The 57,671-nt window shown below is 21.7% G+C and carries 56 protein-coding genes, 4 tRNA genes and 1 other RNA gene (2 of these 61 cut by a window edge); 21 read left to right on the top strand and 40 right to left on the bottom strand.

What is annotated here, in order from left to right; genetic code table 11:
- The 5 genes from tyrS to AB4W67_RS00550 all read right to left on the bottom strand — a co-directional run.
- Positions 1-508, bottom strand: partial view of a tyrosine--tRNA ligase gene (tyrS, locus tag AB4W67_RS00570; protein ID WP_367682638.1) — the 5' portion only. It extends 767 nt beyond the left edge of the window; the window shows 508 of its 1,275 coding nt (coding positions 1-508); it begins with the start codon at positions 506-508; its stop codon lies off the left edge, out of view.
- 95 nt (positions 509-603) lie between these two features.
- Positions 604-2,022, bottom strand: a complete 1,419-nt coding sequence (priA, locus tag AB4W67_RS00565; protein WP_367682637.1) for a primosomal protein N' — start codon at positions 2,020-2,022, stop codon at positions 604-606.
- On the bottom strand, positions 1,976-2,593 hold the full coding sequence (locus AB4W67_RS00560; protein WP_367682636.1) for a hypothetical protein: 618 nt from the start codon (positions 2,591-2,593) through the stop codon (positions 1,976-1,978). The genes priA and AB4W67_RS00560 overlap by 47 nt, the downstream gene beginning before the upstream one ends.
- Before the next feature lie 8 nt (positions 2,594-2,601).
- Entirely contained in the window at positions 2,602-3,222 is a 621-nt protein-coding gene (nth, locus tag AB4W67_RS00555; protein ID WP_367682635.1) for an endonuclease III, read from the bottom strand.
- 263 nt (positions 3,223-3,485) lie between these two features.
- Entirely contained in the window at positions 3,486-4,106 is a 621-nt protein-coding gene (locus tag AB4W67_RS00550) for a riboflavin synthase subunit alpha (protein WP_367682634.1), read from the bottom strand.
- Between the two features lie 152 nt (positions 4,107-4,258).
- Between AB4W67_RS00550 and AB4W67_RS00545 the strand changes: the two genes are divergently transcribed.
- A tRNA-Val gene (locus tag AB4W67_RS00545) sits at positions 4,259-4,332 on the top strand.
- 18 nt (positions 4,333-4,350) lie between these two features.
- Positions 4,351-5,682 carry a tRNA lysidine(34) synthetase TilS gene (gene tilS, locus AB4W67_RS00540; RefSeq protein WP_367682633.1) on the top strand — a complete coding sequence of 444 codons (1,332 nt, stop codon included), beginning with the start codon at positions 4,351-4,353 and terminating at the stop codon, positions 5,680-5,682.
- Here tilS and metG read toward each other — a convergent pair.
- The 12 genes from metG to smrB form a co-directional block, all read right to left on the bottom strand.
- Positions 5,675-7,318, bottom strand: coding sequence for a methionine--tRNA ligase (gene metG, locus AB4W67_RS00535; protein ID WP_367682632.1), 1,644 nt, complete (start codon positions 7,316-7,318; stop codon positions 5,675-5,677). The genes tilS and metG overlap by 8 nt on opposite strands.
- 106 nt (positions 7,319-7,424) lie before the next feature.
- Positions 7,425-8,009, bottom strand: a complete 585-nt coding sequence (gene dcd, locus AB4W67_RS00530; protein ID WP_367682631.1) for a dCTP deaminase — start codon at positions 8,007-8,009, stop codon at positions 7,425-7,427.
- A gap of 158 nt (positions 8,010-8,167) precedes the next feature.
- Positions 8,168-9,577 (bottom strand): NADP-dependent phosphogluconate dehydrogenase, encoded by a 1,410-nt coding sequence (gene gndA, locus AB4W67_RS00525; RefSeq protein WP_367682630.1) that lies wholly within the window; start codon positions 9,575-9,577, stop codon positions 8,168-8,170.
- A 313-nt stretch (positions 9,578-9,890) separates the two neighbouring features.
- A complete protein-coding gene (gene hisIE, locus AB4W67_RS00520) occupies positions 9,891-10,505 on the bottom strand; it encodes a bifunctional phosphoribosyl-AMP cyclohydrolase/phosphoribosyl-ATP diphosphatase HisIE (protein ID WP_367682629.1) in 615 nt (204 codons plus the stop codon).
- Positions 10,499-11,275 (bottom strand): imidazole glycerol phosphate synthase subunit HisF, encoded by a 777-nt coding sequence (hisF, locus tag AB4W67_RS00515; RefSeq protein WP_367682628.1) that lies wholly within the window; start codon positions 11,273-11,275, stop codon positions 10,499-10,501. Before hisF ends, hisIE begins: the two co-directional genes overlap by 7 nt.
- Complete coding sequence (gene hisA, locus AB4W67_RS00510) at positions 11,257-11,991, bottom strand: 1-(5-phosphoribosyl)-5-[(5-phosphoribosylamino)methylideneamino]imidazole-4-carboxamide isomerase (RefSeq protein WP_367682627.1); 735 nt, start codon at positions 11,989-11,991, stop codon at positions 11,257-11,259. The genes hisF and hisA overlap by 19 nt, the downstream gene beginning before the upstream one ends.
- A gap of 4 nt (positions 11,992-11,995) precedes the next feature.
- Positions 11,996-12,589: an imidazole glycerol phosphate synthase subunit HisH gene (gene hisH / locus AB4W67_RS00505; RefSeq protein ID WP_367682626.1), complete on the bottom strand. Its 594-nt coding sequence runs from the start codon at positions 12,587-12,589 to the stop codon at positions 11,996-11,998.
- Positions 12,589-13,650 carry a bifunctional histidinol-phosphatase/imidazoleglycerol-phosphate dehydratase HisB gene (gene hisB, locus AB4W67_RS00500; protein ID WP_367682625.1) on the bottom strand — a complete coding sequence of 354 codons (1,062 nt, stop codon included), beginning with the start codon at positions 13,648-13,650 and terminating at the stop codon, positions 12,589-12,591. The genes hisH and hisB overlap by 1 nt, the downstream gene beginning before the upstream one ends.
- A gap of 29 nt (positions 13,651-13,679) precedes the next feature.
- Entirely contained in the window at positions 13,680-14,753 is a 1,074-nt protein-coding gene (gene hisC, locus AB4W67_RS00495; RefSeq protein ID WP_367682624.1) for a histidinol-phosphate transaminase, read from the bottom strand.
- Entirely contained in the window at positions 14,743-16,056 is a 1,314-nt protein-coding gene (gene hisD / locus AB4W67_RS00490) for a histidinol dehydrogenase (protein ID WP_367682623.1), read from the bottom strand. Before hisD ends, hisC begins: the two co-directional genes overlap by 11 nt.
- Positions 16,057-16,061: 5 nt before the next feature.
- Positions 16,062-16,961, bottom strand: a complete 900-nt coding sequence (hisG, locus tag AB4W67_RS00485) for an ATP phosphoribosyltransferase (protein ID WP_367682622.1) — start codon at positions 16,959-16,961, stop codon at positions 16,062-16,064.
- Positions 16,962-17,167: 206 nt separating this feature from the next.
- Positions 17,168-17,719, bottom strand: coding sequence for an endonuclease SmrB (gene smrB / locus AB4W67_RS00480; RefSeq protein WP_367682621.1), 552 nt, complete (start codon positions 17,717-17,719; stop codon positions 17,168-17,170).
- A gap of 186 nt (positions 17,720-17,905) precedes the next feature.
- Between smrB and aroC the strand changes: the two genes are divergently transcribed.
- Positions 17,906-18,976, top strand: a complete 1,071-nt coding sequence (gene aroC, locus AB4W67_RS00475; protein WP_367682620.1) for a chorismate synthase — start codon at positions 17,906-17,908, stop codon at positions 18,974-18,976.
- 146 nt (positions 18,977-19,122) lie between these two features.
- Positions 19,123-19,998 carry a 4-hydroxy-tetrahydrodipicolinate synthase gene (gene dapA / locus AB4W67_RS00470; protein WP_367682619.1) on the top strand — a complete coding sequence of 292 codons (876 nt, stop codon included), beginning with the start codon at positions 19,123-19,125 and terminating at the stop codon, positions 19,996-19,998.
- A 360-nt stretch (positions 19,999-20,358) separates the two neighbouring features.
- Here dapA and dapE read toward each other — a convergent pair whose 3' ends face one another.
- The 4 genes from dapE to AB4W67_RS00450 all read right to left on the bottom strand — a co-directional run bounded on the left by dapE (position 20,359) and on the right by AB4W67_RS00450 (position 25,898).
- Entirely contained in the window at positions 20,359-21,486 is a 1,128-nt protein-coding gene (dapE, locus tag AB4W67_RS00465; protein WP_367682618.1) for a succinyl-diaminopimelate desuccinylase, read from the bottom strand.
- 91 nt (positions 21,487-21,577) lie between these two features.
- Positions 21,578-23,575: a transketolase gene (tkt, locus tag AB4W67_RS00460; RefSeq protein ID WP_367682617.1), complete on the bottom strand. Its 1,998-nt coding sequence runs from the start codon at positions 23,573-23,575 to the stop codon at positions 21,578-21,580.
- 40 nt (positions 23,576-23,615) lie between these two features.
- The gene (gene tal / locus AB4W67_RS00455) at positions 23,616-24,566 is read right to left on the bottom strand and encodes a transaldolase (RefSeq protein ID WP_367682616.1); all 951 of its coding nucleotides are present in this window, start codon (positions 24,564-24,566) and stop codon (positions 23,616-23,618) included.
- A gap of 114 nt (positions 24,567-24,680) precedes the next feature.
- Positions 24,681-25,898, bottom strand: a complete 1,218-nt coding sequence (locus tag AB4W67_RS00450; protein WP_367682615.1) for a beta-ketoacyl synthase N-terminal-like domain-containing protein — start codon at positions 25,896-25,898, stop codon at positions 24,681-24,683.
- 119 nt (positions 25,899-26,017) lie between these two features.
- Here AB4W67_RS00450 and rsmI point away from each other — a divergent pair, with 119 nt between their 5' ends.
- Together rsmI and rnpB are read left to right on the top strand one after the other, a co-directional pair.
- Positions 26,018-26,875, top strand: coding sequence for a 16S rRNA (cytidine(1402)-2'-O)-methyltransferase (rsmI, locus tag AB4W67_RS00445; RefSeq protein ID WP_367682614.1), 858 nt, complete (start codon positions 26,018-26,020; stop codon positions 26,873-26,875).
- A 35-nt stretch (positions 26,876-26,910) separates the two neighbouring features.
- Positions 26,911-27,288, top strand: an RNA gene (rnpB, locus tag AB4W67_RS00440) — RNase P RNA component class A.
- A 56-nt stretch (positions 27,289-27,344) separates the two neighbouring features.
- Here rnpB and pmbA read toward each other — a convergent pair.
- On the bottom strand, positions 27,345-28,688 hold the full coding sequence (gene pmbA / locus AB4W67_RS00435) for a metalloprotease PmbA (protein WP_367682613.1): 1,344 nt from the start codon (positions 28,686-28,688) through the stop codon (positions 27,345-27,347).
- 169 nt (positions 28,689-28,857) lie between these two features.
- Between pmbA and ppa the strand changes: the two genes are divergently transcribed.
- Complete coding sequence (ppa, locus tag AB4W67_RS00430) at positions 28,858-29,391, top strand: inorganic diphosphatase (protein WP_367682612.1); 534 nt, start codon at positions 28,858-28,860, stop codon at positions 29,389-29,391.
- A gap of 15 nt (positions 29,392-29,406) precedes the next feature.
- On the opposite strand, the gene AB4W67_RS00425 is transcribed toward ppa, so the two are convergent.
- A complete protein-coding gene (locus tag AB4W67_RS00425; RefSeq protein WP_367682611.1) occupies positions 29,407-32,103 on the bottom strand; it encodes a hypothetical protein in 2,697 nt (898 codons plus the stop codon).
- Positions 32,104-32,221: 118 nt separating this feature from the next.
- On the opposite strand from AB4W67_RS00425, the gene rpmB reads away from it, so the two are divergent.
- On the top strand, positions 32,222-32,449 hold the full coding sequence (gene rpmB / locus AB4W67_RS00420) for a 50S ribosomal protein L28 (protein ID WP_367682610.1): 228 nt from the start codon (positions 32,222-32,224) through the stop codon (positions 32,447-32,449).
- A 12-nt stretch (positions 32,450-32,461) separates the two neighbouring features.
- Positions 32,462-32,629: a 50S ribosomal protein L33 gene (rpmG, locus tag AB4W67_RS00415; protein ID WP_367682609.1), complete on the top strand. Its 168-nt coding sequence runs from the start codon at positions 32,462-32,464 to the stop codon at positions 32,627-32,629.
- A 94-nt stretch (positions 32,630-32,723) separates the two neighbouring features.
- On the opposite strand, the gene fliR is transcribed toward rpmG, so the two are convergent.
- The 12 genes from fliR to fliF all read right to left on the bottom strand — a co-directional run bounded on the left by fliR (position 32,724) and on the right by fliF (position 42,589).
- The gene (gene fliR / locus AB4W67_RS00410; RefSeq protein ID WP_367682608.1) at positions 32,724-33,503 is read right to left on the bottom strand and encodes a flagellar biosynthetic protein FliR; all 780 of its coding nucleotides are present in this window, start codon (positions 33,501-33,503) and stop codon (positions 32,724-32,726) included.
- Positions 33,503-33,772 (bottom strand): flagellar biosynthesis protein FliQ, encoded by a 270-nt coding sequence (fliQ, locus tag AB4W67_RS00405; RefSeq protein WP_367682607.1) that lies wholly within the window; start codon positions 33,770-33,772, stop codon positions 33,503-33,505. The genes fliR and fliQ overlap by 1 nt, the downstream gene beginning before the upstream one ends.
- A gap of 23 nt (positions 33,773-33,795) precedes the next feature.
- On the bottom strand, positions 33,796-34,527 hold the full coding sequence (gene fliP / locus AB4W67_RS00400; RefSeq protein ID WP_367682606.1) for a flagellar type III secretion system pore protein FliP: 732 nt from the start codon (positions 34,525-34,527) through the stop codon (positions 33,796-33,798).
- A 73-nt stretch (positions 34,528-34,600) separates the two neighbouring features.
- Positions 34,601-34,930: a flagellar biosynthetic protein FliO gene (fliO, locus tag AB4W67_RS00395; protein ID WP_367682605.1), complete on the bottom strand. Its 330-nt coding sequence runs from the start codon at positions 34,928-34,930 to the stop codon at positions 34,601-34,603.
- A gap of 19 nt (positions 34,931-34,949) precedes the next feature.
- Entirely contained in the window at positions 34,950-35,315 is a 366-nt protein-coding gene (locus AB4W67_RS00390) for a FliM/FliN family flagellar motor switch protein (protein WP_367682604.1), read from the bottom strand.
- Positions 35,308-36,237 carry a hypothetical protein gene (locus AB4W67_RS00385; protein ID WP_367682603.1) on the bottom strand — a complete coding sequence of 310 codons (930 nt, stop codon included), beginning with the start codon at positions 36,235-36,237 and terminating at the stop codon, positions 35,308-35,310. Before AB4W67_RS00385 ends, AB4W67_RS00390 begins: the two co-directional genes overlap by 8 nt.
- Before the next feature lie 94 nt (positions 36,238-36,331).
- Positions 36,332-37,444 carry a flagellar hook-length control protein FliK gene (locus AB4W67_RS00380; RefSeq protein WP_367682602.1) on the bottom strand — a complete coding sequence of 371 codons (1,113 nt, stop codon included), beginning with the start codon at positions 37,442-37,444 and terminating at the stop codon, positions 36,332-36,334.
- Between the two features lie 8 nt (positions 37,445-37,452).
- Positions 37,453-37,896, bottom strand: a complete 444-nt coding sequence (locus AB4W67_RS00375) for a flagellar export protein FliJ (RefSeq protein ID WP_367682601.1) — start codon at positions 37,894-37,896, stop codon at positions 37,453-37,455.
- Between the two features lie 21 nt (positions 37,897-37,917).
- A complete protein-coding gene (locus tag AB4W67_RS00370; protein WP_367682600.1) occupies positions 37,918-39,279 on the bottom strand; it encodes a FliI/YscN family ATPase in 1,362 nt (453 codons plus the stop codon).
- Positions 39,276-39,947 (bottom strand): FliH/SctL family protein, encoded by a 672-nt coding sequence (locus tag AB4W67_RS00365; protein ID WP_367682599.1) that lies wholly within the window; start codon positions 39,945-39,947, stop codon positions 39,276-39,278. Before AB4W67_RS00365 ends, AB4W67_RS00370 begins: the two co-directional genes overlap by 4 nt.
- Positions 39,940-40,932 carry a FliG C-terminal domain-containing protein gene (locus AB4W67_RS00360; protein WP_367682598.1) on the bottom strand — a complete coding sequence of 331 codons (993 nt, stop codon included), beginning with the start codon at positions 40,930-40,932 and terminating at the stop codon, positions 39,940-39,942. The genes AB4W67_RS00365 and AB4W67_RS00360 overlap by 8 nt, the downstream gene beginning before the upstream one ends.
- Positions 40,922-42,589 carry a flagellar basal-body MS-ring/collar protein FliF gene (fliF, locus tag AB4W67_RS00355; RefSeq protein ID WP_367682597.1) on the bottom strand — a complete coding sequence of 556 codons (1,668 nt, stop codon included), beginning with the start codon at positions 42,587-42,589 and terminating at the stop codon, positions 40,922-40,924. The genes AB4W67_RS00360 and fliF overlap by 11 nt, the downstream gene beginning before the upstream one ends.
- 181 nt (positions 42,590-42,770) lie before the next feature.
- Here fliF and fliE point away from each other — a divergent pair, with 181 nt between their 5' ends.
- Entirely contained in the window at positions 42,771-43,073 is a 303-nt protein-coding gene (fliE, locus tag AB4W67_RS00350) for a flagellar hook-basal body complex protein FliE (protein ID WP_367682596.1), read from the top strand.
- Between the two features lie 77 nt (positions 43,074-43,150).
- Here the strand turns inward: fliE and AB4W67_RS00345 are convergent.
- Together AB4W67_RS00345 and gltX are read right to left on the bottom strand one after the other, a co-directional pair.
- Positions 43,151-43,223 (bottom strand) — tRNA-Ala (locus AB4W67_RS00345).
- Between the two features lie 62 nt (positions 43,224-43,285).
- Complete coding sequence (gene gltX, locus AB4W67_RS00340) at positions 43,286-44,710, bottom strand: glutamate--tRNA ligase (protein WP_367682595.1); 1,425 nt, start codon at positions 44,708-44,710, stop codon at positions 43,286-43,288.
- 170 nt (positions 44,711-44,880) lie between these two features.
- Here gltX and AB4W67_RS00335 point away from each other — a divergent pair.
- Positions 44,881-44,953 (top strand) — tRNA-Val (locus tag AB4W67_RS00335).
- Positions 44,954-44,963: 10 nt separating this feature from the next.
- A tRNA-Lys gene (locus tag AB4W67_RS00330) sits at positions 44,964-45,036 on the top strand.
- Positions 45,037-45,043: 7 nt separating this feature from the next.
- On the opposite strand, the gene ligA is transcribed toward AB4W67_RS00330, so the two are convergent.
- The gene (gene ligA / locus AB4W67_RS00325) at positions 45,044-47,068 is read right to left on the bottom strand and encodes an NAD-dependent DNA ligase LigA (protein ID WP_367682594.1); all 2,025 of its coding nucleotides are present in this window, start codon (positions 47,066-47,068) and stop codon (positions 45,044-45,046) included.
- Positions 47,069-47,439: 371 nt separating this feature from the next.
- Here ligA and cysK point away from each other — a divergent pair, with 371 nt between their 5' ends.
- The 5 genes from cysK to AB4W67_RS00300 all read left to right on the top strand — a co-directional run bounded on the left by cysK (position 47,440) and on the right by AB4W67_RS00300 (position 52,073).
- Positions 47,440-48,390, top strand: a complete 951-nt coding sequence (gene cysK, locus AB4W67_RS00320; protein WP_367682593.1) for a cysteine synthase A — start codon at positions 47,440-47,442, stop codon at positions 48,388-48,390.
- Between the two features lie 131 nt (positions 48,391-48,521).
- A complete protein-coding gene (locus AB4W67_RS00315; protein WP_367682592.1) occupies positions 48,522-48,779 on the top strand; it encodes an HPr family phosphocarrier protein in 258 nt (85 codons plus the stop codon).
- A 150-nt stretch (positions 48,780-48,929) separates the two neighbouring features.
- Positions 48,930-50,639, top strand: a complete 1,710-nt coding sequence (gene ptsI, locus AB4W67_RS00310) for a phosphoenolpyruvate-protein phosphotransferase PtsI (RefSeq protein WP_367682591.1) — start codon at positions 48,930-48,932, stop codon at positions 50,637-50,639.
- 55 nt (positions 50,640-50,694) lie between these two features.
- Positions 50,695-51,198 carry a PTS glucose transporter subunit IIA gene (gene crr / locus AB4W67_RS00305; RefSeq protein ID WP_367682590.1) on the top strand — a complete coding sequence of 168 codons (504 nt, stop codon included), beginning with the start codon at positions 50,695-50,697 and terminating at the stop codon, positions 51,196-51,198.
- A gap of 83 nt (positions 51,199-51,281) precedes the next feature.
- Positions 51,282-52,073 carry an undecaprenyl-diphosphate phosphatase gene (locus tag AB4W67_RS00300; RefSeq protein ID WP_367682589.1) on the top strand — a complete coding sequence of 264 codons (792 nt, stop codon included), beginning with the start codon at positions 51,282-51,284 and terminating at the stop codon, positions 52,071-52,073.
- A gap of 4 nt (positions 52,074-52,077) precedes the next feature.
- Here the strand turns inward: AB4W67_RS00300 and AB4W67_RS00295 are convergent, their stop codons facing one another.
- Positions 52,078-53,325, bottom strand: coding sequence for a tRNA CCA-pyrophosphorylase (locus AB4W67_RS00295; protein ID WP_367682588.1), 1,248 nt, complete (start codon positions 53,323-53,325; stop codon positions 52,078-52,080).
- A 177-nt stretch (positions 53,326-53,502) separates the two neighbouring features.
- On the opposite strand from AB4W67_RS00295, the gene rfaE1 reads away from it, so the two are divergent.
- On the top strand, positions 53,503-54,444 hold the full coding sequence (gene rfaE1, locus AB4W67_RS00290) for a D-glycero-beta-D-manno-heptose-7-phosphate kinase (RefSeq protein ID WP_367682587.1): 942 nt from the start codon (positions 53,503-53,505) through the stop codon (positions 54,442-54,444).
- A 192-nt stretch (positions 54,445-54,636) separates the two neighbouring features.
- Positions 54,637-55,278 (top strand): 3,4-dihydroxy-2-butanone-4-phosphate synthase, encoded by a 642-nt coding sequence (gene ribB / locus AB4W67_RS00285; protein WP_367682586.1) that lies wholly within the window; start codon positions 54,637-54,639, stop codon positions 55,276-55,278.
- 40 nt (positions 55,279-55,318) lie between these two features.
- On the opposite strand, the gene tsaD is transcribed toward ribB, so the two are convergent.
- A complete protein-coding gene (gene tsaD, locus AB4W67_RS00280) occupies positions 55,319-56,326 on the bottom strand; it encodes a tRNA (adenosine(37)-N6)-threonylcarbamoyltransferase complex transferase subunit TsaD (RefSeq protein WP_367682585.1) in 1,008 nt (335 codons plus the stop codon).
- 189 nt (positions 56,327-56,515) lie between these two features.
- Between tsaD and rpsU the strand changes: the two genes are divergently transcribed.
- Together rpsU and dnaG are read left to right on the top strand one after the other, a co-directional pair.
- On the top strand, positions 56,516-56,731 hold the full coding sequence (gene rpsU, locus AB4W67_RS00275; protein WP_367682584.1) for a 30S ribosomal protein S21: 216 nt from the start codon (positions 56,516-56,518) through the stop codon (positions 56,729-56,731).
- A gap of 58 nt (positions 56,732-56,789) precedes the next feature.
- A protein-coding gene (gene dnaG, locus AB4W67_RS00270; protein ID WP_367682583.1) for a DNA primase crosses the window boundary here: on the top strand, positions 56,790-57,671 show its 5' portion. It continues 855 nt past the right edge of the window; the window shows 882 of its 1,737 coding nt (coding positions 1-882); it begins with the start codon at positions 56,790-56,792; the stop codon falls past the right edge of the window.

The raw sequence follows: 57,671 nt of genomic DNA, 5'->3' as shown, positions 1-57,671 counted from the left end.
ATGAGATACCTTGATCTAATCTTTGTATACGTTGTTTTACCGCTTCTCGATTAATCATAGTATTAATAGAAAAATGTTTTCCAATATCACGTAAAAAAGACAAGATATTCATTTTTTCAAACCATTCTTTATTATTTAAAATAACAGCGCTATTAGAACCACAATGAAAATTTAAAAAAGAAGATATTTGTTTAATAATTTTACCTGTCCATATTTTAATATTATTAGTTAAATTCAATAAACGTTCTTTACTTTTAAAACTAGGATCTCCAATTAAACTAGTAGCTCCACCAATTAAAACAATAGGTGTATGACCTGCTATTTGAAACCTTTTTAATGTAATAAGTGGTAAAAGATGACCTATATGTAAGCTATCTGCTGTAGGATCAAATCCACAATAAAGCGAAATAAAATTATTTTTAATCTTTTTTTTTAAAAGATCTTCATTAGTAATATGAAAAATTAAATTTCGTTGTTTTAGTTCATCTAATAAATTAATATAATTCATCTAATAAACCCTTATTTTAAAGTAAAATTATAATTAATCTAATTTTAATTTTTTATTTTAATAAATCTAATTAATTTTAATTAAGTATTTTTATTTTAATTAATATCAAATTCTACATGCCACTTAATAGAATTAAATATAATAAAATTTTCCGAAACTTCAAGTGCTGTATTTAATAAATTATGCAAATATATATTTGAAGAACATTGTATTAATAATTTAAAAAAATATTCTTTTTTGGATTTTGAAAAAATCGGATAAGGACCTACAAACCATAAAAAAATATCATCTTTTTTAGATTTTTTCTTTAAAAAAGTATATATAAATTTTAAAAAAATAAAACTTTTTTTAAAATTTTTACTTTTAGAATATAAAATTGCTTGGCAATTCCATGGAGGTAAAAAAAACTTTTTTCTTAAATTTAATATGTTATGTGCAAAAAATAAATATTTTTTATTAGATATATTAGTTAATGTTCTATTATCTGGTAAAAACGTTTGAATAAATATTTTTAAACATTTATATTTTTTTTGTATTAAATTAACAAGATTAAAATAAAATTGATGAAATCGTTCAATATTATAAAATTGATAAATAGAAAAATAATGATCAGTATTTAATAAACCAATCATTCCTATATTAGAAAAATAATAATTCTGTACTATTTTTTCTGTAGTAATAATAATTCCTGAATGTTGAACAGAGAAATCTAAATAATTAGGGTTTAATTTTTTATTCTTCTTATTATTGAAATGTATTAAAAATAATAATGGTATATTATAAAATATTTTTTTTATATCTTTTTTAATTTTTTTTATACCAAAATTATATTTTTTTAAAGGAAAAAAATTACAATTTTGACAAAATAAAGGTTTTTTAAAATAAATTAAACAATTTTTACAAAATACAATATTATAATTTTTTTTTATTTCATAATAATCATCACAAATCTTACATTTTGCTATCCAACGACAATGACTACATATTAATCCTAAAAAAATAAAATCAGAAGTATTAAAAATTAATAATACTGAAAAATTTTTTTTTATATTTTTAAAAATTTCATTAATAAGTGTTTCCGATAAATTAATTTTTACTTTTTCTTTTTTTAAATCAATAATTTCATGTTTTAAAATAGAATTATTATTTTTTTTATAAAAATTTATCCAAAAACATTTTTTTTGAAAAATATTATATAATGTTTTTAAAGAAGGTGTTTTTGAATCTAAAATAATAGGTATATTTTCTTTATAAGCACGAAATATTGATATATCTCTAATACTACATTTAAATCGATCTAAAGTTTTATAATTTATACTATGTTCTTCATAAACTATAATTAAACCTAGATGTAAAAAGGGTAAGAATATACTTTTTTTTGTACCTATAATAATAGAATTTTGTCCATTTTTAGTTCTAAACCATAACTTTAAAAATATTTTATCACTTAAATCGGAATGCATAATATCAATAGAAATAATAAAATATGATTTTAAAAAAAAAAAATAATGCATATACATCTTTTATATATGGAACAATAATTAAAATTTGTAATTTTTTTTTCAAAATTTTTTTTATAATACCTAAATAAAACTTAATTCTTACATATAATGTAACTTCTGATATTAACCAAGATGAAAAAGATTCATTAATTAATACTTTTTCTATTTTTGATAAAATTTTTTTATTTATAAAAAATCTTCTACTTATCTGATATTTATTATTTTGATAAATATTTGTTCTATATTCTTGACTATTAATAGATTTATTTTTTAAAATTTTTGGCAATATTAAAAAAAATAAACTACCTATAGGTAAGTAATAATATTTACTTGTCCATATTAAAGTATATAACAATACACGAGTATAAATTGGTCTATTATCAATAATATGTTTTACAAATTTAAAATTTAAATTATTTATATTTTTTTTTTCAATTTTAAATGAAATAATAATACCTACCATTTCTTTTGAACGAAAAGGTACAAGAACACGACTACCAACGATAGGAGTCATTGAATGTGGTAATATATAATTAAAAGATGATCTAATTGGTAATGGCAAAACAACTTTTACAATAATCACTAGAAATTTTAAACAAACTCACAAAAATTTTTTATTAAACAAAGATGACATATTTTGTTCCTTGCTTTACAAATATATCTTCCATGATTAACAAACCAAAAATTAATATATTTTTTAAATATAGATGGAACTACTCTTTTTAATTTTTTTTCTACTATTTTTACATTTTTTCCTTTAGCAAAACCAGTGCGATTAGAAACTCTAAATACATGTGTATCTACAGCAATAGTATTTTGATTAAATAAAACATTTAAAATAATATTTGCTGTTTTTCTACCTATTCCAGGAAGAGATTCTAAATCTTTTCGAGTTTTAGGAATTTTATTATTATATTTATTTATCAATAAAAAAGATGTTTTTATAATATATAAAGCTTTCATATTATATAAACCAATACTTTTAATATAAGATTTTAATCTATCTATACCTAATCGTAAAATATCTTTAGGAGTATTTGCTATTTTAAATAATACAGAAGTAGCTTTGTTTACAGCTACATCTGTAGATTGAGCTGACAATATTAATGATATCATTAATTCGAAATCTGATGAAAAAACTAATTCAATTTTTGGATTTGATTGATTTATATAAAATAATGACAAAATTTTTAAACGTATTTTGCTATTCATATTTAAAAAATTAAAAACTTATATACTAAAAAAATAAGATTCTAACATAACTTTTTAAGTTTATTAAAAAATGTATATTATAATATATTAAAAATAATTTTAAAATAATTATTAAAATAAAATAAATTATTAATTAATCTATTAATTAATATAAAATAATATATATTTAAATTTAATATATATTTAAATTAAAATTATAACATTATTTTAATATAAATATAATACATTTAAATATATATTAAACAATATAAAATTTATAAATATTATTTATAAAAAACATTTCTCTTAACTAAACGCTCTGTAGTATCTACAGATATTTGAGTATATAAATCAATTTCCATATTTACTAAATCTTTAATTTTTTTAGAAGATATTGTAGTTAAAGATAAAGTCTCTGGTATAATACTGACACAAAAATTATTTTTAATTATATCCATAATCGTCAAACTAATACCATCTAAACAAATAAAACCTTTATAAAAAATATATTTCATTAAAGATAAATCTTTAACTTGAAACCATATAATATAATTATTTTTTAATTTTAAAATTTTAGATATTTCTACTGTATTTATAATATGACCAGAAACCAAATGACCTCCAACTTCATCACCATATTTTAAAGATCTTTCAACATTAATATAATCACCTATATTTAAATATCCTAAATTTGTATGTTGTAATGTTATTTTCATAATATCAAAAGTTACATTAAAATGATTAATTTTTTTTACCGTTAAACAACACCCGTTATGTGCAATTGATGCACCAGGTTTTAAATTTTTTAATAAAAAAGATGGAAATTTAATATTATAATTATATAAATCTTTTTTCTTATCTATAGAAATAACTTGAGCAACCCCATCAACAATACCAGTAAACATAAATATACCTATAAAATATCTTTAATTTAATATTAACTAATAATACTAATTTTATATATAATTTAAAAAATATTCTTTTAAATAATTTATATATATTTTTATAGAAAAAAAATATTTATATGATAAAATATTTTTAATTATATAAAAAATTTACGCTTGTAGCTCAATTGGTTAGAGCATCACTATGACATGGTGAAGGTTAGTGGTTCAAATCCACTCAAGCGTAAAAAATAGGTATTTATATTTGATTAAAAATATTATAAAAAAATTAAAAAATAAATTATTTTTAATCGCATATAGTGGTGGAATGGATTCAACAGTACTATTATATCAATTATTAAAATTAAAAAAAACAAATCCAGATATCAATATACGTGCTATTCATATTAATCATAATATTAATAATTACTCAAAAAAATATCAAAAACATTGTATTAAAATTTGTGAAAAAAATCAAATACCATTAATTATTGAAAAAATTTATCTAACAATTACAAAAAATATAGAATCAGAATTGCGTATTCAAAGATATAATTTAATTTATAAAAATCTATTAAATCATGAAATATTATTAACAGGTCATCATTTAAATGATCAATGTGAAACATTTTTTTTGTCTTTAAAACGAGGTAGCGGTCCTACTGGATTATCTGGAATGTCTTATGAAACAAATTTCGGAAAAAGTAAAATTATTCGACCATTTTTACATATTAAAAAAAAGAAATTAGAAATTTGGGCAAATAAAAATAATTTAATATGGATCCAAGATTATACAAATTATAATATTAATTATGATCGTAATTTTATACGACATAAAATATTTCCAATATTAGAAAAAAAATGGCCTTTTTTTTTAAAAAACTGTTTTCGAACTATGACAATATGTAATGAAGAAAATCAGTTAAAAAAAATTCTTCTAGATGAAAAAATAAAAAAATTTTTACATTTTAATGAATGTTTAAATATTAAAAATTTTAAAAATTTACAAGAGGAATTATGTAAATCATTAATTCGGTATTGGATATCTTTAAAAAATATAAAAGCATTGCCATATAAAACTATTCAAAAAATTTATGATGAAATTTTATGTCAGCCAAAAAAAAATAATATAAGAATTATATTAAAAAAAAATGAAATTAGAAAATATAAAAATTCTCTTTATTTTATAAAAAAACAACCAAACATTAAAAATAAAATTATATTTTGGCATGATACTAATAATAAATTAACTCTTCCAAACAATTTAGGATATATAATTAAAAATTCTAAAAAAGAAGGTTTTAATATACCAATTGCAAAAAAAACAGAATGTATTAATATTCGATTTCAATATAAAGGAAAAATATTAATTTTAGGAAAAAATAAAAGACAAGAAATTAAAAAAATTTGGCAAGAATATAATATACCCCCATGGCTTCGTAATCAAATCCCTCTTTTATTTTATAACAATCAATTAATTAGTGCTTTAGGTGTTTTTATAATTAATCAAAATAAAAAAGAACAAAAAAATAAATGGAATATATCTTGGATAAATTATATAAAAACTGATTATAAAAATAAATTTTTATTCAATTAAACAATTTAGAAATATTTAATATTTTATCAGAACTAATTCTTTCATATAATTTTGGAAAATTTTTTATTTTTTGAGATAATAAAGGTTTTTGAATATTATCCCATCTAAGATGAGATATTAAAAATAATTCTGTTTTTTTAGATAAATTTGGAATAATAGGTGTTAAAAAAATCATAATAATTCTAAATAAATTAATACCCATAGTAGAAATTAAATGCAGATCACTATTTTTTTTAATATTTTGTTTTATTTTCCAAGGTTTATTTTCATTAATATATTGATTTGCTATATCTAATAATTTTACACATTTTTGAATAATTAAACTAAATTTCCTGCTTTCAAAAAAATTTTCAATTTTTTTTCTTGAATTAATAAAATAATTATATAAATTATTATCATGTAATTGATCAGATAAGTATCCATCAAAATATTTATTAATAAAACTAGAGCTTCTTGAAGCTAAATTTACTAATTTATTTACAATATCACTATTAATTTTATACATAAAATCATTTAAATTAATTTCAATATCATTAATATTATTTGTTAACTTACTTGCATAATAATAACGTAAACTATCTACATCAAAATATTTTAACCAATTTTTAGCTGTAATAAAAATATTTCTAGACTTTGAAAGTTTTAAACCATTTATTGTTACATGTCCATGTACAAAAATACCACTAGGCTTTCTGAAATCAACCGCTTCTAAAATTGAAGGCCAAAATAATGTATGAAAATACATAATATCTTTACCAATAAAATGATATAGTTCACATTTTGAATTTTTATTCCAAAATTCATTAAAGTTTAAATTTTTATTTTTAACACAAAGATTTTTAAATGTACTTATATAACCAATAGGTGCATCCATCCAAACATAAAAATATTTATTAATAAAATTTGGAATTTTAAATCCAAAATACGGTTTATCTCGAGATATACACCATTTTTTTAAACCTAATTTTAACCATTCTTCTGCTTTTTTTATTACTGACTTTTCTAAAACACCAGAATGTATCCATTGATTTAACATATTTGAAAATACTGGTAAATTAAAATATAAATGTTCAGTATCTCTTAAAATTGGAGATGTTCCTGATATAACTGAAGTTGAATTAATTAAATCTGTTGGTTCATAAGTTGAACTACATGCTTCACAAGCATCTCCATATTGATTTTTTGCATAACAAATTGGACAAGTACCTTTTATGAGTCTATCTGGAAGAAATATTTTTTTTACATTATCATAAAATTGAGAAATTATTTTTTTATTAAAAAGTTGTTTTTTAGAAATAGAAGCAAATATCTTTCTAAGCAAAAATAAATTTTCTACACTATGTGTTGTATGATAATTATCATAGGAAATATTAAAATTTATAAAATCTATTTTATGATCTTTATGAATATTTTTTATTAATTTTTTTTCAGATATATTTAAATTTTTAGAACGTAACATAATAGCTGTTCCATGCGCATCATCGGCAGAAATAAACCAAACTTCATGCCCTTTCATTCTTTGATATCGAACCCAGATATCTGCTTGAATATGTTCTAGCATATGTCCTATATGGATAGGGCCATTTGCATAAGGAAGAGCGCACGTAACTAAAATTTTTCTAAATTTAATAGACATAAAAATAATATTTTAATCGTTGAAATAAATAATATAATATATAAAAAAACAATCGTAAAGTAATTTATTTTAAAAATATTAGAATTAAAATATAAATAAAATTCAATTAGTTTTCTTTATAAATTCGACTAGGTACTACTCCATTTTGAATTTTATACTTTGATTCATAACGAGAACTATAAGATCTTTTTACTGATTTAGAAAGAAGTTCAAAACTTAATGCAGCAATTTTAATTTTAGGGCTTAATTCTAATGTTAAATGTCCAGCATTAAAAATTTCTAATACAATATTACCACTCCAACCAGGATCAATACGATGTGATGTCATATGAATCATCAAACCTAATCTTGCTAAAGATGATCGTCCATCTAACCAACCCACTAAATTATCTGGCAAAGTAATGTTTTCTAATGTCGAAAATAATATAAGTGATCCTGGTTTTAAAAATACTGGATTATTTTTAGAAAATAATTTTTCATCACTAATTGTATTTTTTAAATCTTTAGATATTTTTTCTTTTGAACTACTTAAATTAATACAAGATATTGCATGTTGATAAAAAATACGAAATTTATTTCCAAGATGAATATCTACTGTTATACCATGAATTAATTCTTTTCTAGGATAAGGTATAATAATTAGTTTTTTTTGTATTAACCATTCTTCAATATCCTGATCACATAGACGCATAATTTTACCTATCATAATATAGTATATAAATCTTAATATCTTTAAAAATAATTAATAGCAGAAAGATATATTTAAAAAACACCTTCTGCTATTTTTTAACAGAATAATTAATTTTATTTAAAAAAATTAAATAATTATTATTCAATTAAAAAATTATTTTATGTTGACCAATTTGTGTGAAAATATCCTTTTTTATCAATTCTTTGATATGTATGCGCACCAAAATAATCTCTTTGAGCTTGAATTAAATTTGCTGATAAAAAAGGAGTTCTATAGCTATCATAATATGATATAGCAGATGCAAAAGCGGGAACAGGAATTCCAGATTTAATAGAATATGAAACAATATTCCGTAAAGATTTTTCATATTCATTAGATATTTTAGAAAAATAAGGTGTCAATAATAAATTCTGTACATTATTATCAATATTAAATGCATCTGCTATTTTTTCTAAAAAACTAGCTCGTATAATGCAACCAGATCTAAAAATTTGAGCAATTTTATTATATTTTAAATTCCAAGAATATTTTTCTGATGCCTTTTTTAATTGAGAAAAACCCTGTGCATAAGAAATAATTTTACCTAAATATAAAGCTCGACGTATTTCTTCAATAAATTTTATTTTATTTTTCAAAAATATAGAATTTAAAACAGGACCTTTTAATATTTTCGAAGCAATTATACGTTGATTTTTTAGAGAAGATAAATATCTTGAAAAAACAGATTCAGTAATTAAAGAAAGAGGCTCTTTAAATTCTAAAGCATTTTGACTGATCCATTTTCCAGTTCCTTTATCTTCTGCTTTATCTAAAATTAAATCTAATAAATAACGATTTTTTTCATCTTTTTTAATAAAAATATTTTTTGTTATTTCAATTAAATAACTATTTAATTCACCATTATTCCAATCATTAAATATATTTGAAAGATCTTCATTGTTTAAATTTAATAATACTTTTAAAATTAAATATGACTCTGAAATTAATTGCATATCACCATATTCAATTCCATTATGAATCATTTTTACATAATGACCTGATCCATCAGGACCTATATAAGTTACACAAGATTTTTCTTTAAATTTAGCTGCGATATCTTTTAAAATAGGAGAAATAAGAGTATATGCTTTCTTTGATCCACCCGGCATAAGAGATGGTCCATGTAATGCACCAAATTCTCCACCAGAAACACCCATACCAAGAAAATATATTCCTTTTTTAAGTAAATCATTATTTCGTCTAATAGTATCTTTATAAAAAGTATTACCTGCATCAATTAAAATATCTTCTTTTTCTAAATAAGGAAGAATTAAGGAGATAGTTTCATCAGTAGGACTTCCAGATTTTACCATTAATAAAATACATCTTGGTTTTCGTAATGAATAAATAAAGTCTTTAATAGAAAAATATGGATAAAGATTTTTAATTTTATTATTATTAACTATATCTTCTGTAATTGATCTAGTTCGATTAAAAATAGATACATTATAATTTTTATTTGCAATGTTAAAAGCTAAATTTTTACCCATAACAGCCATACCAACAACACCAATTTGTTGTTTTAACATTTATTTCTCCAATATTAAAAAGATATTATTTTTAAAAATATTATTTAATTTCATATAAACATAATTTTACTTTATTTTTTTATAAAAAAAAAATTATAATAATTACAATATTAAAATATCTTATAATTTTAAAAAATTTTTTATATGATTTTATTTGGTTTGATTTATCAAAATAAGAAAATTTACATATATTAAATAATATGAATTTTATTGAAATTATTTGAAATTAAAATTAATTTAAGATATCATAAATAAAATTTCATTTTATAAATAATATTAATTTAATTAATTTGAAAATAAAAAAATTATAATATTATTTTTTTCTTTGTTTTAAATTCTCAAGAATTAAATTAAAATTTAAATTTTGATCATGTAATAATACAATTAAATGATATATTAAATCTGAAGATTCATTAATTAATTCATTAACATCTTTTTTCATTGCAGCTAAGATTGTTTCTATAGCCTCTTCACCTACTTTCTGTGCTATTCTTTGAGTCCCAGATTTATATAGAGCATATGTATATGAATTTTTTGAATTATTATTTTTTCTACTTTCTATTATTCGTTCTAATTCAAATAAGAAATATAAATAATTATTTTTTAAAGAAAAACAACTATTTTTATCTAAATGACATGTATTCCCAGTAGGTTCAACTAATATTAATAATGTATCATTATCACAATCTGTAGTAATTTTTATTACTCTTAAAAAATTCCCTGAAATTTCACCTTTTACCCATAATCTTTTTTTACTTCGAGAATAAAAAGTAACTAAACCTTTTTTATAAGTTTTTAATAAAGATTCTTGATTCATATAACCATGCATTAAAACTTCATTAGATAAATAATCTTGTATTATTGTGGGAATAATACCATTATTTTTTTCCCAATCCAACTTAGATAATATTTTATTTTTATTTAACATTTTCGAATTTCTATTCCTTTTTTTATTAAAAAATTTTTTAAAGTATGTATATTAATTATGTTCTGATGAAATACAGATGCTGCTAATACACCATCAACATTAGTATAATATAATGCTTCATAAAAATGCTCTAACTTTCCTGCTCCTCCGGATGCAATTAAGGGTACTTTACAAATGTTTCTTATTTCTTTTAATTGCTTTAAATCATATCCCTTTCTTAATCCATCTTGATTCATCATATTCAAAACAATTTCTCCAGCACCTTTTTTTTGAACTTCCTCTACCCAAGAACAAGTCTCCCAATCTGTTTGATAAGTACGATTAATATCACCAGTATACTGTTGAACCATATAACGCTTATTTATTGAGTCAAACCATGAATCAATCCCTACTACTACACATTGTACACCAAAACGATCTGCAATTTTAGTAATTAAAGAAGAATTTAATAGTGCAGATGAATTAATTGATATTTTATCAGCACCAAGAGATAATATACTCTTTACATCGTTTATACTCTTAATTCCTCCAGCTACACAAAATGGAATATTAATAATTTCAGCAATTTTTTCTATCCATCTTCTATCAATTACTTGATTTTTTGCAGCAGCAGTTATATCGTAAAAAACTAATTCATCTATACCTTCTTTGGTATAACGTTTCGATAATTGAATAATATCACCTACAATTTTATGATTTTTAAATTGAACACCCTTAACTACTACTCCATTACTAACATCAAGACATGCGATTATCCGTTTTGCCAACACTCTAAAGCTTCTCCTATTGTAAATTTTTTTTCTAATAAACTTCGACCAATAATGATATTATTAACTCCAATTTTTTTCAAAGATAAGACATCTGATAAATTTGAAATACCTCCAGATGCTTGAAACTTAATATGTCTAAATTTTTTTACAATTTCTTTATATAATAAAAAATTAGGTCCTAATAAAGTACCATCTTTAGATATATCAGTGCAAAGTACATATTTTAAATTTTCAGATGAAAATAAATCAATTATTTCTTCTAATGTAAAGTTAGTTTCTTTTAACCAACCATTAATTGATATTTTTTTAATACTATTTTTAATATTAATATCTAATGCTAAGACAATTTTATTTGGACCATACTTTTTTAACCACTTTTTTACAGTGTTTTGATTAGTTATAACAGAAGATCCAATAACTATCCTTTTAAAACCTAATTCTAATAAAATATTTATATCTTCTTCTGTTCTTATTCCACCACCAATTTGAATAGAAATATTAGTATAAGAAATAATATTTTTAAAAAGTTCTAATTGTCTTTTTTTAACATCCTTTGTTCCACTTAAATCTACTATATGTAAAAATTTTACTCCTTGACGTTCATAATTTAAAAGTAATTCATTTAAATTTATATTATAATATTTTATATTTAAATAATTACCTTTATACAATCGAACTATTTTCCCTTCAAAAAAATCAAACGCTGGAATAATCATTCTACTATATCTCTAAAAAATTTTTTAATAATTGAGATCCTGTGTTACCTGATTTTTCTGGATGAAATTGAACTCCAAAAAAATTATCTTTTTGAATCACAGAACTAAAGGGTATTCCATAATAACTAGTTGCTATGGTATATCTATTCACTGGTATAATATAACTATGTAAAAAATAAAATCTAGATTCTTTTTTAATGTTTTTGAATAAAAGATTATTTGTTTTAAAAAAAATATTATTCCAACCAACGTGTGGTAAAGATAAATTTGGAACTTGTAAAAGCTTTGATGAACAATGATTTAAAACTCCAATTGTGTTAGTTCCACTACATTCTTCACTAAATGTACAAAATAATTGCATACCAAGACAGATTCCTAAAACTGGTTGTTTAAGATTTTTAATAATATCAACAAGATTCTTTTGATGTAAAATTTTCATCACTGCTGCAGCAGTACCTATACCTGGTAATATAATTTTTTTAGCTGTTAATACTAAATTAGGGTCAGAAGTAATAATTGAATGATAACCTAATCTTTTAATCGCTATTTTAATAGAAGTTAAATTTGAACATTTAGTATTTAGTATAACTATTTTCACTATAACATTCCTTTTGATGTTGGTAATTTATTTCCTTTTATTTGTATTGCTTGACGAAGTGTTTTTCCAAAAACTTTAAATAAACTTTCAGCACAATGATGATCATTTTTCCCTTTAAAAGATAAATGAAGTGTAATTTTCATAGATTGACAAAGAGAATAAAAAAAATGTTCTATCATATCAGTATTTAAATCTCCAACCATTTGATGTCTAAAGTGACCTTGAAAATTTAAATATGCACGATTAGACAAATCAATTGTACATTGTGATAAACTTTCATCCATAGGTAAAACGAAACCAAAACGAGATATACCAATTTTTTTTTCTAATGCTTTTAATAAAGCTTGACCTAAAGTAATACCGACATCTTCTACAGTATGATGATCATCAATTTTTAAATCGCCTTGAGCTAATATATAAGTAGAAATACCGCTATGAAATGATAATTGTTCTAACATATGATCAAAAAAATTTATTCCTGTTTTAATATAACTAGAATATTCTTTATCTAACCATACTTTAATATGAATACAAGTTTCTTTTGTTTTTCTAAAAACTTCCCCAAATCTATTTTTTTTTATAATCTTATTAACAATATCTTTCCAAATAAAATCACCTTCTTTATATTGTATTCCTTCTAATTTTATATTTTTTGCTAAATCCATATCTGTTTGACGGTCACCAATAACATAACTTTTATTTTTTTGAAATTTATTTAACCATGGCTGTAATAATTTTATTTTTGGTTTTCTACATTCACAATTATCAGATTTAAAATGTGGACAAATTAAAATATCTTCAAATACTATACCTTCTGATTTAAAAATATTTAAAATAAAAGAATGAGATATGTTAAAATCTTTTAATGGAAAAAATCTAGTTCCTAAACCATCTTGATTCGTTACCATAATAAATTTATAATCTAATTGCATTAATTTATATAAAGATGAAATAACATTTTTTTTAAATACAATTTTATTGATTCTATCAATCTGGTAATTATCTTTAGGTTCATTAACTAACGTGCCATCACGATCAATAAATAATATTTTTTTCTTCAAAATAAATATAACCTCATGATTTATAAATACTATATGTTTGAAAAATTTTGTATTTCTTTAATTAAGTTTACACATTCTAAATAAGATCCAATTGATATTCTTAAACATTTTTTTAAATTTATTTTATGATTTTGATTTCTTAAAATTATACCTTTTTGCCATAATTTATTAAATATTTTTTCAAACATAGAAAACTTTACTAAAATATAATTTGCATGACTATTAAATATTCTTTCTACTAAATTAATTTTTTTTAATTCTTTTACTAACCAGTTTCGATTTAAATTTATTGTTAAAACTCGTTCTTTCATATTTTGAATTGAATTATAACTTAAAGATTGTGTAGCAATATCTGAAATAATTGTAGAAATAGGATATGGACTAATTACTTTATTTAAAATATTAATAATTTCTTTATTTGCTAAAATAAAACCACATCGTATTGCTGCTAATGCGAATGCTTTTGATAAAGTACGTAAAATAATCAAATTTGGATAATCTTTTAAATAATTTACCATGCTATCCTTAATAGAAAATTCTATATATGCTTCATCTATAACTACTAAAACAGATCCTAAAGTTAATTTTAATAAAGTAATAAGATCTTTCCTTGAGATAAGATTTCCTGTTGGATTATTAGGATTACAAATATATATAATTTTAACTTTATTAAGATTCAATCTAATTTGCTCTAAATCAATTTGCCAAGTATTTTTAAAAGTTGGAATTTTTTTTATTCTAATATTAAAAATTTTTGCACATATAGAATACATATCATAAGTTGGTGGACAGTAAATAATTGCATCTTCTTTAGGATCGCAAAAAGCTTTCATTAATAGATCTATACCTTCGTCAGCACCTCTAGTGATTAAAATTTGTTCTTTTAGTAAACCAGCATATTCAGCATAAGCTATACGTAAAGAATTAGGTTGAAACTCAGGATAACGATTAAATGATGTAATATTGGTTTTAAATAAAGGAGAAATAGGAGATTCGTTTGCATTTAACCATATATCACCATTTCCACCAATACGTCGAGCTGATTGATAAGGTTTTAAATTTTTTATATTTGATCTAATTAAATGTGTTATTTTATCCTTCATTTTTATCCTTAAAAAAATTTTTTCTTATTTTTATAGCATTATAATGAGCTTCAAGTTTCTCTGTTTTAGATAGTACTTCAATAGTATCTGATAAATTTATAAAACCATCAGATGTTAATTCCTGAACTAAAATACGTTTTTTAAAATCAGATAATCCTAATGCAGAATTAGAAATAGATTTCCCATATGTAGGTAAAACATGATTTGTTCCAGAAGCATAATCTCCTGCAGACTCAGGAGACCAAGGACCTAAAAAAATTGAACTAGCATTTAATATATAATTTAATAATGATCTTGGTTTCTTTGTATTAATAATTAAATGTTCTGGTGCGTATGTATTAGATATATTAATAGATTCAAAAATATTTTTTGTTAAAATTATTGAACTATTTTTTAATGCAGTATATATATTATTTGATTGAGATAAATTTTTTAATTGTTTTTCAAGAGAGATAACTACTTGCTTAGATAATTCATTAGATGAAGTTAATAATATTACCTGTGAATTAACACCATGTTCAGCTTGAGATAATAAATCAGAAGCAATAAAATCTGAATTTGCAGTTTCATCAGCAATAATTAATAACTCAGATGGACCTGCTAACATATCTATATCTGGTCCGTTTAACATAGAATTAACTTGTAATTTTGCCTCTGTAACGTAAGCATTTCCTGGTCCAAAAATTTTATCTACCTTAGGTATACTTTCTGTTCCAAAAGAAAGAGCAGAAATAGCTTGTGCTCCGCCTATTTGAAAAATTTGATCGATTCCACATGTATAAGCAGTATAAATAATTTCATCACTAATAGGAGGCGGGGAACATAAAATAATATTTTTACATCCAGCAATTTGAGCAGGTATAGCAAGCATTAAAACAGTAGATAATAAAGGAGCTATCCCATTTGGAATATAAATACCAATTGAATTTAGAGGTAAATAAATTTGCTGACAACGTATTCCAGGTTGTGTTTCAATATCTGTATCAAATAAAATTTGAGCTTTATGAAAAGATGTAATATTCTTTTTAGCAATTAAAATAGCCTTTTTTAATATAGGATCAATCTTTAATAAAGAAGATACAATATGATTTTGAGAAACTTTAAATGTATCTAATAAACATTTATCAAATAAATTAGTATAATTCTGTACAGCTTGATCACCTGAAATTTGAACATTTTTAATAATTTCACTTACTTTTGTTCTAATAAGATCACTATTTGAATGAATCGGCCTTAATAAAACTTTTTTTTGTTCATCAAGAGTTAAATCACTCCATTTAACAATTAAATCTAAATATTTCACAATATTTACTCCATCATCTTCTCAATAGGCAAAACTAAAATTGAACTAGCTCCTAAAGATTTTAATTTCTCCATTGTTTCCCAAAATAATGTTTCACTACTAACCATATGCATAGCTACTCGATTTTTATCACCTGCTAATTTTAAAATTGTAGGTCTTTCAGCTCCATGTAATAAAGATATTACTTGTTCAAGTTTATTAATAGGAGCATGTAACATAATATATTTTGATTCACGTGCTTTAATAACACCTTTAATACGAGTCATTAACTTGTTAATTACTTCTCTTTTTAAAAAATTAATGTCTCCGGTTCTACAAATAAGAGAGGCATGTGATTTAAATATAACTTTAACTTCACGTAAACCATTAGCTTCTAAAGTAGCTCCAGTAGAAACTAAATCACAAATAGCATCAGCTAAACCAGCTCTAGGAGCTACTTCTACAGAACCATTTAACATACAAGATTTAAAACGAATATTTTTTCGGTCTAAATATTTTTTTAATAAATTTGGATATGAAGTAGCTATTCTAAAATTTTTTAAAGATTCTATATTAATGTAAGGAGTATTAATAGGAATAGCAAGAGATAATCTACAAATACCAAAATCAAGACGTCTTAAAGTAATATAAGAATTTTCTAAACATTGGGATTTTCGATTTAATAATTCTTCCTCTAAAACATTTTCTCCTACTATACCTAAATCAACTACTCCATCCATTACTAAACCTGGAATATCATCATCACGTACTAACATTACATCAATAGGCATATTTTCAGAAAAAGCTATTAATTTTTGTTGTTTTAAATTAATTTTAATTCCACATAATAATAACAAATTTACAGATTCATTACTTAAACGACCAGTTTTCTGCATAGCTATACGTAAACGATTATTGTTTAACATCTTAAAAATCCTATAATATTTTTATACAAAAAAGTAAATTTTTAAAATTTTACTTTTATAAAACAAAAAAACCCAACAATATAGGGTTTTAAAAAAAGATAGGGTTTTAAAAAAGTTGTTTCTATTGAGTATAAGTAAATATTATTTATAGTAAATTGTAATATATTTAAAAATAAAAAAATTGATGAATTTTTATTTATTATTATTTAATTATAAATTTCAATAAGAGCAATAATAGCTGCATCACTACCAAACATCTTAGGTGCTTGATGAAAAGCAATTATATCAGGATGTTGAGATAACCAAAAAGGTATCTGTTGTTTTAAAATATTTTTCCCATATCCATGTATAATATGTGCACAAAAAATTTTTTCTTTTTGACATATAGTAATTAATTGACCTAATTTTTTTTGTGATTGATATTGGTTTAATCCATGTAAATCAAGTGAAATATCTGGAAAATATTTTCCTTGTTTTAATCGTTTTAAAATATTATTTGAACTTTTATTACGAATGTAAGAAACTGGATTTTCTTTAAAAAAATTTTTTTTATTTCGAAAGCATGAAAAATAATAACTATGTGCTTCTTGTTCAAAAATATTTTTTTTTGAATTTTTACTTAGTACTTTTCTAACTCTTGTATGAAATATTTTATCTTGTACAATTTCACGTATTCCATTTAAATACTGACGAAATACAATATTAATATTATCTTTTTTAAGATTATCTTTATTAGAATATTGCTGATTTTTATTCATAATTATTTATTACCAAAAATTTAATAAATTGATATTGTTTAAAATTATTCTTTTAATAAATATTTTTTTGATTATATAATTTAGTTTTTATAAAAACAACAAATAAAAATTTTTATCATTATTTATTTAATAAAAAAAATATTTTTATATATAATAAATCTATAACTAAAAGAAAAGAAGACAAATATGGCTGGAAATACAATCGGAAAAATATTTTGTGTAACTACTTTTGGTGAATCACACGGCATAGCTTTAGGCTGCATAGTGGATGGTGTTCCACCAGGTTTAAAACTATCATCTGATGATTTACAAGTTGAATTAAATCGAAGAAAACCAGGAAACTCGAGATATACTACACAAAGATGTGAATTAGATAAAGTTCAAATACTTTCTGGAACGTTTAACGGAATTACTACAGGAACTAGTATTGGTTTAATAATTAAAAATACTGATCAAAGATCCCAAGATTATAAAACAATAAAACATTTATTTAGACCAGGACATGCTGATTATACATATGAAAAAAAATATGGTATTAGAGATTATAGAGGAGGAGGAAGATCTTCGGCTCGTGAAACTGCAATGCGAGTTGCTGCTGGAGCTATTGCAAAAAAATATCTTCAAAATAAATATGGAATAAAGATAAGAGCATATTTATCAAAAATTGGCGATATTGAATGTCCATTTGAATCATGGGATGAAGTAAATAACAATCCTTTTTTTTCGGCTAATTCAAAGAAAAATAAAGAAATTAAAGAGCTAATTAAATATTTAAAAAAAATTGGTGATTCAATTGGTGCTAAAATAACAATTATCGCTGAAAATATTCCTATAGGACTCGGAGAACCAGTTTTTGATCGTATAGATGCTGATTTATCACACGCTTTAATGAGTATTAATGCAGCTAAAGGAATAGAAATTGGAGATGGTTTTTTAGTTGTAAATCAAAGAGGCAGTCAACATAGAGATGAAATAAATCCATCTGGTTTTAAAAGTAATCATTGTGGAGGTATTCTAGGTGGAATTAGTAATGGAGAAAATATTATATTAAAAGTAGCATTTAAACCAACATCAAGTATACGAATACCAGGTGAAACAGTAAATATAAATAATGAAAAATCAAAAATAGTTGTAAAAGGAAGGCATGATCCATGTGTAGGTATACGAGCAGTCCCAATTACTGAAGCAATGGTTGCTATTGTAATTATGGATCATATATTAAGATTCCGAGCACAATGCGATAAAAAAATTGTTTAAAAAGTATTAATATATTTAAAAAAAATTGAATTATTTTAAATACATTATATTTGATATATTTTAAAATATCTGTTAATTCGTTTAATACCGGAATAAAATTGAAATAAATATACCACAAATTTTTTTTATGGAGGACATTTAAAATAATGTTCACAGGAAGTATTGTAGCTTTAATTACACCAATGAATAAATCAGGAAATATTTGCTATTCTAGTTTAAAAAACCTGATTGATTATCATGTATTGCATAAAACAACAGCAATTGTTTCAATTGGAACAACTGGAGAATCAGCTACCTTAAGTCAAGAAGAACATATTAAAGCTGTAATGCTAACATTAGAAATTGCAGATAAAAGAATTCCAATTATTGCAGGAACAGGTGCAAATGCAACTACAGAAGCTATATCATTAACAAAAAGATTTGAAAAATCTGGAATTTCTGCTTGTTTAACTGTTACTCCATATTATAATAAACCTACTCAAGAAGGATTATATCAACATTTTAAAGCTATTTCAGAAAATACAGAATTACCACAAATTTTATACAATGTTCCCAGTCGCACTGGATGTGATTTATTACCAAAAACTATAAAACGTTTATCTAAATTTAATAATATAATTGGAATAAAAGAAGCAACTGGGGATTTATCAAGAATTAATAAAATTAAAAATGTAGTTAAAGATAATTTTTTATTAATTAGTGGAGACGATGCAACAGCATTAGATTTTATGCAATTAGGTGGTCATGGAGTCATTTCAGTAACAGCAAACGTTGTTGCAAAAGAAATGAAAAAAATGTGTTCATATGCATTAAAAGGTGATTTTATTAATGCAAGAATTATAAATAAACGTTTATCTTTATTACATGAAGCGTTATTTTCAGAACCTAATCCAATTCCAATAAAATGGCTTGCTAAAAAAATAGGTTTAATTAAATATGACACATTACGTTTGCCAATGACTCCAATTTCATATTCATTAAAAATAAAACTTGAAAAAGCTTTTCAATATGCCAATGTTTAAAAAAAATATTTTTTTTTTCAAAAACAAAATAATAATTCTTCAATTATTTTTTATCTTTTCATTAACCTCATGTAACTTAAATAGTTCACCAAAAAATTATAACATTCTTTTTAATAAAAATAACTTACATCAATTTAAAAAATTAATTATACCGAAGGATATAAATTTCCCTCATGAAAATCCAGAATATAAAATCCCTTATACAAAAAAAGATATAAATAGAGAAAACATTAATATCTTTCCCCCTATATAAACTATTAGTAATATTGAAAAATTATTTCTATTGTTTTTTAAAAATGCAGATTATCCTAACAGATATTCTGCATCACTATTAAATATTTCATAGATAATTTTTTAAATTCAAATAAATAAATTTTTCATAATGTTTTTATAAATTAAAGTTAATATTTTTAGATCTGATATTTTTACACATTCATTCACTTTATGAATAGTACTATTAACTAAACCTAATTCTACAATTTGAGAATTAAGTGGAGCAATAAAACGACCATCTGAAGTACCACCATCTGTAGATAAAATTGGTGTTTTTTTAGTAATATAAAAAATAGATTTTATTACAGATTTTATTAATACTCCTTTTTTTGTAATAAAAGGTAGACCAGAAAGATTCCATTTTATAGAATAATTAATATTATTTTTCTTTAATATTTTTTCAAATTTTAATATAATTTTTTCTTTTGATATTTCATTACTAAATCTAAAATTAAATTGTACAAATAAAGTACCTGGAATTACATTATTATTACCTTCTCCTGAATGAATATTAGAAATATTTATACTAGTAGGAGTAAAAAAATCATTACCATTATCTAATGGCATTGATAATATTTTTAAAATAATCGGTAATCCTTTATGAATAGGATTATCTGCTAAATGAGGGTATGCAATATGACCTTGAACACCAAAAATTTCTAAATCAGCTGTAAGCGATCCCCGACGTCCATTTTTTATACAGTCTCCAATTTCAATATTACTAGTTGGTTCACCAACAATACAATAATCAATTATATCTTTTTTAGATATTAAATAATCTACTACTTTTTTTGTACCATCAACAGCAGAAGATTCTTCATCTGATGTAATTAAAAAAGATAATCGACCTTGATAATTTGGATATCTTTCCAAAAATTGTTTAGTTGCAACAAGCATAGATGCTAAAGCTCCTTTCATATCTGCTGCACCTCTACCAAAAAGAATTCCATTTTTTATTATAGGATCAAATGGATGATGATTCCAATCTTGATAATTTCCAGGTGGTACTACATCTGTATGACCTAAAAAAGTCAATGTTTTACCACTTCCCTTAGTAGCCCAAAAATTTCTTGTATGATTGATATTTATTTCTTTTATTTCAAATCCAAGATTAGATAAAAAATCTATCATAATATCCTGACATCCCAAATCTCTTGGACTAATAGATGGAATTTTAATTAATTTCTTTGTTAATTCAGTTATTAAACAAATCATATTTTTCTCATAAAAATTCTTTAAATAAATACAATATACTTTGAAAATAGGGGGCTATAAGCCCCTAAAAAACTATTTAAAATAGTTAAAATTAATATTTTAAAAAAATTTTTGTTTTATTAACTATATTATCTACAGTAAAACCAAAATTTTTAAATAAAATATTACCTGGAGCAGATTTTCCAAATGTTTCCATACCAATAATTAAACCATTTATTCCTACATATTTGTACCAAAAATCCTTAATACTTGCTTCTACTGCAATCTTTTTAGTTACATGAGAAGGTAATACTGATTCTTTATAAACTTGGTCCTGTCTATCAAAAACATTATTAGAAGGCATTGAAACAACACGAACAGAGTATCCAAAAGAAGCAATTTTTTTAGCTGCAAGTAAAGTAATTTCAATTTCTGAACCAGTTGATATAAAGATCACATCAATAGATTTATTAGAATCATATAATATATATGCTCCATAAGAAATTTGATTTAATTGTATTTTAGTTCTATAACATTGAGATAAATTTTGACGTGATAAAATTAATGCAGTAGGTCCTTTTTTCTTTTCAATCGCATATTTCCATGCTATCGCAGTTTCTACTTGATCACAGGGTCTCCATACATCTAAATTTGGAGTTGTTCTTAAACTAATTAATTGCTCTACTGGCTGATGAGTAGGTCCATCTTCACCTAATCCAATAGAATCATGTGTATATATGAAGATATGTTTAGTATTCATTAAAGCAGCCATACGAACGGCATTTCTTGCATATTCAACAAAAATTAAAAATGTAGAAGTATATGGAATAAATCCTCCATGATTCGCAATACCATTAGCAATTGCAGTCATTCCAAATTCACGAACACCATAATGAATATAATTACCAGACGGATATTCTACTATAGATCGTGAAGACGAACAAATACTTAAATTACTAGGAGATAAATCTGCTGATCCACCAATTAACTCAGGCAATATCTTGACAAATTTTTCTAAAACATTTTGAGAAGCATTACGACTTGCTATATTTTTCGGATTATTTTGTAAATTTAAAATATATTTATCAACTTTTTTATTCCATTCTTCAGGCAAATTTTCTTGAAAACGACGTAAATATTCTTTTGCAAGTTTAGGATATTTTAATTTATATAAAGAAAATTTCTTATTCCATAATTTTTCTAATTTTTCACCTTGTTGAATAAAATTCCACTTTTCATAAATTTTTTTAGGTATTTCAAAAGGTGAGTATTTCCATTGTAAATTATTTCTTGTTAAAATAATTTCTGATTCCCCTAATGGAGCACCATGAGATTCAGAAGTACCAGATTTATTTGGTGATCCAAAACCAATGATAGTATTACAAATAATAATAGAAGGTTTATTTTTTACAGATATTGCGGCCTTAATACTTTTTTCAATAGATTCTGAATTATGACCATCTACATCCTTTATTACATGCCAATTATAAGATTTAAAACGCATAACTGTATCGTCTGTAAACCAGTTAGATATTTTTCCATCTATAGAAATACCATTATTATCATAAAAAACAATTAATTTTCCGAGTTTTAAAGTACCTGCTAAAGAACAAACTTCATGTGAAATACCTTCCATTAAACAACCATCACCTACAAATACCCAGGTATAATGATTAATTATATCATAATCTGGCTTATTAAAATAAGCACTTAAAGTTTTTTCTGCAATAGCCATTCCAACTGCGTTTGCTAAACCTTGACCTAATGGCCCAGTAGTTGTTTCTACTCCTGGTGTTTCATTTATTTCAGGATGACCAGGTGTTTTAGAATTAAGTTTTCTAAAATTCTTAATTTCTTCTATTGATAAATTATATCCAGTAAGATGTAATAAACTATATAATAACATTGAACCATGGCCATTAGATAAAACAAAACGATCTCGATTATCCCATTTAGGATTTTTTGGATTATGTTTTAAAAAATTTCTCCATAATACTTCTGCAATATCCGCCATACCCATAGGCATACCTGGATGCCCTGATTTTGCAGATTGAACTGCATCTACACTTAACATACGAATTACATTTGATAAATCTTTTTTTAAATACATATTACTTCCTCTAATTTTAATTTTATAAAAAAATAAATATTTAAATTAATCTTGAAAAAATTTTTTCTAAAAGAATTTGATCTTTTCCAAAGTTTCTTATACCTTCTGATAATTTATGTACAGCCATTTCATCTTGATTATGCTCCCATCTAAACTCATCCTCAGTAAGAGGAATAGGTGGAACTTTAAATTTATTAGGTGGAATTAACTTTCTATCAAAAATTTCATTATTTAATGCAAGTTTTTTTAATAATATAGGAGAAATAGTTAATCGATCACATCCAGATAATGATAAAATTTGTTGAATATTTCTAAAACTAGCACCCATAATAATAGTTTTATAATTATGTTTTTTATAAAATTCATATATTTTATAAACAGAAATTACTCCAGGATCTTTATCAAACGATAAATTTGATATTAAATTTTGAGATTTATACCAATCATAAATACGACCAACAAATGGAGATATTAAAAATACATTTGCCTCTGCACAAGCACGTGCTTGAGCAAATGAAAATAAAAGAGTAAGATTACAAAAAATACCATCTTTTTGTAATTCTTCTGCCGCTTTAATACATTCCCACGTAGATGCTAATTTAATTAATACTCTTTTTCGAGATATACCTTCTTCTTCATACATATTAATAATTTTTTTAGCTTTTAAAATACATTTTTCTTGATTAAAAGATAAACGAGCATCAACTTCACTAGAAATATAACCTGGTATATATTTTAAAATTTCTATACCAAGATCAACTAAAACTTTATCACTTGCATTTATTAATTTATCCTGATTTAAACCTCCTTTTTTTTTCGCATATCTTATCGCCTTATTGATAAAATATTGATTAGCATCTAAATTTAATGCTTGTAAAATTAAAGATGGATTTGTAGTAGCATCCTCTGGTTTGTATTTACGAATCGAATCTATATCACTTGTATCTGCAACAATTTTAGTAAATTTTTTTAATAAATCTAATTGATTCATGTTTAACCCTTCTAAATAAAAAACATTTAAAAATTAATAAATTATATTATTTTTTATACATTGTATATCTATAACTTTAATAAAAAAATTCAAATAATATTAACTTTTGAAACACTAATATTTCTTTAATATTAAAGAAACATTAGTCCCTCCAAATCCAAAATTATTAGACATTGCAATTTGAATTTTTTTAGAAATAGTTTTCTGAATAATATTCATATTTTTTGCATATGGTTCTAATTTTTTAATATTGATTGATGGAGCAATGAAATTATACTTCAACATTAATAAAGTATAAATTATTTCATGTACACCAGATGCTCCTAAAGAATGACCAGTCATTGATTTTGTTGATGAAATCATCGGTTTTTTCTCATGAAGAAAAGATCTTTTAATTGCTTTTAATTCAATTAAATCACCAATTTTAGTAGATGTTCCATGCGTATTAATATAATCAATTGATAAATTCTTTTGATTTTTTGCTAAATTCATAGATCTTAACGCTCCTTCTCCAGAAGGCGATACAATATCTTTACCATCAGATGTTGCACCGTATCCAATGATTTCAGCATATATATAAGCAGATCGAGAAATTGCAGAATTTAAACTTTCAATAACAACAATACCTCCACCGCCTGATATTACAAAACCATCTCGGTGAACATCATAAACACGAGATGATTTTTTAGGAGTATTATTAAAATTTGAAGAAAGCACTTTCATAACATCAAACTCATAAGCTAATTCACAACTTACTTCTTCACCTCCTCCAGCAAAAATAATATCTTGTTTTCCAAATTTAATTAACTCAAAAGCATTTCCAATACAATGTCCAGAAGTCGCGCAAGCAGAGCTAATTGAATAATTTACACCATAAATTTTAAAAATAGTTGATAAACATGCTGAAATTCCAGATGTCATAGATTTAATTGCAATATATGGGTTTAAAAAATGCAAACTAAAGGGGTTTTTCTTAATATTCGTATATTTTATATAATCTTTTCGAGAGCCTCCTCCAGAACCAACAATTAATCCAATACGAGAATTTTTTTGATAATCTTCATTTCTTAAATTAGCATCTTGAATAGCTTGTTGCATAGACAAAAATGCATATATAACACCATCACTCATAAAACGAGACATTTTTTTAGTTATTAAATTTTTATATTCTAATTTAATATCCCCCCAAACTTGACTTCTCATACCTAATTTTTTCATCTCTTCTGAAAATGTAATTCCAGAATGACCATTATATAATGAAGTTAAAACTTCTTTTTGATTATTTCCAATACTTGAAATAATACCTAAACCTGTGATAACTACTCTATTCAATTATACTCCTTATTAATAATATTTTATTTTAAATAAGATATATAAAAAATAAATTTGATATTATCTAGATAATAAATAATTAATAATTTTAACTAAAATAAAAATTTTTAGGAAAAAAAGTGAATTTGTTTAAATATAATGGAACTCTTTATATTGTACCTACACCTATTGGTAATTTATCTGATATAACTTATCGTGCATTAAAAATATTAAAAGAAGTTGATTTAATAGCTTGTGAAAATATAAAACGTACTAATATTTTATTAGAACATTTTAATATTAAAAACACCTTAATATCTTTTAATAAAAATAATGAATTTTATAAAACTGATAATTTAATTCAAAAATTAAAACAAGGAAAAAAAATTGCTTTAGTATCTAATGCCGGAACGCCGATAATTAATGATCCAGGTTATTTGTTAATTAAAAAATGCCATATATTCTGCATTCAAATTATCCCTTTGCCAGGGCCTTGTTCAGCAATTACAGCATTAAGTGCTTCTGGAATATCTACTAATCGTTTTTGCTATGAAGGATTTCTACCTTCTAAAAAAAAAATAAGACAAAATTTATTGCATTCTTTAAGAAAAGAAAAAAGAACAATTATTTTTTGTGAATCAAAATATAGAATAATTGAAACTATAAAAGATATAATAAATGAAATTGGAAAAAATAGACATATAGTAATTGCTAGAGAAATAACAAAAAAATGGGAAATAATTTATGGAAATAAAGCAAAAGTCATGCTTTCTTGGTTAGAAAATAATAAAAATATTTATAGTAAAGGAGAAAATATTATTATTATTAACGGTTATAAAAAAGATAAAAATATTAATATTTCAGAAAATACAATTAATACTTTTCAAATATTAAAAAATTTTTTATCATTAAAACAATCAGTTCTTATTACTTCTAAAATTCATAAAGTTAGTAAAAATAATTTATATCAGTATGCAATTAAAAATAAAGAAAAATGATTTTTTTTTTTAAATAATATATAATATTTAAAAAAGAAGTTGACTAAAACAGTCGCTTTTTAGAGTTTTCTAAAAAGAGGAAAGTCCGGGCTCCATAGAGCAAGGTGCCAGGTAACACCTGGAAAGCGCAAGCTTATGACAAGTACAACAGAAAAAAAACCACCAGGTTATAATATATTTTAAAATATTATTAATTTATGGCAAGGGTGAAAAGGTGTGGTAAGAGCACACCGCATAATTGGTAACAATTTATGGCATTGTAAACTCCACCTGGAGCAAGGTCAAATATAGGTTATTATAAAAAAGTATGGCTCGTACAAGAACCTGGGTAGACCGCTTGAATTAACAAGTAATTGCTAATCTAGATGAATGACTGTTTAAAACAGAACCCGGCTTATCAGTCAACTTCTTTAAAAAATAAAAAAGGTAATAAATTTATTACCTTTTATTTGTTTTATTTAAATCGATATTACTTTCCTGAAATTTGCATTTCAGAAACTAATATAGATCCACATTGAATATTATTACGAATATCAATATCATTACTAATACTTAAAATATTACTCCATACTTCTCTTAAGTTACCAGATATAGTAACTTCATGTACTGGGTATTGAATATTCCCATTTTCGATCCAAAAACCCATTGCACCTTGAGAATAATTTCCACTAACAATATCTACACCTTGCCCCATTAATTCAGTTACTAATAATCCATTTTTTATATATTTTAATAAATTTTTAAATGATATATTTTGATGTGAAACTAACCAATTCGAAATACCCCCACAATTTCCAGTACTAACTAATCCTAGTTGACGAGCATTGTAATTATTAAGCAACCATGTTTTTAATACTCCATTTTTTACTATATATTTCACAGTTGTTTTTACACCTTCATTATCAAATGGTTTGCTACCCAATCCTTGAAGAATATGTGGATTCTCTATAATATTTAACCAGTTAGGAAAAATTTTCTTTTTTAAATCATTTAGTAAAAAAGTGGATTTTCTATAAACATTATTACCATTAATAGCTGAAACTAAATAAGAAAAAAAAGAAGAAGATAATTCGTTTGAGAATATAATTGGAGACTTCATTGTATTAATTTTTCTAGCACCTAATCTAGATATCACGCGTTTTGCAGTTGTTTGACCTAATTTTTTAGGATTATCTAAATTTTCTATTTTTCTAGAAATAGAATAGTTAAAATCTCTTTGCATTAGATTATTATCACGTGCAATCATACAATTGTAAGCTGAATAACGAGTAGATTTATATATTTCAAGCATCCCTAAACTATTTCCAAAAATATTTATATTAATATGATTACTAAAAAAACTTCCTTCACTATTAATAATTCTTTTATCAAATTTAAAAGCTTCTTTTTCTACTTGAGATGCAAAATTAATTCCATCTTTTATATTTATTTCTGATGGATGAAATAAATCTAAATCATTAGCATTAAAACACAATAATTCTAAATCTGGTAATCCTATACAAAAATCAGAAGAAGAATGCTTAGAAATGTCAATTGCAATATTTAACATTTTTTTTATACTATTAGTACTAAAATCTCTAGACGATATACTGCCTTTAGAAAATTTATTATAAATAGTAATAAATAATATACTATCATTATTAAATTCTATATTCTCTACAATATTATTTCTAATATTAACAGTGCTACCTATTGTTTTTTTAACAAAAACCTCAACTAAATAATTATTTTTTTTTTGAACTAAATAAATTATATTTTTTATTACTTCTAATAATAAATCTTCTTCTATCTTAATTTGATCTATTAATTTCATTTATAACTCCTTGGATATATAATATACAAGTATATTAATATTATTTATTACAAATAACTATATAAAAAAATAACTATTATTTAAATTAGTTAACTTTAATAAATAAAAATTAATATAATTTTATATATCTTATTAAAATATTTTTAAAACATAAAAAGGTAAAATATTAATGCAATATGATCAAGTAATCGCAGGCGATAATATACCAAACGATATATATGTTATTATTGAAATACCAGCTAATTCATCCCCTGTTAAATATGAATTAGATAAAAAATTAGGTTTACTTTTTGTAGATAGATTCCTTCCAACACCAATGTTTTATCCTTGTAATTATGGATATATTAATCAAACATTATCTATGGATGGTGATCCTTTAGATGTTTTAGTTATTACTCCATATCCTATACAATCTTATTCCGTTATCCACTGTAAACCAATTGGAATATTAAAAATGAAAGATGAATCTGGAGATGATGCTAAAATTATTGCTGTACCAAAAAATAAAATTTCTCAATTATATAATAATATTAATAATATATCAGATATACCAGAATTACTAAAAAAACAAATAGAACATTTTTTTAAATATTATAAAAAAATAGAAAAAGAAAAATGGACAAAAATTATAGGATGGGGTGATCATATAGAAGCAAAATTAGAAATTAATTCTTCATATAATCGAGCTAAAAATAAAAAGTAAAAACTATTTTTATTTTTAAAGAATAAAATTTTTTGCATTAACTTTAAAATTAAATAAAAAAGATTTAAAATAACCAATAAGATTATATTTTGAAAAAATATAATAAAAATTTAATCGAGAAGAAATATTTAAAGCTATTCTTGGAAAAATAAAAAAAACAATTTCATTACTATTAAACAGTATATTCCATTGTGATAAATTAAAAGTATTATCTTTTAAAGTAAAATAAAATACAAATAACATATTTCCTTTTTTTATAAGAATTTCTTGATTAATTTTCATATATTTAACTAAATTAAAAGAAGAATTAAAAAATAAAAAAATATAATTTAATATTTTATCACTTTTAATATAAAAATTTTTTATATATATATCAGCCAAAATCTTAGGCTGATATAACACTCCTGATATTTTCATATTTCCTGTACATATTCCATTTAATATTAATAAATCTGATATAAAAAAATTTAGTATTATACATGGGCATCTTAATAAAAAAAATTTACTCTTTATGTTATTTTTATTTAGAAAATCATATATATTTAAGAATCCAAATAATTTATTTTTTTTATTTTTTGAAAAATATATGATCCATTTAGTTTTTAAATTATTTTTTTTTAAATCAACATTTAATTTGAAAAAAGATAATTTTTGTAAAAAAAGTTTACTTTTTATCTTTTTCTGAAATATTAAATTTTTACTATATATTAATATTTTCATATTAGACAATATTTTTCTTCTTTCTAAAATAAACTGTGTTTTAAAAAATAAATTTGTTTTAAAATTAAATGATGAATTAAAGGTTGATTTTAATAAAAAATTTTGAATTTTATCAAAAAAAGAAAAAGCACTATTTTGAATTTTATTAACTTTATTAACTTTTTTAGTATGTTTATTATCATAATAAGTAATTGGATTACTATTTATAATCCATTTTTTTTTAAAAAAAATACAAGTTATTTTTTTTAAGATACCATTCCATATACCTTTTTCATAATTAAAATTACTATTTACTAAAAATTTAATTATTAAATTTTTATTTTTTAGAAAAAAATAAAATTTTTGATTATTATTATTCCAATAAAATTTAAAATCTAAAAAATCTATATTATATTTTAAAAATATAATTTTTTTAATCTTAATAAAAATACTTTTTGTAAAATTTTTATCTGCATTAAAATTAGATAAAATATTAATATAATTTAAATATATAATATTATTCCAAAATATATTTTCTCCTGATAAAAAACCTAAAAAAATAGGTGATATAGTATATCCATGTATATTTAAAGTTGATATAATATCGCCCTTTAAATTAGGTAAAAAGTAAGATAAATTATTAATATTTATAGCAGAATTAATATTAATTTTCTTTGATATTACACCTGATATAAAACCTTGATTTTTACCTAAAGAAAAAATAATCTTAGGTATTTTAAGATTATCTATTTTATTATAATATAAAGAACCTGAAATTAATAATTTTCTATCTATAAGATTAGATATAAAATTAAATTTAGGAATAATAATACTATTTTTTTCTTTACTAAAATTACTTAATAAATTAATATGACCAGATAATTGAGATAAAAATCTATGGGAAATATTTTTACTTTTAATATTTTCTAATTTTTTATTTTTAGATTTTAAAGGAATAAAATTAATCTTTTTAAAAAAAATATTTGTTAAATTACCATTTGCTAAAATATTTAAAAAAAATAAAGGCATTCCTGGTATATTAATAATATTTTTTAATGATAAATAATACTTATCAATAGTGCCTTTAAAAATTATATTGAAAAACTTTAAAGTAAATATTAAATTCTTATTTATAGGAAAATATAAATTTTGAATATCTAAATTAATATATAAGGGGTGAGTTAAATTATTTAATAATATTTCTATATCTATATTAAATTTAAAAAAATCATTAAATTTTAATTTAAATACAAGCTTATCATTAATATATCCACTAAATAAAATATTTCTAAATTTCTTATTAAAAATTATTATTTTTCTTAATTTTATATATTTTATATTTATGTTTATTGGTAATGAAAATTTTTTATTTTTTAAAAAATAAGACACAAAATTATTAATTTTATTTTTACTAAATATATTAATATTTTTTAAAAAAATCTGATTATTACGATTACAATTTAAAAAATTAGACTTAAAATTAATAGAATCAATATAAGTAGGTAATATATTAATATTATTATTAATTAACTTTAATCCAGTATGTACATTAAATAATGTAATATTTTTATTATTTAATTTTAAAAGTATTTTATCAGAAATAATCTTTTCTAAAAATATCGAATTAATAAAAACATTATTTTTTAAATTATTTATATTTAAATAATTATTTTTAAAAAAAAGAAAATTTCTATTATTCAATGATAAAACTAAATTTTTTGTTTCAATTTTTCTTAAAATATTATTTTTTTTAAAAAAATATAATGGATTTAAAAATATATGAATATTTTTAGCCTTAACAGATATACCAAAAAAATTATAATGAATATTTTTTAATGTAAAATTACGCCAATTTCCTGATATTTCTTCTGTTTTTAATCCTAGAAAAAAATAATTTGTTACATTAAAAAATATTTTAAATCCAAAATTACTTTCTAGAAAAAATACTATTAAAAATAAAAAACTAGAAAACAAAATCAAAGATTTAGATAAGTATCTCTGATATATAATCATATCATTAACCTTGATTAAATAATGAATTAATACTTGAAAATATAAAACTATATATTATATTAATTTAAATGAAAAAATTTTAAATTATATAAAATACAACTTTGGAAAAAAATTTAATATGTCTCGAATATGTCAAATTACAGGAAAAAAACGTATGATTGGTAATAATAGATCACGTGCGTTAAATGCAACAAAAAGAAAATTTTTACCAAATATTCAAAACCATCGTTTTTGGATTCCTGAAAAAAAACAATTTATCAAATTACGTTTATCTGCTCATGGAATACGTTGCATCAATAAAAATGGAATAGAATCAATTATAAAAAAGATGCATAATAAAAAATAAAGGTATCAAAATATGGCTAAAAAAAATAGAGAAAAAATTAAAATGGTTTCTTCTTCAGGTACAGGTCATTATTACACTACAACTAAAAATAAAAGAAACACACCTGATAAATTAGTATTAAAAAAATATGATCCTATTATACGTAAACATGTATTATACAACGAAGCAAAAATAAAATAATCATACCTATATTTTAATTAAAGTATAATTTATATTAAATTATACTTTATAAATATTTTTATATTTTAAGAAAAATAATTACTTTTTATATATACTATAATTTTAAAAAAGTATAAGATAAAAAATTCACTAACTGAGTTATAAAATTATTGAAAAAATAAAATGAAGAAAAAGATATAAAATAATATAATACTAATATTCCTATTAATAAATTTAATGGAAATCCAATAGAAAAAATAGATATTTGAGGAGATAAACGATTTAAAATACTCATTATTAAATTAGATAAAAGTAAAAATAACATTATTGGTAAAACAAACATCAAACTATTTAAGAAAATACTACTAGAAAACTTTAATAAAGTAAAAAAAATATCTGTATTTAAAAAAAACGTACTTATAGGTATACTATAAAAACTATTTACTAAAATAAAGATTAAATAAAGATGCATATTAATTGATATAAAAAATAATAACATTAAAATATTTAATAAACGAGATATTATAGAAATACCAATATTATTATTTGTATTAAAAAATGTCGCAAAAGATAAACCCATTTGCAATCCTATTAATTCTCCTGAAAAATTAATTGCAGAAAACAAAAATTGACAAGCAAATCCCATAGTTATACCAATTAAAATTTGTTCCAATAAAAGTACAATACCAAAATAAGAAAATATTTCTATATTAATTTTTGGTAAAAATGGAAATATTATCCAACTAATCAAGGCAGAAAAAATGATTTTAGTTTTATTATTTATATGCTGATCATTAAAAATTGGAACAGTTAAAAAAAAAGATAATATACGAACAAATGGCCAAAAAATATTACTAAAAATAGCCAATAATTGAAAGTTATCAAATGTTAACATTATTTTATAATTACTGGTATATTATTAAATAAATTATGCATATAATCCAACATAACACCTAACATCCAAGGACCAAATATAAAAATTGTAGTTAAAATAGAAATTATTTTAGGAATAAATGAAAGAGTTTGCTCATTTATTTGAGTAGCAGCTTGTAATATACTTATCAACAAACCACTGATTAAAGTAGATAATAACAATGGAGAAGCAATCATTAATAAAACTTTCATTGCTTGACTAAACATAACTATTACATATTCTGGATTCATAAATAAATTCCTTTTAAAAAAAATTAAATATTAAAACTTTGAGATAACGAAGTAACTAATAATTGCCAACCATCTACTAATACAAACAACATTAATTTAAAAGGCAAGGAAATTGTTGAAGGTGGAACCATCATCATACCTAATGCCATTAAAACACTAGCTATAACTAAATCAATAATTAAAAAAGGTATAAAAATAGTAAAACCAATTTGAAAAGCTGTTTTTAATTCACTTGTAATAAATGAAGGTAATAAAATACGCATAGGTATATTATTTTGATCTTTATAAGAAGAAATATGTGCAATTTTTGAAAAAATTTCTAAATCAGATGTTCTTGTTTGATTTAACATAAATTTTTTTAAAGGAATAGCACCTCTTTCAAATGCTTCATCCATATTAATTTCTTCTTTACTAAATGGGAGATAAGACTCTTTATACACTTTTTCAAAAGTAGGCGACATAATAAAAAAAGTTAGAAAAAGAGCTAAACCTAATAATATTTGATTTGGCGGAGCATATGGAGTTCCAAGGGCATTTCTTAACAATCCAAAAACAATGATAATTCGAGTAAAACTCGTCATCATTAAAAGAAAAGCTGGAAGAAAAGTAAGTGTGGTTAAAAAAAATAAAGTTTGCACAGGTAAAGACCAAATTTGAGTTCCATTATTTACATTGTGAACAATTGGTCCAGGTATATTAGCATAAACTAATGGGCAAAATAATAAAAATAAAAATGGAAGTATTCGATACAACATTTTTTTTTTCCAAAATATTTTAGTAAAATTTTTAAAATGATTAAAAAATTTTTTTTTTAATAGAATAATTTTTTTATTTATCAGATAATTCATTTTTTTTTAATTTTGATATAAATGTATATAAATGGGTAATATTATTTTTTGTAACACCTAATATTAATTGAACTTCTTTTACTTCTGCTAACACAATAAATTCATTAGATCCTAATGATATTTTTTCTATTATTTTTATATTCGAATTAGATTTGTTTCTCTTTATAAAAGAAATTTTTTTTATAATCCAACTTAAAACTAATATTAATAATATTATTTGACTTAATGATATAAATATATGAAAAAAATTTATATTATTTAAGATTGGTTCAGCATGATTTAATAATTCTTTTTCTACGTTATTTTTCATATTTAAATATATTATTTAATTAAGAATTTTTTACACTAACAATACGTACACCATATGTATTTTCTAATACAACAATCTCACCAAATGCAACTAATTTACCATTTGCAAAAATTTTTAAAAAATCTTCTTTCTGTTGATCTAAAAATAACATACTTCCTTTCGAAAAATCTAATAATTCTTTTATTTTAATTTTTTTTCTTCCTAATTCTATCGATATATCTACAGGTGCATCAAATATTACTTCTTGACTATTTGATAATTTTTTAGATTGAGTAGATGTTTTTTTTTCTAAATTAATTGTATTTTTACTTTCTTTAGTATTTTTTTCTAATATAGAACTATTAATTTGATTATTAAAATCATGATATTTTTTTTCTTTACTCACTTTCAGATTCCTTGTTTTTGTTTTTTTGATATTTATTTATAAACTTATCCATAAAAACAACTAAATTTTTATTAAAATATTTATAATGTCCTAAAAATATAGGTTTATTATCTATATAAGCTATTATTTGATCAGGATTTTTTATTTCTAAAATATCACCTATAGAAAAACGATGAAAATGAACTGTAGAAGATAAAATTAATTTAGTAATAATATTTAGTTTAACTTCATATATATCAATAAGATTAATATCTGTTTTTACAATATTTAACATCTTATTTTTAAGTATAGTATTATCTAAAGAAGCAAACTTTTGAAAATTTTTTTTAATTATTGATAATGGTAATAAAATACTTAAAAAAACATTTATATGATTTATATTAAAATTAAAATAATTAGTTATAAATTTTTCTTTGAAAAAAGAAAAATTTTTAATATTAATTATTTTCATATCTAAAATTTTTAAATCAATAAAAAAAATTTTTCTTAATACTTGACAATAAGCTTTTAAAATCAGTTTTAAAACTTTATGAGATATAATTTCTTCTGTATATGTTAAATCTCTAGTTTTTGTAATTTTATCGATCGATTTACCATCTCCCCCAAATAGAAAATCTGTAAAGACAGATAAAAAATTATCTGAAAATAATATAAATGATTTTTTTTTAAGATTTAATATTTCTATACTATTAAGAAATAAATATTTTGTATGTCTATCGTGATTAGTATATGAATTTATTTTAATAGAAGAATAATTTAAATTAATATTATTTTTAAGTAAATCAGAAAAATATGATATTGCTTTTTTAGTAAATTTTTTATTAACTTCTTTTAATAGTGTAATTTCATTTAAATTTAAAATATTATAAAAATTATTTTTTTGAAAATTATTAGCATGGTTAATATTATTACTTTTTCCCATTTTTTATCTACCTTATAGGTAAAAGTCATTAAAAATCATTATAAATATTTAATTTCTTAAATTTTAAATATAATTAAAATTTAAGATAATATATTTAAGCATATAAATTAATAAATTTATTTTGTTTAAAATCTTGATAAAAATTTTTAATAGCATTTATTTTTTTTGAATAATTTTTAGAAATTAACATATTTTTATTTTTATGATTCATCAATGAACTAAAAATATTAACCTTTTTTAAGAAAATATTATTTTTCATTAAAGAAGATTTTAGAAATGGTATACAATTATTTAATAAAGATTGAATTAATGTATTATTAGAAATTAATTTTAATTTTGCTTCATTATTTTTCATTTTAATTTTTATATATATTGAACCAAGAGAATTTGGTTTTAAATGAATTTCAGCTTTATTTTCTTTTTTAAAAATAGATAATAAAACTTGACGACTAATCGCTTTTTTCCATTGAATATTTTTTTTATTGTTAAAAAAATTAATTGATTTTTTATTTAATTTTAAAAAACTATATTTATTTTCTTTTTTAAAAGAATTGATTGTATAAATAGAATTTTGAATTTTTTGTTGATTTTTAGTAGAAAAATTACAAGATTTGTTATTTTTAAAATTATTGAAATATAAAAAATCTTTATTACAATTAATAAGTTTTTTTTTATTACTTTCAATATTACAGTAACTAATTTTATTTGAAATTTTATTATAAGAATTTTTACATAAATGAATAATATTTTGATTGTTAAATAAATAAGATTTATTTTTAATAATATTTTTTATATTATCATTAGATTCATATTTGCTATATTTATTTTTATTTATTTGAAGTTTATTTTCGCTTTTTTTTTCTATATATTCAGAAGATTTAAATTTAAATAAAACATCTATTTTTTTTTTTTGTTTTTTAAAAATATTATCTTTATTATAAGCATTATTTTTTATATTTTCTGTATTTAAAATATTTAGTAAATTACTTACCAAAAAATTTAAAGATATAAAATCTTCATCATCTTTTTTCTTTTTTTTAGTAGAAATATTATCAAATTTAATTTCTTGATTTGTTGATAATTTTTTTTTACACTCATTTAATAATGATTGATATAAATTAATATTATCAAAATTATAAAATACATTATAATCCAAATTCAGTGTAATGTTTTTATTTAATATCATATTATCAAAATGAATTAACATTATAATAATTACCTTTTGTTTAATAATTTTAATTGAGAAAGTTCATCACTTAAAATTTGATTTTTCAACAATTCATATTTTTTAATTAATTTTTTATTTCTTTCATTAAAATAATTCCAAGTTTTTAATTTAGATTGACTTTTTAACCATTGACTTTTATTTTTTTCAATAACTAATTCATATTTTTTAATCATATTATTACTTTCTTCAATTGCAATAAATAACATAAAAATAAAATTATTATATATTTTCCACTGATCTATATATATTCCTTCTTTAAGTTTTAAATTTAACTTTGAAATATATTCATTTTTAAAATTCATTAATAAATTTAATTGTTTAATATATTTTTTTTTTTGAATGTATAAATTTTTAATATTATTTTTTTCTTGTTCAATCTTTTTTATTTCTATATTTTCTAAAATAGAAAATATTGTTTTTTTATATTTCATAAAAATCCTACTAAAGAATATTTAAATAAGTATTTTTTCTAATTCTAAACAAGTATTTAAATAATTACTTTTTTCTGATGTACTCTGCTTTAAAAATGCTTCTAAGGAAGTCCATTTTTGAATTGCATTGTCTAAAATTGAATCATTACCTTTAATATAAGCTCCGATATTAATTAAATCTTTATTCCTTTGATAAGAAGTAAATAATCTTTTAAAATAACAAGCATTAGAATATTGATTATTACTTACTATATCTGGCATAATTCGACTAATAGAAGATTCAATATCAATTGCTGGATAATGTCCTAAATCTGCATAATGTTTAGATAATATAATATGACCATCAAGGATAGATCGACAAATATGAGAAATAGGATCCTGATCATCTTCATTTTCTGTTAATACTGTATAAAATGCAGTAATAGAACCTTTGCTATTTGTATTTCCAGAACGTTCTACTAAGATAGGAATTTTGGAAAAAACAGAAGATGGATATCCTTTAGAAACTGGTAATTCACCTAATGACAAAGCCACTTCTCTTTCTGCCATAGCATAACGAGTTAAGGAATCCATAATTAATAAAACATTTTTATTCTGATAATCTCTAAAATACTCTGCAATGCTTGTAGCATATAATGCAGCTTTAATCTGTAATAAAGGTGATTCATCTGCTGGAGAAGCTATAACTACAGATTTATTCAAACCATCTAATCCTAAAATATTCTCTATAAAATTTTTTAATTCTCTTCCTCTTTCTCCAATTAAACCTATTACAACTATATCTGCTTGTGTATATTTAGCCATCATACCAAGAAGAATACTTTTACCAACTCCTGATTCCGAAAAAATACCTATTCTTTGACCTCGACCAATAGTTATTAAACCATTAATAGCACGTATCCCTGTATCTAAAACATCAACAATAGGCTTTCTATCTAATGGATTAATATGTTTAGACTTAATAATACTAAAACATTGTTTATCTAATTCAGGCCCATTATCTAATAATTCACCTTTTCCATTTAATATTCTACCTAGCAAATTGTTCCCTAATGGCATTTTTTTAATAAAATAATTACTATCTTTAAAATTTTTTAAAAAAACTTTAGCACCAGGTAAAATACCATATGTTTTATCAAAAGAAAATAATAACGTTTTATCTTTATTAAAACTAATGACTTCAGCAGAAATATTTGATGGTTTATTATCTATTATTCTTTCAATAATACATTCAGCTCCAATTGGAGCTTTTAAACCTACAACTTCTAAAATCAAACCATTTATACTTATTAAGTAACCATATAAAATAAACTCTGATAACTCATTAACTTGACTTTCAAAATAATTTATTTTATTAAATAATTCAGAATATTTTAATTTCATTGATCTTTCTCTTCTTGAAAAATAATATTAGACACCTCCCTCCATCTAGAAAAAATAGTAGCATCAATATCACCATTTTCAGACTGAATTTTAAAACTATTAATATCAATATTTTGATCAAAAACTAATTCCCATTTTTTATTAGATTTTTTTAATAATTTTTCTATTATTTTTTGATTAATTGGATGTACTATTAATTTTGGTTTTTTTAAAAAAAAATTTTTATTTTCAATAATTTTATTTATTTTATTTAATAGTACTGTTTTTTTAATTGAAATTTTTTCACCAATAATATAAGAAGAAATAATTAAAATAGTTTTTAATAAACGAGAAAACAACATTTTTTCAAATATGGTAATTGTATTTTCAAAATTTAAACATAATCTTTCTAATTTATGATTTAATATAGTAAATTCTTTTTCTTTTTCTTGAAGATTTTTTTTTAAATTTAATAATTGATCACTAAAAATTGGATCTTCAATCTTATCTGATTTTTTAGATACAGTAACAAATTTATTATTTTCTTGAGGATTCTTTTTAACATAAAAATCTGTTTCTTTTAAAATATTTGAATTCCAAAAAAGAAAATTATTTTTTTTTGAATCATTTAATAAAACTTCTTCTGGATACCATTTTTCCCATTGTTTTTTTTTATCTAAATTAGACATAATATTTTCCCAAATTTTCTATTGAAAACATACCATAATCTAAAATATTTTTAATCATCATTAAAATTAATTTTTGCTCGTTTTTTATAGCAATATTAGAAATATAATCTTTTTTATTTAAGTAATATAATATTTTTTTTGATTTTTCTTGATCCATATTATCAAAAAATTTTTTTCTGATAAATTTGTTAGTATTTTTTAATGCAATATATAATTTTTCTTCTTCTAAATAATTCATTAAATATTTAATAACATTATCATCAACATTTAATATATTTTCAAATAAAAATATTTCTTCAATAATTTTATTAGATAGTTCTTTGTTGAAAAAACTAATATTTTTTAATAAATCTTTTTCTTTCTCAATATTCATAGAATTTAAAATTTTAGTAACAGTTTTTATACCTCCTTTATTTAAAAAAATAAAATTTTTTTTCTGTATTAAGTTATTAATAATATTTTTTAATTCAATGATTTTTTCCTCATCTAATCCATTAAACTCAGACATTTTAATTATAATTTTAGTACGTTGTTCTTTATTAAAAAATGATAATACTCGAGCTGCTTGGGATTTACTTAAATATATAAGTATTGTAGTAATAATTTGTAAATGTTCTTTTTTTAATAAATAAGCTAATTTTTGAGGTGACATGGAATTAAGAGATGCAATAGATATTTTAATATTTCTTATTTCCAATGCATTATTTAGAAAATAATTACCTTTATTACCTAAAGCTTTAGTTAACATATCAGAAATATATTCATCATTATTATTATAAACTAAATTATTATTTTTTATAAAAAGATTATAACATTCAGTTAATATTTCATTTAATTTTGTATTAGAACATTGATTAATATTAACCATAGAAGTAACTAATTCTTGAACTTCAAAAGGAGTTAAATATTTTAATACTTCTGAAGCTTGATCAGCTCCAATTGACATTAACAAAAGTGCACTTTTTTCAATACCATTAACAGTCATTTTTATCACTCATCCATTGACGAATAATCGACGCTATAATACGTGGATTTTGATTAGATATATTACAAATTTGATGAATTAAACTATCTGAATTATTTTTCATATTTGAATTTTTAGAAAATTGAGATTTAATTTTAGATTCAATATTAACTAATTCATTTTCATCAAGTTTATTTTTAATTTTTGGTTTATTTTTATATAATTTTTTATTTCTATAAATACTTTTTGACAAATAAAAAATATATTTTTTTAAAAAATATAAAAAAAATAATCCTAGAAAACACCATGGTATGATAATTGAAAAAGTATTAAAAATATTAGGTTGATGAAAATTATTTGGTTTTTGGAAATTATTATTATTTTTTAGAAAAAATTCATTAATAATATGTACACTATCACCTCTAATTTTAGAATAACCAATTGATTCACAGACTAAATTTTTAATATTTTTAATTTGACTTCTATTTAATGGTAATATTTTTCCGTTTTTATCTTTAATAAAATTAATTACTACTCCAGCAGATAACCTTTTAATTTCACCTATATTCATTTTTATATGTGATAAGCTATGATTTAATTCATAATTAATTGTATCATCATGATTAATTATAGAATTAGAACTTGTAAGTTGATCTTTAAATAATTTATTATTTTGTTCTATATTAAATTTTTTATAATTATTTTGAAAAGAATAAATCTTAGAAGAAGGTTTATTTACATCATTGTTATTTCTATTTTTTATTTTGTCATTAATAACACTTTGACGTGAACGTATTGACTGGTTTTTATAACTTGAATTAGGCTCATATTGTTCTTGTGTTTTCTCTTGAGAATTAAAATCAATTTGAGCAGTTACCTGAGCATATACATTTCCTACTCCAAAGATTGGTTCTAAAATATTTTGAATTTTATTAGCATATTTAAATTCAATTTGTTCAGTATATTTTAATTTAGCATTATTAATTTCATCTGATAATAACGTAGAACTATTTAATAGTTTACCAAAATCATCAGCTATAGTTATATTATTTATAGACAAACCAGATACACTATTAGAAATTAAATGCAATATTGCATTTACTTGTTCTGAATTTAATTCCATTCTAGATTTTAAACTTAAAATTACTGAAGCTGATGGTTTTTTTTTATCTTGTAAAAATAAAGAATTTTTTGGAATAGATAAATGAACTCTTGCGCTTTTTACAATATTAATCCTTTGTATAGTACGAGCTAGTTCTCCTTCTAAAGCACGTTGATAATTAATTTGTTCATTAAATTGACTAATTCCAAATTTTTCTTTATCTAATATTTCAAAACCAATTCCACTATGAGGTAAATTTTTCTCTGCTAAATATAATCGAACATCATATACTTTATTTTTAGGAACTAACAATTTTTTTGAATCTTCTGAAAATTGATATGGGACTTTCATTTCATTTAAATAATTAATAATAAAATCTCCATCTTCAGTAGATAAATTATTATATAAAACTTGATAATCAGAAGATTTTTTCCATATAGAAATAGAAATTGTGCTAATTACTGCTAATACTAATAAAATTATTAATATACGTGAATTTTTAAAAAAATAAGATAAAAAATTACTAAGCTTTTTTTTCTCTTCTGATATTGATTCTTCTGCAGTACTGAAATTCATGATATCTTCCTAATCTAGTAGATAATCTAAAAACATAATAAAATAAAAAATTCATTATACATTGAAATAATATATTTCTTAACGAATTGCTTTATAAATGAAGTATAGTATATATCTTTTAAAAGATATGATATTATATTCAAAAAAAATTTAATCATACATAAAAACATTGGAGAATAATATGTTTATTGATGATATTAATAATAAAGATATTTACACTATTGATTCATTAAATAAAAGTAAAAATAACATCATAGAATCTAAAAGTTTTATGCATTTCTTTCAACAAGCATTAAGTGAAATAAATAGTACTCAAGAAAACACAAAAAAAAGTATTAATAAACTTGAATTTAATCCATCTTCTACATCTTTAAATGATGTAATGATTAATCTTCAAAAATCTTCTATTTCTATAGAATTAGCTATTCAAATCAGAAATAAAATTATTTCAGCGTATAAAGAAATTATGAATCAACAAGTCTAAATTAAAATGCTGTGCTTAATTTAATTTAGCACGGCATTTAATTATCTTAATCAATATATTTAATTAAAAAATATTATTGGAGCTAAGCGGAATCGAACCGCTGACATTTTGCATGCCATGCAAACGCTCTTCCTACTGAGCTATAGCCCCAAAAATATTACAATATAAAAACACATGAACTCTGTCAATTTATTTTTTCTATAAAAATTTTATTAGTTAATTTTTTCTTTATTGATCTTATTTATAAAAAAAATAGCCTTTTTTAATCTCAATAAAGTTTTTTCTTTTCCAAGAAAAAATATTATAGAACTTATATTGGGTGAACATATAGAACCAGTTAATATAAATCGTAATAACATATTAATTTCTTTTAATAAAGCATTTGATTCAATAGATTGATTCTTAATAATTTTTAATAATATTTCGATTTTCCAAGAAGATAGATTTTTTATTTTGTTATAAAAACTTTTTAAAATAGAAAAATTTTTTAAAATTAAATATTTTTTAATATAGTTCTTATTTAAATATTGAAATTCTTCATAAAAACATTTGCAAGAGTTTGCAATTTCTTTTAAAGTATTATGTCGACTTTTATATAATTTTAATAAACATTCTAAATTAGGTCCATTTTTTATATTTATATTGTCATGTTCCATATAACCTTTTAAAATATTAGTAACATAATTTAATGATAGATTATTAATATAATATTTATTTAACCATAATAATTTTTTTATATTAAAAGTACTAGAAGATCTACTAATAGAATCTAAATTAAATAATCTTTTTAATTCTAAAAGATTAAAAATTTCTTGATTTCCATATGACCAACCTAATCTTACAATATAATTAATTAATGCTTCTGGTAAAAATCCATTTTTATAATAATCAATAATATTTTGAGCATTATCTCTTTTAGAAAACTTCTTTCCATTTTCATTAAGTATCATAGAAACATGTGAATAAATAGGTATTTTTGCTTTTAAAGATTTTAAAATATTAATCTGACGAGGTGTATTATTAATATGATCTTCTCCTCGAATTACATGTGTAATATCCATATCCAAATCATCTATAACAACACAAAAATTATAAGTTGGAATACCATTGGATCTCTGAATTATAAGATCATCTAATTCGCTATTATTAAAAGTAATATCACCTCTAATTTTATCTTTAAATGTTACTATTCCAGATGTAGGATTTTTAAATCGTATTACATATTTTTTATTATCAATATTCCTTTTAATACTTAAATTTCTACAAGTCCTATTATAACGAGGTTTTTCTCCTTTATAAATTTGTTTTAATCGTGATTCTTCTATTTCTTTTTCTGAACAAAAACATTTATAAGCTTTTCCTTCTTTCAACATAATTTCAATTACTTCTTTATAACGTTCTAATCTTTGTGTTTGAAAATAAGGACCTTCATCCCAATTTAAACCTAACCATCTTAACCCTTTAAAAATTGAATCAACTGATAAAGATTTAGATCTGTATATATCAGTATCTTCTATACGTAATACAAATATACCATTATAACGACGTGCAAATAACCAAGAATATAATGCTGTTCGTATACTACCAATATGTAAATTTCCAGTAGGACTAGGTGCAAAACGAGTTTTAACTTTCATATTTTCCTTCAAAATATTTATAAAAACTTATATAAAAATTTTTTAAATAAATTTTATATATGTAAATATAGATGATTATTTAAACATAATGATTAAAATTACAACAAATAAATAATCTTTTAAAAAAAAAGATTGACTCTGCTTATCTTATCTTTACAATATATATAAAAGGGTGATTAGCTCAGTTGGTAGAGCTCCTCCTTTACACGGAGGAAGTCGGCGGTTCGAGTCCGTCATCACCCAAAAATATTTTGGGTCGTTAGCTCAGTTGGTAGAGCAGTTGACTTTTAATCAATTGGTCGCAGGTTCAAATCCTGCACGACCCAAAAAATATTAATTTTTTAATTTGTATTTTTCAATTAATAAATCAAATTCTTTTTCATTAATCATTTTAATATTTGTTTTTTTCGCATCTAAAAATTTACGTCCATATTTTTTTCCATAAATTAACAATTCCGTTTTTTTAGAAACTTTGCTATTGATATTTGCACCTAAATTTTTTAAAATTTCCTTCATTTTTTTTCTAGAATAGGAATTAAATATTCCTGTAATAACAACATTTTTATTTAAAAAAATAGATGTTTTATAATTAATTAAATTATTTTTATTAGGTAAAATATATAATACTCTTAATAAATCTTTAATTAACTTACGATTCTCAAGAATTGAAAAATAATTAAATATATTGTTAGCAATTATTTTACCTACTCCATTTATAGATGCTAATTCTTTTTCAGAAGCATATATAATATTATTTATTAAATTAAAATAATTAGCTAATTTTTCCGATATTAATTCTCCTACAGAAAAAATTCCTAAAGCATAAATAAAACGTTTTATAGTAGTTTTTTTTGATTTTGAAATAGTTTCAATAATGTTATAACTTTTTTTTTCTCCTATTTTATCTATATTTTTTAATTGTTCTATTTTAAGAAAAAAGAAATCAATTAAATTTAATACAATCTTATTTTCAACTAATTTGTTAATAATTTTAGGACCTAAACCACTAGCATTTAATGCATTTTTAGAAAAAAAATGATTAAAAAATTTCTTTTTTTGAGCTTCACATAATAAACCAGAAAAACAACGTATAACATTGTCTTGTTGATTAACTGATAAATTTGAATCGCATATTGGACAAAATTTTGGAAAAGATATTTTTTTTGAATTTTTAAGACGTTTTTCTAAAATAACATTTACAATTTTAGGTATAACATCTCCAGAACGTCGTATTAAAACATAATCATTTTCATGTAAGTTTAATTTTTTAATTTCTTTTTTATTATATAAAGAAGCTTTTCTAATAATTACACCTGATATACATACAGGATCAAAATAAGCTACTGGAGTAATTAATCCTGTTCTTCCAACTTGGAATTTTACATAATTTAATCTAGTTATTTCTTCTTTAGGAAAATATTTAAAAGCTATAGCCCATTTAGGCCATTTATTATTCACACCTATTTTTTTTTGTAAATAAATTGAATTTACTTTAATCACAATTCCATCTATATCAAAATCCAATAATAAACGTTTTTTTTCAAATTTTTTATAAAAATTAAATATTTCTGAAGAATTCGAAGTAATTAAAATTTTTTTATTAATAGGTAAACCCCATCGCTCACAAATTAAAAGCGCTTCATAATGAGTTTGACAAGATTCCATATCTTTAAAAAAATTAAATCCATGACAAAAAAACATTAAATGTCTTTTAGCTGTAACTTTAGAATTAATTTGTCTTAATGATCCAGCTGCAGCATTACGAGGATTTGAAAAATATTTTTTTTTATTTATAAAATATTTTTTATTTAATTTGATAAAATCAGATTTTAACATAAAAATCTCACCTCTGATTTCTAATCTTTTAGGTATATTTAATCCTTTTAATTTTAATGGAATAGATTGTATTTCTTTTATATTATTAGTAATATTTTCACCAAAATAACCATCACCTCGTGTTGAAGCTCGAATTAAATTACCTTCTTCATAAATTAAATTTACTGCTATACCGTCAATTTTTAATTCACAACAAAAATCTATTGTAGAATTAACTATATATTTTTTAATTCTATTTTCAAATTTTAAATATCCATTTAAATCAAATATATTCTCTAAAGATAACATAGGAGAAAAGTGCTCTGATTTTTTAAATTTACTAAGTAAATATGAACCTACTTTTTGAGTAGGCGAATTAAAATTAAACAATTTTTTATTTTTTAATTCTAAATTATACAATTTATTTAATAAAAAATCATATTCTGCGTCAGAAATTATCGGTTGATCTAAAGTATGATAAAAATAATCATATTTTAAAATTTTTTTACGTAATTTATTAATTTGATATTTAATTTTTTTCATACATATTATAAGAAATTAAGGAAATAGAAAATTTTATTAAAAGTTTACTTTAAAAGATTATTACTTTTTAATATATAATAAATAAAAAAATATTCTAAAACAAAGTTTATTATATTAAATAATTTAAAATTTAAAAAAATAAAATAAAGAAAAAATATCAAAAAGTTAAATAATATAAAATTAATATTTAAATTAAAATATAATATTGAATAAAATTATTAAAAAAATAAAAAAATTTAAATTTTTTATAAATTTTAAAATAGATTACTTTAAAGGTTCTTAAAATAAGTATAATGAATAACTAATTATATAAATTAAAAATTTATTAAAATAATATTAACATCATAATATTAATAAAAAATAGGATTAAAATGAGTACGATATATGAAGATAATTCTTTAACTATTGGAAATACACCACTTGTCCGTTTAAATAGGATTGGGAATGGTAATATTTTAGCAAAAATAGAATCTAGAAATCCAAGCTTTAGCGTAAAATGTAGAATTGGTGCTAATATGATATGGCATGCAGAAAAAAAAGGATATTTAAATAAAAAAATTACATTAATTGAAGCAACAAGTGGAAATACAGGTATAGCTTTAGCATATGTTTCTGCAGCAAAAAATTATAAATTAATTCTTACAATGCCTGAATCAATGTCTATGGAAAGAAGAAAATTATTACAATCTTTAGGTGCAAAATTAATATTAACAGATAAAAAAGAAGGTATGAAAGGAGCTATTAATAAAGCCAATCAAATTAAATCTTCTAATAAAAAAGAATATTTGCTATTAAAACAATTTGAAAATCCTGCTAATCCAGAGATACACGAAAAAACAACTGGACCAGAAATTTGGAATGATACTAACGGGAATATAGATATATTAATTTCAGGTGTAGGAACAGGAGGAACAATTACAGGAATTACAAGATATATAAAAAATATTCAAGGTAAAAAAAACTTAATTAGTATTGCTGTCGAACCAAAAGAATCACCAGTAATTACACAATTTCTATCAGGAGTAGAAATAAAATCTGGACCACATAAAATTCAAGGTATTGGAGCCGGTTTTATCCCTAAAAATTTAGATTTAACTTTAATTGATAAAGTAATTACAATATCAAGTGATGAAGCAATATTATGGGCTAGACAAATAATGAAAAAAGAAGGAATTTTAGCTGGTATTTCTTCCGGAGCTGCTATAGCAGCATGTTTAAAAATACAAAAGAAAAAAAAATTCTTAAATAAAAATATAGTAGTTATACTGCCTTCTTCTGGAGAACGTTATTTAAGTACAGAATTATTTTCAACATCATTTTAAAATAAATAATATTAAGAAAAAATACAACTTCTTTAATAAAATTAAAAAATAATTTTTTATTATAAAAGTTGTATTTTAATATTTAAAATAAATTATATTTTATTAAATAAAAAAAATATTAAGGAAAAACAATGTTTCAAAATAAAATAAAAATTACTGCTTTGCACGGTTTGCATACTCGACCTGCAGCTGAATTTGTAAAAGAAGCAAAAAAATTTATTTCTGATATCAATATTATTTACAATGGAAAATCTGTTAATGCAAAAAGTTTATTTAAAATTCAAACACTAGGTTTAGTACATGGAAGTTTAATTACATTATCTGCAGAAGGAGAAGATGAAGAAAAAGCTATTAAACATTTATCTAAAATAATGACAGAATTAGAATAGATCATAATTAAAAATAATTTATGAATTTTTATAAAATACCGGAGGTTCATTATCACTTCCGGATTTCTATTATAAAAAAAATATATTCGCCTGACATTCAATGTTTTCCTATCTAAAACAAATATAAAATTTATAGTTAAAGGTAATGTTATGATCTCAGGCATTTTAGCATCACCGGGTATTGCTTTTGGCAATGCTTTATTATTAAAAAATGAAGATATTGTCATTAACCGGAAAAAAATTTCTGTACAAAATATTCCAACAGAAATAAATAATTTTTTTAATGGAAGAAAAAAATCAGTAAAACAATTAATAGAAATAAAAGAAATTACAGGAAAAAATTTTGATAAAAAACAAGAAAACATTTTCGAAAGTCATATTATGTTACTTGAAGATGAAGAATTAGAACAAGAAGTAGTTAAATTAATTAAAGAAAAAAAAATATCAGCAGCGGAAGCAACTGAGTATGTAATTCAAAAACAAGCTAATACCCTTGAGGAAATACAAGACGAATATCTAAAAAATAGAGCTATTGATGTTAAAGACATTGGTTTGCGTTTGTTAAAAAATATACTAAATATTAATATTATTGATTTAAATAATATAAAAAATAAAGTCATTTTAATTTCAAAAGATCTCACTCCTTCAGAAACTGCTCAAATTAATCTAAAATATATTTTAGGATTTATTACAGATTTAGGCGGTCCAACATCACATACTTCAATCATAGCTAGATCGCTTGAAATACCTGCAATCGTAGGAACTGGTAACATTACAAAAATAGCAAAAAATAATGATTATATTATTTTAGATTCAATTAATAATCAAATTTTTATAAATCCTTCTAATGAAATAATAAATGAAAAAAAAGAAGCAAAAAAAAACTATCTATTTGAAAAAAATAATCTAAAAAAATTAAAAAATTTACCAGCTACTACAATTGATGGTCATAATATTAAAATTGGATCTAATATTGGAAATATTCACGATATAAAATCTGCAAAAGATAATGGTGCAGAATGTATTGGACTATATCGAACAGAATTTTTATTTATGGGTAGAAATACATTTCCAACTGAACAAGAGCAATTTCAAGCATATAAAAAAGTTGCAGAAATTATGAAAAACAAATCAGTAATTATAAGAACAATGGATATTGGAGGTGATAAAGATTTACCATATATGAATTTACCAAAAGAAGAAAACCCATTTTTAGGATGGAGAGCAATACGTATTTCAATGGATCGAAAAGAAATATTAAAAACACAATTAAGAGCTATACTTAGAGCTTCCGCATTTGGTAAAATATATATTTTATTTCCTATGATTATATCTGTAGAAGAAATAAGAATATTAAAAATAGAAATTGAAAAATTAAAAAACCAACTAAATCATGATAAATTGCTATTTGATGAAAATATAAAAATCGGAATAATGATAGAAACCCCAGCATCAGCTATAATAGCAGAGCATTTAATAAAAGAAGTAGATTTCTTTAGTATTGGCACTAACGATTTAACTCAATATACCCTAGCAGTTGACAGAGGTAACGATTTAATTTCACATTTATATAATCCTATAAGTCCATCTATATTAAAATTAATTAAACAAGTTATTGATATTTCACATAAGTATGGAAAATGGACTGGCATGTGTGGAGAATTAGCAAGTGATGAACGCATCACTCCTCTTTTACTAGGTATGGGTTTAGATGAATTTAGTATGAGCTCAACAAGTATTCCTAAAATTAAAGAAATAATTAGAAAAATATCTTTATTTAAAGCTCGTAATTTAGCTAAAAAAATATTAACTTTATCTACAACAAAAGAAATATTTCATTTATTAAATAAATTTAATTAAGGAGTCATTTGATTTTTTAAAAAAATCTAATGATAGAAGTACTTAGGAGAAAAAAATGGGTTTCTTATCAGATTTTTTTAATAGTAAAAAATCTAATTTTTCAAAAAAAATAGAAATTTTTGCACCTGTATCAGGTGAAATAATTAAACTTGAAGAAGTACCAGATGTAGTTTTTTCAAAAAAAATTGTAGGTGATGGAATTGCAATAAAACCATCAGGAAATAAAATAACATCTCCGATCAATGGAACTATTAGCAAAATACTTGATAGTAAACATGCTTTTTCAATTCTTTCAGAAGATGGAGTTGAACTATTTGTACATTTTGGAATTGATACAATACAACTAAAAGGTGAAGGTTTTAAAAAAATTGCAAAAGATAATCAAAAAGTAAAAATAGGAGATACAATTATTTTATTTGATTTATATATATTAGAAAAAAAAGCACGTTCTATTTTAACACCAGTAGTAATATCTAACATGGAAAAGTTTAAAAAAATAGAAAAATCATCAGGCTCTGTTATTGCTGGAAAAACAATAATTATGTCTTTATATAATTAATTTCTATAAAATAATTAATTTCTATTAAAAAATAAAAACGGTGCTATTATTTAGTACCGTTTTATTTAAATAAGTAGAAAATAATGTTTTATATTTATCAAATTCTTAATTCTATAATAATTGGATTAATAGAAGGGATTTCAGAATTTCTTCCTATTTCGTCAACAGGACATATAATTATTATTAGTCATTGGATAGGAATATCAAATAAAGAAACAGAAATTTTAAAAATATTTGTTCAATTTGGATCTTCAGTAGCAATATTAATATTCTTTTCTAAAAAAATAATTAATTTAATATTATCTAAAAATAAAAAAAATCAAACAAAAAAAATACATATTTTAATTTCCATAATACCTACGGTATCTTTAGGTTTAATATTTTATCATGATATTAAATTATTATTCACTCCTAAAAATATTACTATATCATTAATTCTTGGAGGTATTTTCCTTATATTCTGTGAACTATTTAAACCAAAGAAATCTAAAACTAATTCTATTTATAATATTAGTTTATTTCAATCATTTATAATTGGATGTTTTGAGTCAATGTGTCTTTATCCAGGTTTTTCAAGATCTGGATCTACTGTAGGCTCTTCAATGTTATTAGGTATTAAAAAATCTGTTGCAATAAACTTTTCTTTTATTATTTCAATCCCTTTAACAATGGGAGCATCTTTTTTAGACTTATTAAAAAATATTAATAACATCAATATTTTTTTTATACCATATTATTTTATTAGTTTTTTTATTTCTTTAATTATTTCTTTGTTTTCAATAAAAAAATTAATTTTATTATTTAATAAAATTTCATTAAATTTTTTTGGATTATATCGATTTATAGTAGCAGGGTTGATTTATTTTATAAACTAATCAATTATAATTTTAATGAAAAATTAGTTTTTAAATTATTTTTTCTCCATAAATCTAATTTTTTGATTCTTAATCGATTAAGTTCATATTTAATTTCTTTTCCTTTAAAACCTTTTTTTAAAATATCTTTAATAGATATATTTTGTATAATATAAAAAGATTTCTTTAAAAAAAAACCAGATTCTAAATTAATAATAGAACTATTTTTTAATTGACTATATGAAAAATTAAAATTAATTAAAAATGCAAATTTTTCAATTCTATCTGGTTTTCTCCAAGCATCTATTTTGCAAAAAAAATTTATAATATCTTTTGAGGATTGAGATTTTATTGAATTTAAAAAACTATAAAAACCAACACTTAAAATAGCAATTTCCTTTATATATGTAGGAATATTAAAACGATTACAAAAGTTTTTTACAATTGATACAGAAAAAAAATCATAAAACTTAGTGCTTTTTATAGAATTTATATTTAAAGAAAAAAATTGAAATAAATAGGAAAAACGTATAGAAACATCTTTAGTTAAATTAGATATTTTTGATAAACCCATTGATAAAAAAAAATTATCTAAGTTATTAAAAAAATTATTGAAAAAAAAATTTTTTTTATATAAAAAATATATTTCTGGGAATATTAAATTCAATGCTTTAAAAGAATATAATAATTGAAAATAAACATGTGGATTTTTAGTTTTAAAAGCTTTTTCAGTTTCATTCCAAACTCTATTTTTAGTTAAATATAATAATGCTTTTTTTTTAACTATTTTATGTATTAAAACTATAGTTTCTTTTGCAATATAAAAACCTAAATGCATTAATTGTGCTGAAAATCTTGCTATTCTTAGCACACGTAATGGATCTTCAATAAAAGAGTCAGAAACATGTCGTAATACACGATTTTTTAAATCTAATATTCCTTTATATGGATCAATATAATTCCCAAATTTATCTTGAGCAATAGCATTAATAGTTAAATCACGCCTAATTAAATCTTCTTCTAAAGTTATATTAATATTAAAACTTATATCAAAATCAATATGACGATTTCCTATTTTTCTTTCTTTTCTAGCTAAAGCATATTCCTCGTGTGTATCTGGATGTAAAAAAACTGGAAAATCTTTACCAACTTGTTGAAAATTTTTTTTTAATAACATTTCTCTAGTAGCTCCGACCACTACCCAGTCTCGATCTTTAATTGGTAAATTTAACAATCCGTCACGTACAGCACCTCCAACTAAATATATTTTCATAAAATTCTCTTATAAATTAAAAAAATAAAAACTTTATTTTATAATAAAAATATAAAATATTTAAAAATATTTAAATATTTAAATATTATTTGTAATAATTTAATCATTGTAATAATTTAAAAGATAATATATAAAACATAAATTATTATTAAATATTAAAATATTTAAGGATATTTAATGAAAAAAGAAATTATTGATTTTAATAATGCACTTGTTCTTATAGTAGGTGATTTAATATTAGATTGTTATTGGTACAGTAAAAATTACTATATGCTATCAGAACAATCAATACCTGTTGCATTAATTAAACAAACTAAAGCACAACCAGGCGGTGCAGGAAACGTAGCCAAAAATATTGCAGAAATTGGTGGTAAATGTAAAATAATTGGTTTGATTGGAAAAGATAATGAAGGATTAACTTTACAAAAATTACTTAAACATATAAATATTTATTCTGATCTAATAATTATTAAAAATTCTAAAACACTTACAAAAATTAGAATTTTATCAAAAAATAAACAATTAATTCGATTAGATTTTCAAGAAAAATATATTTATGATAATTTTGATTTACTATATAAAAAAATTATTAACTCATTAATACATTATAAAGTATTAATACTTTCAGATTATAATAAAGGTACACTTTTCCATATTGAAAAAATTATTAATTTAGCAAAAAAAATGTCTATTTATATTTTAATAGATCCTAAGGGAGATAATTTTAAAAAATATTCAGGAGCAAGTTTATTAACACCTAATCTATCAGAATTTGAAAAAATAGTAGGTAAGTGTCAGGAAGAAAAAGAAATATTACAAAAAGGAAAAAAATTATTATATGAACTAAATTTATCAGCATTACTAGTCACTCGATCTAAAAATGGTATGACATTATTTCAGCCTAAAAAAAAACCAATACACTATCCAGCACTATCTAATACACCATCAGATGTAACAGGAGCAGGCGATACAGTTATTTCTATTATTGCTAGCGCACTATCTATAGGTTATTCTTTAGAAGAATCATGTTTTTTTGCAAATGTAGGAGCAAGTATTGTGATACAAAAAATTGGTACTGAAACTTTAAATATTAATGAATTAAATAAAGTATTAAATTAAATAAATCAAATATTTAATAATAAATTTTATATCTAAATATTATTTGTAATACTTAGATATAAAAAAAGATATCAATCTTTTTAAATATATCTTGATTATTGCTCTTAATTTTTATTCAGGATATAATAATTATATATTTTTTATTTATAAAAATATTTTAATTCAAGATACTGATTGAATAAGGTTTTAAAAATGACTCAAAAACTACTCTATAAGTTTGGAAAACCTATAGAACGTGTTCAAAAAGCAATATTAGCTTTAAAATCTGGACAAGGTATAATTATATTAGATGACGAAAATCGAGAAAATGAAGGTGATCTTGTTTTTGCATGTGAAAATATGACAGTAGAACAAATGGCTTTAACAATTCGATATGGTAGTGGAATTGTATGTTTATGTATTACTGAAGATCAACGGAAAAAATTAAATTTACCAATGATGGTCGAAAACAATACAAGCACATATCGAACTGGTTTCACAGTAACAATAGAAGCTTCAAAAGGAATTTCCACTGGTGTTTCAGCAAAAGACAGACTAACAACGATAAAAACAGCTATAGCAGATAATGTAAAACCACATCATTTAAATCGACCAGGACATGTTTTTCCTTTAAGAGCAGAAAAAGGAGGAATCTTAAAAAGACCAGGACATACAGAAGCAGCAATTGAAATAGTATCTCTTGCAGGTTTTAAACCAGCTGGTGTAATTTGTGAACTAACTAATAAAGACGGTTCCATGTCTAAAACACCTGAAATTATTAAATTCTCAAAAGAAAAAAATATGACAGTATTAACTATTCAAGATTTAATTTTATATATTCAAATGAAAAAATAAATTATACATAAAAATTTATTACATCTTAAAATATAAACTACTATAATAAACTATCTAAAGACCATTTAGGTTTTACTAATATATTTAAAAAAGAAGATTTATTTAAGTTTTTATAACGTAAAAATCCTAAATAAGCAATCATTGCTCCATTATCAGTACAAAATTTTGAAGATGTATAAAAAACTGTACTATTAAAATACTTTTTCATCATTATATCTGATTTTTTACGCAATTTTTTATTTGCACTGACACCTCCAGCTATCACTAAATTACTCCATCCTTTTTGATATAAAGCTTTTTTAGTTTTAATTAATAAAATATCAACTACTGCATCTTCAAAAGCTTTTGCAATATTTGCTTTTTCTTGAATATCTAAAATATTATTTTTAATAATATTAGCTGTAAAAGTTTTTAAACCTGAAAAACTAAAATTTAAATTACAATGATTTTTCATTGGTCGTGGAAAATATAAATTACTTTTTACACCTTTTTCAGCTAAATCTGATAATTCTTTTCCATTTGGATATTTTAAACCTAATAATTTTGATACTTTATCAAATGCCTCACCCGCAGCATCATCTACTGAAGTACCAAGAATTTCATATTTTCCTAGTTTATATGCTGCAATAATTTGAGTATGTTTTCCAGATACTAATAACCCAATAAATGGGAATTTAATTGACTTAAACTCTAACATTGGAGATAATAAATGAGCTTCCATATGATTTACAGGCAATACAGGAATATTTAAAGAAAAACCTAAAGAATGCGCAAATGTAGCTCCAACTAATAAAGATCCAACTAAACCAGGTCCTGCTGTATATGAAATAAAATCAATTTCCTTCATATCTATTTTTTGAAAAATTTTATCTATTAAAATAACTATTTTTTTTGCATGTTCACGAGATGCTAATTCTGGAACGATACCTCCATGCTTAGCATGTATTTTTTTTTGACTATATAATTCATTTATTAATAAACCTTTAACATCGTCATAAATTGCTATACCTGTATCATCACAAGATGTTTCAATACCTAATACTTTCATTATATAATACCTATTTTAAAATAAATAAAATATCTAATACTATTAATAAAAAAAATGTTCTAAAATGATACTTTAGAATAGAATATCAATTAAGATACGATTTACTGTATCTATAAATTAAATAATTTATTTAAATTGTATACTATATAAACCATACTATAAAAATATATATTTGAGGTCAAATATTCAATGCCAATAATAAAAGTACGTGAAAATGAACCATTTGATGTAGCACTTCGTCGTTTTAAAAGAGCCTGTGAAAAAGCAGGAATTTTAGCAGAAATAAGAAGAAGAGAATTTTATGAAAAACCTACTACTGAAAGAAAACGAGCAAAAGCTTCTGCTGTAAAACGTTTAGCTAAAAAGCTCACACGAGAAAATGCAAAACGTGTTCGTATGTATTAAAAATATTTAAACAAACCGTTCTTTTAAAAGAACGGAAATTATATTATATAAAAAATATATGTCTGTAAAAATACCAAGATATTTTATTAATGATCTGTTATTTCGAACTAATATTATTGATCTTATTAATACAAGAATAAAATTAAAAAAAAATGGTAAAAATTACCAAACTAATTGCCCTTTCCACAATGATAAAACACCATCTTTTACAGTAAGTTATGAAAAACAATTTTATTATTGCTTTGGATGTAAAAAACATGGAAATGCAATTGATTTTTTAATAAATTATGAAAATTTAACTTTTATAGAAAGCATCGAAGAACTAGCATCAATACATGGTATTACAATTCCATTTCAAGACAATACTATATATGAAAAAAATAATTATTTAAAAAAACAGAAACTGTATTCATTAATAGATCAAATATCAAAATTATATCAAAAAAACATACAATTAAATAATAATGCTTATAAATATCTAATTAATAGAGGAATTAATAAAAATATGATTAAGTTTTTTCAAATTGGTTTTTCAAGTTTTACTTGGGAAAATTTCTCTGAAAAACTTAATATAAAAAAAGAACTTGAAAAAGAATTATTAAATTATAAAATTATTTCTACTAATAAAAATCAAAAAAAATATGACCCTTTTCAAGGTAGAATTATTTTTCCTATACATGATATAAATGGTAAAACTATCGGGTTTGGTGGTAGATCAATAAGAAATATTTTTCCAAAATATATAAATTCTTCTGAAACAAATATTTTTTATAAAAGTAAACAAATTTACGGATTATATCAACTTAAAAAAAAATTTTTTAAACCAGAATATATATTAGTTGTAGAAGGATATATTGATGTTATTATGCTGATTCAAAATAAAATTAATTATGTTGTTTCTTCTTTAGGAACATCAATTACAAAAGAACATATAAAAATA

Source organism: Buchnera aphidicola (Protaphis terricola), assembly GCF_964059145.1.
GTDB classification, from domain to species: Bacteria; Pseudomonadota; Gammaproteobacteria; order Enterobacterales; family Enterobacteriaceae; genus Buchnera; species Buchnera aphidicola_BP.
This window is presented reverse-complemented; position numbering and strand designations above follow the sequence as displayed.

Excerpts from the sequence above, each read along its gene's own strand:
- priA (WP_367682637.1), bottom strand. The coding sequence starts at position 2,022 with ATGCATTATTTTTTTTTTTTAAAATCATATTTTATTATTTCTATTGAT.
- nth (WP_367682635.1), bottom strand. The coding sequence starts at position 3,222 with ATGAATAGCAAAATACGTTTAAAAATTTTGTCATTATTTTATATAAAT.
- AB4W67_RS00550 (WP_367682634.1), bottom strand. The coding sequence starts at position 4,106 with ATGTTTACTGGTATTGTTGATGGGGTTGCTCAAGTTATTTCTATAGAT.
- metG (WP_367682632.1), bottom strand. The coding sequence starts at position 7,318 with ATGTCTATTAAATTTAGAAAAATTTTAGTTACGTGCGCTCTTCCTTAT.
- dcd (WP_367682631.1), bottom strand. The coding sequence starts at position 8,009 with ATGCGTCTATGTGATCAGGATATTGAAGAATGGTTAATACAAAAAAAA.
- gndA (WP_367682630.1), bottom strand. The coding sequence starts at position 9,577 with ATGTTAAAACAACAAATTGGTGTTGTTGGTATGGCTGTTATGGGTAAA.
- hisIE (WP_367682629.1), bottom strand. The coding sequence starts at position 10,505 with ATGTTAAATAAAAATAAAATATTATCTAAGTTGGATTGGGAAAAAAAT.
- hisA (WP_367682627.1), bottom strand. The coding sequence starts at position 11,991 with ATGATTATTCCAGCGTTTGATTTTTTTGAAGGGAAAATAGTTCGATTG.
- hisC (WP_367682624.1), bottom strand. The coding sequence starts at position 14,753 with ATGAAGGATAAAATAACACATTTAATTAGATCAAATATAAAAAATTTA.
- hisG (WP_367682622.1), bottom strand. The coding sequence starts at position 16,961 with ATGTTAAACAATAATCGTTTACGTATAGCTATGCAGAAAACTGGTCGT.
- smrB (WP_367682621.1), bottom strand. The coding sequence starts at position 17,719 with ATGAATAAAAATCAGCAATATTCTAATAAAGATAATCTTAAAAAAGAT.
- aroC (WP_367682620.1), top strand. The coding sequence starts at position 17,906 with ATGGCTGGAAATACAATCGGAAAAATATTTTGTGTAACTACTTTTGGT.
- dapA (WP_367682619.1), top strand. The coding sequence starts at position 19,123 with ATGTTCACAGGAAGTATTGTAGCTTTAATTACACCAATGAATAAATCA.
- dapE (WP_367682618.1), bottom strand. The coding sequence starts at position 21,486 with ATGATTTGTTTAATAACTGAATTAACAAAGAAATTAATTAAAATTCCA.
- tkt (WP_367682617.1), bottom strand. The coding sequence starts at position 23,575 with ATGTATTTAAAAAAAGATTTATCAAATGTAATTCGTATGTTAAGTGTA.
- tal (WP_367682616.1), bottom strand. The coding sequence starts at position 24,566 with ATGAATCAATTAGATTTATTAAAAAAATTTACTAAAATTGTTGCAGAT.
- pmbA (WP_367682613.1), bottom strand. The coding sequence starts at position 28,688 with ATGAAATTAATAGATCAAATTAAGATAGAAGAAGATTTATTATTAGAA.
- ppa (WP_367682612.1), top strand. The coding sequence starts at position 28,858 with ATGCAATATGATCAAGTAATCGCAGGCGATAATATACCAAACGATATA.
- AB4W67_RS00425 (WP_367682611.1), bottom strand. The coding sequence starts at position 32,103 with ATGATTATATATCAGAGATACTTATCTAAATCTTTGATTTTGTTTTCT.
- rpmB (WP_367682610.1), top strand. The coding sequence starts at position 32,222 with ATGTCTCGAATATGTCAAATTACAGGAAAAAAACGTATGATTGGTAAT.
- rpmG (WP_367682609.1), top strand. The coding sequence starts at position 32,462 with ATGGCTAAAAAAAATAGAGAAAAAATTAAAATGGTTTCTTCTTCAGGT.
- fliR (WP_367682608.1), bottom strand. The coding sequence starts at position 33,503 with ATGTTAACATTTGATAACTTTCAATTATTGGCTATTTTTAGTAATATT.
- fliQ (WP_367682607.1), bottom strand. The coding sequence starts at position 33,772 with ATGAATCCAGAATATGTAATAGTTATGTTTAGTCAAGCAATGAAAGTT.
- fliP (WP_367682606.1), bottom strand. The coding sequence starts at position 34,527 with ATGTTGTATCGAATACTTCCATTTTTATTTTTATTATTTTGCCCATTA.
- fliO (WP_367682605.1), bottom strand. The coding sequence starts at position 34,930 with ATGAAAAATAACGTAGAAAAAGAATTATTAAATCATGCTGAACCAATC.
- AB4W67_RS00385 (WP_367682603.1), bottom strand. The coding sequence starts at position 36,237 with ATGGGAAAAAGTAATAATATTAACCATGCTAATAATTTTCAAAAAAAT.
- AB4W67_RS00380 (WP_367682602.1), bottom strand. The coding sequence starts at position 37,444 with ATGTTAATTCATTTTGATAATATGATATTAAATAAAAACATTACACTG.
- AB4W67_RS00375 (WP_367682601.1), bottom strand. The coding sequence starts at position 37,896 with ATGAAATATAAAAAAACAATATTTTCTATTTTAGAAAATATAGAAATA.
- AB4W67_RS00370 (WP_367682600.1), bottom strand. The coding sequence starts at position 39,279 with ATGAAATTAAAATATTCTGAATTATTTAATAAAATAAATTATTTTGAA.
- AB4W67_RS00365 (WP_367682599.1), bottom strand. The coding sequence starts at position 39,947 with ATGTCTAATTTAGATAAAAAAAAACAATGGGAAAAATGGTATCCAGAA.
- AB4W67_RS00360 (WP_367682598.1), bottom strand. The coding sequence starts at position 40,932 with ATGACTGTTAATGGTATTGAAAAAAGTGCACTTTTGTTAATGTCAATT.
- fliF (WP_367682597.1), bottom strand. The coding sequence starts at position 42,589 with ATGAATTTCAGTACTGCAGAAGAATCAATATCAGAAGAGAAAAAAAAG.
- fliE (WP_367682596.1), top strand. The coding sequence starts at position 42,771 with ATGTTTATTGATGATATTAATAATAAAGATATTTACACTATTGATTCA.
- gltX (WP_367682595.1), bottom strand. The coding sequence starts at position 44,710 with ATGAAAGTTAAAACTCGTTTTGCACCTAGTCCTACTGGAAATTTACAT.
- ligA (WP_367682594.1), bottom strand. The coding sequence starts at position 47,068 with ATGAAAAAAATTAAATATCAAATTAATAAATTACGTAAAAAAATTTTA.
- cysK (WP_367682593.1), top strand. The coding sequence starts at position 47,440 with ATGAGTACGATATATGAAGATAATTCTTTAACTATTGGAAATACACCA.
- AB4W67_RS00315 (WP_367682592.1), top strand. The coding sequence starts at position 48,522 with ATGTTTCAAAATAAAATAAAAATTACTGCTTTGCACGGTTTGCATACT.
- ptsI (WP_367682591.1), top strand. The coding sequence starts at position 48,930 with ATGATCTCAGGCATTTTAGCATCACCGGGTATTGCTTTTGGCAATGCT.
- crr (WP_367682590.1), top strand. The coding sequence starts at position 50,695 with ATGGGTTTCTTATCAGATTTTTTTAATAGTAAAAAATCTAATTTTTCA.
- AB4W67_RS00300 (WP_367682589.1), top strand. The coding sequence starts at position 51,282 with ATGTTTTATATTTATCAAATTCTTAATTCTATAATAATTGGATTAATA.
- AB4W67_RS00295 (WP_367682588.1), bottom strand. The coding sequence starts at position 53,325 with ATGAAAATATATTTAGTTGGAGGTGCTGTACGTGACGGATTGTTAAAT.
- rfaE1 (WP_367682587.1), top strand. The coding sequence starts at position 53,503 with ATGAAAAAAGAAATTATTGATTTTAATAATGCACTTGTTCTTATAGTA.
- ribB (WP_367682586.1), top strand. The coding sequence starts at position 54,637 with ATGACTCAAAAACTACTCTATAAGTTTGGAAAACCTATAGAACGTGTT.
- tsaD (WP_367682585.1), bottom strand. The coding sequence starts at position 56,326 with ATGAAAGTATTAGGTATTGAAACATCTTGTGATGATACAGGTATAGCA.
- rpsU (WP_367682584.1), top strand. The coding sequence starts at position 56,516 with ATGCCAATAATAAAAGTACGTGAAAATGAACCATTTGATGTAGCACTT.